This is a genomic window from Pedobacter sp. V48, assembly GCF_000523515.1.
Classification (GTDB): Bacteria; Bacteroidota; Bacteroidia; order Sphingobacteriales; family Sphingobacteriaceae; genus Pedobacter.
This window is the reverse complement of sequence record NZ_AWRU01000006.1, coordinates 57,672-103,659: the sequence shown is the minus strand read 5'-3', so window position 1 is coordinate 103,659 and position 45,988 is coordinate 57,672. Positions and strand designations below refer to the sequence as shown.

Here is a 45,988-nt window from a genome sequence, read left to right as displayed (position 1 = left end):
GGCTGTGCTGAAAGCTGCCATAGTAGTTAAGCAACATCTGCTCTTCTTCTATGGCAGCTCTGCCTTCAAGGTATCTATCTATAAGTGCTAAAAATTGTTGCTTGTCCATTTTGCCTAAGGTGTGCTACCTTTTAACCCTTAGAGTAAAAAAGCAACCCTATCCCCTAGTCATATAGAAAATATTTTTTTATAGTGGGTCAAATTCCACAATCCATTCAATACCATACTTGTCTCTGAACATTCCGGCATAGGTACCCCAGGGACTGTCACCAATTGGCCCTTCGATATCGCCGCCGGTTGATAGACCGTTAAATACCTTGTCTGCTTCTTCGCGGCTTTCTGCACTAATGGCTATTTTAGACCGGTTCTCGTTCTCGTTCACCCGCCCCATAAATTCGGGGACATCATTGGCTATTAATGTATTGTTTTTACCAATAGGCAAAGCAATGTACATGATCTTATTTGCCTCATGCTCGGCTACCGGAAACTCGGCGCTTGCAAGATCTTTGAAACGAATGATCTTTGTAAACTCTCCGCCAAAAACTGATTTGTAAAAAGTGAATGCTTCCTCGGCATTCCCATTGAAATTGATCCAGGGATTTATTGACCTCATAATATTTATGTTGAATGGTTTAATTTTCTTTTTAGGTTGCAAATACATACCAAACCTAGATGTTGCGCTAATTTATTTATAATTATTTTTTGCCGTTAGGTTATCATGAATAATGACAAATCACCGCTTTAAGTAATGAAGTGATACACATCCTGATTTAAGCACCTTCGAATCCACCAGCGTTAAATCCAACTGCACCTGAAACCCCGAATCATCGAACAATCGCCTTCCTTCACCAACAATAGTAGGATGAACCAGAAAATAAAACTCATCAACCAAACCAAGTGCTATCAATTCCGAGGGCAAGCTTACACCCCCAATTGAAATATTTTTGCCTGGTTCCAGTTTCAGTTTTAGAACTTCTTCCTCAAGGTTCTCACGAATAAGCTTCGTATTCCCGTCAACCTTATCTAAGGTCCGGGAAAAAACAACCTTATCAATAGCGTCAAATGTTTGCGCAAACTCATTCACGGTTTTCGTTTCCGACTGTTTTTTTGCTATATCAGGCCAATAAGGAACCATCAGCTCATAGGTCTTGCGCCCATAAATAATGAGGTCAACATCCCGCATGAGGTCCGTAAAATACTCATGGGTTTCTCCTCCGCCACCGAATTTGGTATGGTCGCAACAACCATCCGCWCTCAGATTAATACCATAGATTACCTTTCTCATGGATTAAAGATAAAAAGAATGCACCACTCTCTTTGAGGGCAGGCCGGACAAAAAAAAGGGGCATTTACGCCAAAATCAGCGCTATCACCCTTTCTTACATTTTACGCATACTTTCAATATCTATTATTACATTTAGATCTACTAACTTCAAAATCATGGCATCACGTATATCAGGCATTGGCGGTATTTTCTTCCGCTCTAAAAACCAGGAAGCACTTGCAGATTGGTATGAAAAACACTTCGGCATCAACTCCATGAAAACCGGGTACATCTGGGATCAGGAAGCAGGCCCTACCGTATTTTCTCCTTTTGCCCAAAATACAGATTATTTCGGCAACGATCAGCAACAGTTCATGCTCAACTTCCGCGTAAATAACCTCGATGAATTGCTTGCTCTACTTAGAGAAGAAGGCGTAAAAATCGACGAGAAAACCCAGAACGAAGGCTATGGCAAATTCGCATGGGTTTATGATCCCGAAGGCAACAAAATCGAATTATGGGAGCCACTGGATCCTGAAGGCTAAATTCTGTTTACCGCCAAAGTTCCTCCTGCTTTTACCCAAACTGCCGCTTTCACAACCACCTCTCCTTTGTCATTCAAAAACTTAGGCTGCCACAGTATTTTCCTTTTTCCGCTATTTGTCAGCACAGATCTTTTATTCCCCTCATGCTTTACCGTAACCAGCGTTTTCAATACCGGAACATCACTCACCTCCGATGTCACATCACCTTTCCCACGATACAGCGTAGTTATTTTGCTAGACCGAGCATCAGCTTCTAACCCCATTAATCCTTCTACAAAACCTTTAACTACCCCATACGATACCTCTGGATATTCCCTTCTTTTCGTTTCAGGATTGGTCAAATGAAGCATATAGTCGTAAGCCCGATCGGCTTGTCCATTCTGATACATGATCAATGGAAAGTACGATAGGTTTTCTACATTCCAGTCTCTCGACAATAAGTGCTGTATCGTCTTTTCTTTTCTGTCGCCTTCTTTCAATGCATCAAACCAAAGCAAAAAGGTCTCCCCCTCTTCCATCCCAAACTCATGAGCTGTCGAATAATATGTGTTATAAAGTGAGGCAGATTCGTTCCACCACAAATCATCAATACTTTTCTGATAAGCCGCAGCTTTTTCCCTGTACAATTTGGCTTCGTCACGCTTGCCTTTCACATCCAGTATCGAAGCATATGACATCAGTCCTCGGTATATCGCTCCTACCAGATCTACTCCCATTTTAATATTAGGTACACCTTCAGAATAAGAAGGTAAACCGCGACAGCGATGAAAAGAATCTTCATCATTAAAAGGTACCGGTGCATTTGGATGAGTCGCTCTGCTCAACAATGAATCAGCCTGTAACACCCAGCGGTCAATAAAGGAGGTGACCGATTTTTCATGAAAATTTTCAAAAGCAGCACCCTTTATATATTCTTCATCACCCGTCCACAAATATAACTTCCAGCTCGCAGTCAGAATATCAAAGTTTGCATTCAGGTTATACCAAAATTCTTTATCGTTGCGGTAATCCTCAACCGCAGGTTTGCCCAAATGGTTAATTTCCCAGTAAGAACACCAGTCTTTCGATTCCGATATATTGTTCACAAATAGCCTGATCATATTTTTGTTCTCTTTATTTAAGCCCAAAATCTCTCCGCCAATGCTCTGATGTGATACATCGCGCATGCAAAATGCGGCTCTGGGTGGCAATGCCGATTCATACCATGGGCCCACCGGATCACCCGGTTTTCCCTTATAGCTTAAAGCCATTTCTTTCGCCCTGCCAAATGCAGTTTGCAATGCAGCGTCTGAAGACCTAAAAGTTACTCCGCCATTCTGGGCATAAGCCCCGCAGCAAAGGCAAAGCAATAAGTATAGAAAAAGGTTTCTTTTCATGTGTTTAATATAAGTTTATTTCTACTGCCTTTAGTCCGTCCCAGTTAATTTCCTGCTTTTTACTACCGGCTTGTCCTACAATAATTTTTAGTTTCTGACCAGCCCTGACAACCGTAATATCGAAATCTCTATTGAAAGCCCTGATGTGATTTAGCGACATCTGTTTCCAGCCTGCTGGAAGATAAGGCAGCAATAAAAACGACTTAAAGCTTTTAGGCTGGATGCCAAACAATCCTTCTGTTATCGCCCTGCAATACAAACCGCTCTCTGCCGCCAAATGGCGTTGGTCTCCCTCTGGCCAGGCTTCTACTGCATAAGGTACATGCTCACCAAGTAAACGCTTAGCGGTATAATATTTCAGGTATTTAAGCGTGGTATCGGTTATGCCCGCATTAAATAACCCGCGGACAGCATATAAAAGTGAGCGATCCCAAAAAGTCTTCGATCCTGATTCAGTAAGCATCCCGTCTTTGGTCCACAAATAGTTTGATAAAAGTGCCTTTGCAGTTTCTTCTTTTCTATTGTATATCCCCATTACCAATGGCATACCTATCCATGACCTTAACTTATCGTTTCCGTCAAAATAGCGATAGGTATTATACCCTTGCACTTTCGCACCAAAATATTTCTCAATCGCTGTTCTCAGCGCATCAGCTTCCCTAGCTAGTTTTTCTGACACAGCTTTATCGCCTAGCGTGGCTGCAAGATCCGAAGCGCTGATCAGCGCACCATAAGCAAGCGTATTGGTCGACAAGTTTATTTTTCCCGCCGGAAACCTACCCTCCAGTTCATCCGAGTCCGATGCAATTACACCATCAGCGCTTTTTTTCCTTCTCGAAAACTCCAGGCACCATTCTATTAGCGGCCACAATTTCCGCGCTTCTGCTGTATCGGCATAAGCAAGCGCAAATCTTGATGCTCCATAGGCAATCATGGCCATATCCCCACGGTCACCTGCCCCGTTCCACATTCCTTCTCCCTGTGCAATAATGGAACTCGGAATTGGTTTATAATCGTCGTTCATGTATTTCGCAAACATCCGAAAGCTGTTCATAGCACTTTCGTTTCCCGCAGCATTACCCAAAAAAGGAAAAAGCGGGTTCATGTATTCTGCCTGGTCATTTGCCCAGATCCCTGCATAATAAGATCCACCACCAGGACTGTGCATCAGCCCGCCCTTGGTATCAAAAATGCTTTCCGAGGCCCTGATCTTTGCAAATGAAAACATCTGGTTCAGGGTATCGTCGGGAGTTTCCAATACCAGCGCTCTGGTAATTTCAGTGATGAATTTTTTACGTTTTAAGTATTCGTATTCAGAAGAGAAGTCATAAACCTGATCGGCAGCTTTTCTGGCAGTATGAACTATGGCATAGACCTGTTCCTCGCCCGGCTTTAAGGTGAATTTACCTGATCCGTAGATTTTAGAATTTAACAGGTACGTTCCATAAACTCCTTCACTTTTCTTTGTACTATCTGTCCTGTCTAATTCTGGAATGGTAATTTCTACAGGTTTTGTGCCATTGTTTTTAAAGGTGCATTGCTCAATAAATGCAGGCTTATCAACCGATGGAAAAAGCGCGCGGGACAGGCTTACCATTCCCATAGCCGACCGCACTTTTATAGCGCCATTAAATGAAATGGCACCAGGCTGTTCTGCTATGGCTTTTCCCTTTATAGATGCTGGTGGTATAGTCTGATCAAAATCCCTGATCAGACTTCCCCGTGTATCATTAGGAATAATGCGCAGCATTGGGAACACCAGCTTCCTTTTTAATATGAAATTACCTTTACCATCTACACCATAAGTAATTATTGCCGAGATCTGTTTCCCGCTCATTTCAATCTGATCGGTATGGGCAGTTCCTTTTTGCACTACCCATTCTATACCTCCGTTTTTCACCAAATGCCATCGCAGGTTTTGCGCGTTTACATCCGCAACACCATACAGCAGAAGCAGAAAAAAAAATAAACTTTTTATAGGGAAATATTTCATAAATCTAATTGTAATTCGGGTTCTGTACTATACCCGGATTTTTCTGTATCTCAGTCCTGGGTATCGGGTAATAGTAAAAACTTGGCACCCAGGTCCGCTCCTGAACCGTCATTATCTCATACGTAAAGGTACCATTGCTTTGCTTTCTGATCACCACACCCTTCGCATCTTCCGAACCAATCTCAGCAATACCCCATCTCCTGATGTCAAAATAACGATGTCCTTCAAAGCACAATTCAATCCTGCGTTCATGTCTTATTTTCTCCATCAGTGCTGCTCCTGCCCCACTAACCACTGGCAAACCAGCCTTCTCCGTTCTTATTTTATTCAGATAAGTCAGGGCCTCTCCATCCTCGCCCAATGCCGAACAGGCTTCTGCATAATTCAGATAAATTTCCGACAATCTGAAAACCGCCCATTGAGTAGCATCATAATCCTGAATATTCCAGTCATGGGTTTCATCAACCATTTTCCTCACGCAATATCTCGTTTTAGAAGCATTCCATGGCGAATAAGGACTTTGAGGAGAATCATCCCCCCCTTCAAAAAAACCTGTAAGTCTCCCTTTAAATTGCTGATTGTTTGCCAATATGGTCTCATAAAACCGAGGCTCCCTGTTCAGATATGGATTTTTCGCCTGCTCGGGATTGTTCCAGCTAAACTTTGTACCATCGGCCATCTCAAAATCATCTACCATCTGCTGTACCACATTGTAGGCGCTGTAACCATTGTAACCGTTCGGGCTTAAATCTCTGCTCACCGTATTGTACCTGTCGGCCTGCACTAGTCCACTGTAAACCCTGGAGAAAATGATCTCCGGATTAAAGAAATCGAGAAAGGTCTTGTTATATGTCCGGTTGCCTGCATTGCCATACAAAGCATATTTAACTCCCGTAAAATCAATCACTGCTTTTGCAGCCAGCTTCGCATCTTCCCACAATTTCCTGTCATTGCTTTTATTAAAATACGGACTTGCAGCATAAAGTAAAAGTCTCGATTTCAAGGCCATTGCTGCTCCTACTGTTGCACGTCCTTTATCAGGGTCATTGGGATAAACCGCAGGCAAGGTTTTTAATGCTTCTGCAAGATCTGCCAGTATGAAATCTTTGGTCTCTGTCCAGGTAGCTCTTTTTTCATTAAAAGTCCTGTCATTTACATCGTAAACCTTTTGAATAAGGGGCACCCCGCCAAACCTTTTCAGGAGCTCAAAATAAGCCAGTGCTCTTAAAAAGTGCACTTCTCCCTTCATCGTATTTACTGCTACCTCAGCTCCTGCTACCTTTTCAATATTTGCGAAAAAAATATTGCTGTAGCGTATAGATGCGTACATTTTATTCCAATGGTTCAAAGAACCTGAAGTTTGGTTATCCGGAGTGGCCTCTCCTCGCACATACAGGTTTTCATTTGTCCAGTTAAAATTCCCGTAAAGCTCATCGGTTTGCGCACCCCATCCAAAACCTCCGTCCTGATAGGCCAATACTGCTTGATTATAAATGTTGTTCACAAAAACCTGTGCCAATTTCGGATCTGTCCATACATCCTTTTCAGTATAGGAGTCCAGAGGTTGCAGGTCCAATGCCTTTTTGCATCCTCCAAATATCAACGCAGTGCAAACGAGTAAAGCAGCGCTGTTGATTTTAAAATTATTTATGTTCAATTTCATGATATGCTTTATAAGTTTTTAAAAAGTGATGTTTGCGCCAATATTGATCAAACGCTGTTGCGGATAGTATTGTCCTGAGTTGCTTGGTACTTCCGGATCAAAGGATGGCCCGAATTTGTCAACAGAAAACAGGTTGGTACCACTGATATAGATCCTTGCACTTTGCATCTTTAACCTTTCGGATACTGATTTTGGCAAAGTATATCCTAACTCTACATTTTTGAGCCTTACAAATGAAGCATCCCTTAACCACAGATCAGATTCAAGTGTATTTACCCCAAAAGTTCTTCCGGTTGGGCCGCTAAAGTTTCTTGGGTACTTGGTGTCACCCGGTTTTTGCCACCTCTGGTCAAAAAATTCGGTCACCATATTTAAGCCTGCAGGTGCCAGGTATGATTTTGCCCTTGCCTGTCCCTGGAAGAAAACCGAAGCATCTATGTTTTTCCATGATCCGCCCAAAGCCAAACCAAACATGATCTCTGGCGTACGCACCAACGGCATTCTCACTTTATCAAGGTCGTTTATAGCACCATCGTTATTTACATCTTTATACCTGATGTCGCCTACGCCTGTTCCTGCCGGATGTGGGCTGTTATCAATTTCCTGCTGATTCTGATAAATGCCCTCCGATTGGTACAGGAACCAGGAATCGATAGGGATATTGGTTTTGCGCTGGTATGAGGGGATATTTGCCGCCTCATCCATAAAGATCACCTTGTTTCTGGCAAAAGTGATGTTACCCCTGATGTTATAGGTAAAGGAATTACCTATAGCATTATTGTGGGTGGCTTCAAGCTCAACACCACGGTTCAGCACTTTTCCAAGGTTTTCGTTTGGCAGGGTTAGTCCAGTATATCCCGGAACAGATTCACTCCTGGTGATCAGTATGTTGGAACGCATGGACCTGAACACATCTACATTAACACCCAATTTGCCATTAAAAAACTGCGATTCCAGGCCAATATCGGTAGTGGTAGCCAACTCCCAGGTAATGTTAGGGTTAGGTGTTGGTCCAAGCACCAGCGATGAAACCTGTGCAGCTCCTGAGCCAAGTGAATAGCCATAACCTGTACCCAGCAGATAAGTCTGCAGATAATTAAAAGCGCTCACAATATCGTTACCTGTTCTGCCCCAGGATGCCCTTAATTTCAATTCATTAATCACATCTGATTTAAAGAAATCTTCCTGGGAAATACGCCATCCTGCAGAAACTCCCGGGAAAAACCCATAGCGTTTTCCTTCTGGAAAGTTTTGCGACCCATCATAACGCATCGTGTAATCAATCAGGTACTTACTCTTATAGTTGTAAGACAACCGACTGATGTAATTGATACGGGCAGCTTTTGCAGCATTAGAATTATTTTGCTGACCAATAAGACTCCCTGCAAACAGCTGATCCAGACCATTACTCAGGTAATTTGATCTTGAAGCGTTGATGACATCTGTGTTTCCTTTAAAGCTTTCGAAGGCCACAAAGGCATCAAATGCGTGGTCACTGATGGTTTTTGAATAACCTAGTTTTAAATTGAGCAGCCCCTGCCCTATGTCCCCTCGTTGTTCAAAAAGCGAAGGTGCTATTGATGAGATCACCTTTACATAGTCTTTTGTAGCAGGGTCATACCTATATGCCGGTGGTGGCGTTTTGGTAAATGATTTGGTTTTTGAGACGGTTTTATCGTAAGCATAATAGCCATATACAAATAGCCCCTGCGTAACCTTATCCAGTTTCCAGCTAAAGGACGCTTTGGTTTGCAGATAATCGGTCGAAAAACGTTGATACCCTGCCTCGCCCGAGGTAATGTACACCATGCTGTTATCCGGGCCGCCGCCAATACCTACGCCCACAAGTCCGTTAGGGTAAACTGGCGTCAGGTAAGGATAGGCTAGCCACAGTTCCCGAAAAATACCACCCGCATCATAGCCGCGTTTTGCCGCATTGCGAAATTCACTACGATAAGATACATCTACACCAAGTTTAAAGTTATCGGTCACATGCACATCCACGTTTGCCCTTGCCTGATCTTGCTTGTAATAGGCTGCCTCACGGCTGTAAATTCCATCTTGTTTCTGATGCTGACCAGAGAAGAAATAACTTACTTTATCAGTACCCCCACTTAACGACATGATGTGGTTTTGCTGCAGGGCACGAGTTTTCATCACCACATCCCACCAATTGCTGTTTGGATGACCCAGCGCGTCAGATCCGTCACGGAATTTTTCAATATCTTCTGCCTTCCAGGTAAGTTGTTGGCCTAGTAAGGCATCGTATTCATTCGTCGCCTGGGCATATTGATATGAACTAAGCATTTGAGGAACACGCGTCGGCTGTGTGGCGGCCCAATTGGTTCCAAGTGTAAGTACCGGTTTGCCCGACTTTCCTCTTTTCGTGGTAATCAGAATAACACCATTAGCCGATCTGGCACCATAAATAGCCGCGCTTGCATCTTTAATCACGGTAAAGGACTCTACATCGGCGGGATTTAACCTGGCAAAACCGCCGGACCGATCAGGAATCCCATCGATAACTACCAAAGCACCAGAATTACCCAGTGTGCTCTTTCCACGAACAAACACATCGGCATTGTCGTTGCCAGGTTCGCCGCTTCTGGCATTTACAATGAGTCCAGGAACCTGACCCGCTATGGAGTTGGTAAGGTTGGTTGACGGTGATTTTGCCAATTCCGCACCGCTGATAGTTGCAACAGCTCCGGTCAGGTTTGCGCGCTTCTTGGTTCCATAGCCAACCACCACAATTTCGTTCAGTCCAGATCCAGCTGCCGCTACAAGTTGCACTTCAATGTGCTTCCTGCCGTTCACCGCGATCTCCTGATCGGTGAATCCGATATAGCTAAAAATTAATACCGCATTATCCGGTACACTCAGACTGAATTTCCCTTCACCATCGGTTTTGGTACCCAACTGGGTCCCCTTTACACGCACCGTGGCATTTGGCAAGCCAATATTATTGTCCGTTACCCTTCCGGCGACCTGCTGTTGAGCAAATGCGTGGGCATAAAAAACGAAAAAGAGCAGTAATAGCATAAGCTTTTTCCGGAGCAAATCAGGATAGCCTAACTTTTGGATAGTAAGTTTCACGTTCATATTTGGTTTTGTTTTGGTTACTAATAGGACAGCACATTTGCTAGTCTAGTCTATACTGTTCTATTATTACGTAAATATAAAGGAAGTTTTTTTATAATTGCAAATTTTAGTTTCATAAGTACCTTATTTTATGTTTAATGATTAACTAAAAATTATTACCTTGTGAAAAAAAAGAGATAAATAACATTTTTTATACCTATAGACTAGTGTAGTCCAACCTACCAATATGATAACCATCTTTGAAAAAATACAGGAACTTGAAGAAGTACCTTCTTATTCCAAACACGAGCAATTTGTACAGGGTATAATTAATGCTATCGACGAAAGAATCATTTCTAAGGGAGAGGCGCTACCTTCTATAAATGTCCTGATCAAAGAGCTTGGCTTTGCAAGGGAAACTGTAATGAAAGGCTACAGGGAACTCATCAGCCGCGGAATAGTAGAATCAAAAAACAGGCTCGGTTATTTTGTAGCAAATGACGACACAGAGCAAACCTTAAAGGTGGCGCTGCTCATGTACCTGATCGACTCCTTTCAGGAGCAGTTTTACCGGAACTTCAGAAACGAATTGGGGCCAAATGTACATATCGATGTTTTTTTCCACCATGGCAACATCACCATGTTCGAAACCATGCTGGATATGATTAAAGGTAAATATGGGGTGTATGTGATCTCGCCGATACCTCACCCCAAGACCAAACACCTGCTGGATATGCTGCCCAGCAACAAGGTCATCATGTTCGACCGCTACGAACCGCTTAAAGGCGAGTTCAACCACATCACCCAGGAATTTGAACAATCTACCTACAGGGTATTGGCCGAGCTGGCAGAAACCATTAAAAAATTTGATGAAATGATCTTTTTTCATGTACCCGGCTCTCTGGATCCGGTTGAGATCATTAAATCCTTTAAAAAATTCACTAAAGATTTTAGCGTAAACACCAGGATCTTAAACGAGTATGAGCCCGGAAGCGTAGAAAAGGGAAAGGTTTACTTTACCCTAAACAACTCCGAAATATGGAAAATACTTAAAGATTGTGAAGCAAAGCAGTTACAGCCTGGCAAAGACATAGGTATCTTATCGCATAACGATGAGGTGGTGAAAGAAATCATTGGCGGTGGCATCACCACCTACTCTGCCGACTTTTCTTTAATGGGCATAAAAGTGGCGCAGGCGGTATTGAAAAAGGAAAAAGTACAGGAAACCATTCCTACTGTACTGATCAGAAGAAAATCGTTATAACCTGCAAAGATGAATGCAACGGCCTTTATCACCTTTATTGTTGTTACCTTTCTTGTAGGGGTGATTTCCTGGTTCAAAACCAGAAGGCATAAAATAACCACCTCTGCAGGTCTTTTTCTGGCCAACCGAACCTTAAGCTTTACCGCTGTAGGTAGCGCTTTATTTTTCACGAACATCAGCGCCGCAGAATTTGTTGGCAGCAGCGAATCGGTATACCTAAACAACATGACGGTAATGGCCTGGGGAATAAGCTCAGTATTTGCCATGCTGGTTGTTTCTGAATTTGTGATCCCCGTTTATTTAAAAGGCGCCATGTCTACCACTCCTGATTTTCTGGAAAACAGGTACGATCCGGGAACAAAGAAATTGGTGTCCTTCCTGTTTCTGATCAGTTATATGGTAAACCTGCTCCCTATTGTGCTTTACAGCGGTGCCGTTGCACTGAATGGCTTATTTCATTTTTCTGATATCTGGCACATCAGCTATGCCAGCAGCATCTGGATCCTGGTTTGGTGTATTGGTCTTGTAGGTAGTTTATATTCTATTTTGGGTGGCTTAAAAGCCATTGTGATCTCCGATCTGGTTTTAGGGATCTGTATGTTTACCGGGGCAGTGTTACTGGCGTACTTCGGGTTGAGTCATGTGGGCAACGGCAACCTTCAGCAAGGCATACACACCATCCTTACCTCAAAAACGGAGCATTTTAATTCCATAGGCACATCGGCGGATGCCGTCCCCTTTTCTACAATATTTACGGGCATGATCCTGATGAACCTTTTTTACTGGGGCACTGAACAGGTTATCGTTCAACAGGCATTGGCTTCATCCGATCTCGAAACCAGCCAGAAAGGGATTGCCCTTGCCTGCGCGGGAAAATTGCTTGGACCGCTGCTTTTCATCTTACCCGGAATTATTGCCGTTCATATGTACAGCAGCATGCAAAACACTACCGAGGTATTCTCCAGAGTCGTAAGTGATGTGTCTCCACCCATACTAAGTGGTTTTATTGCAGCCGTTATTTTTGGCGCAGCAATCACTTCCTTTTCACCCGGATTAAACAGTGCCAGCACACTGTTCACCTTAAATCTGTACAAACCTTTTAAGGAAAAGAAAGGAGCAACTGTTACGGAAGCCGATCTGCTGAGGAACTCGAAGAGATTTGAGATGTTTGCTTCTTTACTGGCGATGTTTATCGCACCGCTGATCATTTTCTCCAGTGATACTTTCTATACCTTTATGCAGAAGATCAATGCAGCTTTCAGCATCCCCATCTTTACCATTATGTTTGTGGGTTTTGTGACCAAAAAAGTTCCTCCAATTGCCGCTAAAATAGGGCTGGCGTTTTGCTTTGTCGGCTATATCCTTACCCAAATTGTATGTGATACAGGCATCCATTTTTTGCATATCCTGGCCATCCTCTTTTTGCTAACTACTGCCATCATGCTGATCATCGGAAAACTGCTTCCCATGCAAACCGCTTATGTTGCACAGAATAAACAGCTAGTAGACTTAAAACCCTGGAAAAACCGGCATTGGATAAATGGGCTTTTACTATTGATCATGATTGTTTTATTTGTGCTGTTCTCCCGATCAGGAATTGCATCGTAATCCTACCGATTTTTCATCAACCAGGTAACTACTTCAATAGTAAGCAAACCACCCAACGAACCCCGCAGCTGACTTAGCGCTCTGGTCATATGGCTCTCAACGGTCTTCGTAGAAATGTTCAGCCTTTGCGCTATTTCTTTGTGGCTAAGATTTTCTACCCTGCTGAGTTTGTAAACTTCTCTGCACTTCTGTGGCAAAGTGGCTACAATTGAATTGATCTGCTGAAGCACTTCTTTATGCTCCAAACTCCCATAAGCCGAAGGCGCATACAAACGTTCTTCGAGCCCATCAAATATACCTGCATGAGCTTTTTGCGTTTTAATCTGCCTGAACACTTCGTGCCTGCAGCTGGTAAACAAATATGCCTTTAGGGAAATACTGATCTCCCGGCTTTCTCTTTTATCCCAAAGTTGAATAAAGATCTCGTGGATAATATCCTCACAGGCTTGCTGGTCTTTTAAGATATGGTAAACAGAGACAAAAAGTCCTTCCCAGTATTTATTGTAAATATGGGCAAGCGCCTGCTCATCACCTGCTTTCATCAAAGCAAGGATGTCAGCATCCGTATGGTTGCTATAGTCAGTCATTAACAATAAATCTCTAACTATAAAGCTATACAATATTAAGGGAATGTTAACGAATTAAACTGAAAATAATTAAGTATCCCGCCCAAACTCAACAACAGAATTACAGATTTATGTATATTTAATGTACAATCCCTAAACCAATGAACCACAAGCCATTAGCCAAAACCATTCAAGAAATCTTTATAGTTCTGTTTTTGCTTGCCCCTTCCCTCTCCTTTAGCCAGCAAAAAGACTCAGCTGCTCTTGATCAGTTTATTGCAAAACAGATAACCGACTATAAAATCCCAGGTCTTGCCATTGGTATCATCAAAAACAACAAAGTGATCTTTAAAAAAGGCTATGGTGCAACCAGTACAGCCAAAGGGTTTCCGGTAAACACTAAAACCATTTTCCCCATATCCTCCTGCACAAAAGCTTTTACCGCAGCTGCACTGGGTATACTTGTCGAGGATGGAAAAATCAAGTGGGACGACAAAGTCATCAAATACCTGCCGAATTTTAAACTGAGCGACCCATGGATTACCAAAGAACTTACCATTACCGACATTTTAAGTCACCGGTCTGGCTTAAAAACATTTGATGGCGATCTGCTTTGGTACGGTACAAAAAACACCAGGGAAGACATCGCAAAATTAATCCGTTACTCACCCATCCGAACCAATTTTCGTACTGATTTTGCTTACCAGAACATCATGTACCTCGTAGCCGGACTTGTTGTGGAATCTGTAACCGGCAATACATGGGACGCGTTTTTAAAAGAAAGAATTTTCAGCCCCCTCAAAATGACCGCCACCTCAACCAACAGGGACTCCATAACCAGCGAAAGCAATTTTGCCCGGCCACATATTCAAAACAAGCCGATTGAACCGCTCAACATGCATAACATCAGCCCTGCGGGAGGTATAGATTCAAATATCGACGACATGCTAACCTGGATACAAATGTGGCTTGCACATGGCCGGATTAATGACACCACCATATTAAACGATGGCACTGTTAATACCATAACCAGTGTTAAAACACTGTTCTCAAATAATAAAGATGATGGCTATGGGCTAGGCTGGTACATTCGACACACCAAAAATGGAAAAGTAATTAACCACAACGGCGGGATGCCGGGATACATATCCAGCGTGGTTCTGTTTCCCGACAGCAGCTCGGGTATTGTAATCCTTACCAACAAAATATCCCAGGTTAACGATGAGCTCGTTAAAGCAATTACCGGATACCTGACCCAAAAAGACACATTTAACTGGAAGGAAGCCGACAAAGAAATGTCTGGAAAAAGTACAGTTTTCGATTGGGATAAGAAAAGAAAACCTCAGCCTAAAAAGAGCGCGTTAATACCCAACTTTAGTCGTTATGAAGGTGAATACGAAGATATGGTCTACGGTAAAGCAGTGATCAGAAGAGAAAAAGGAAAACCTTTCCTCGAATTGCTTCCCACAAAGGAACTCTTTTCGGGGTTTTTATATAACATCGATGCAGATCGCTGCAAGATCATCTTTAATGATCCCTTTGTACCCGAGGGTGAAGTGATTTTTGTTAGGGATACCAATAAAAAGATCACAGGTTTCAAGCTAGATATTGACTCCAATGACTTCTTATTTAACGACCTCGCCTTTGATAAAATCCCTTAATTTTTTGCAAACTTATCTGCTATTAAATTCAGATTGATGCCGTGCTCCAAATAGGCCTTTAATCCATCTACTACAGTAGTAAAACCACCACTGGCTCCATTGATCTCGGCAAGCAGTTCATCACCGGTAGTCTGAAAACCATACTGCGTAATGGTAACATAGGTGGTGCCTTCGCTCAGTGACTCAAATTCAAAATCAACAGGGGTTGAATACTGATCCCATTCAACAGCTATTTTCTTATTGGGTACAATTTCTTTAACCAGCACAGCGCTGGAAACATGATACATTTCCCATTCCCAGGTAACCGTTTTTCCCTCTTCTAGTCTGCCGCTTCCCTTGGTGAACCAAAAATGCCTGGTGATCTCAGGATCAATAAATGCTTCAAATACTACCGCCACCGGTCTTCTGATCAGCATCTGCGCTTGCACGCTTGGCGTTTTATTCACTTTTTCCATATTATAAATATAATAATATCCGTACTAGGTCTGTAGAAAACTGGTTAAGTTGAAGAACTAAAAAAATACTTGTCAGGTTTTCGGTTGTACACTGCGCCCAACTAACCTAATTTTGAAGAAAAGAAACAGAAATGCTCACCAACGAAATCATGTACAACGCCATCCTTAAAAAGGACATCACTTTTGAGGGAACTTTCATAACAGCAGTTAAAACCACAGGTATATTTTGCAGACCAACCTGTACCGCAAGAAAACCCAAGGCAGAAAATGTGGAGTTTTTTAAAACGACCAGCGAAGCAATACGCAAAGGCTACAGACCTTGCAAAGTGTGCAATCCGCTTGAAAAAATTGGAGAGACCCCCGATTTTATTAAATCGATCCTCGACGAATTAAATGCAGACCCATCTCTAAAATTTAAGGACTGGGACTTAATTCAAAAAGGTATTGAGCCCAGCAAAATCAGAAGGTGGTTTCTTAAAAATCATGGCATTACCTTTCATTCCTACCAACGGATGTTTCGGATCAATTATGCATTTAAAAGAATCCAGGATGGCGAAGCCATTACTACCGCAGCATTTGATGCCGGTTACGAATCTTTAAGTGGTTTTGGTGATTCCTTTAAAGCGATCTTTGGCGTTTCTCCTTTAAACAGCAAAGACAAACAAGTCATTAACATCACCCGACTCGAAACCCCACTCGGAACTATGTTTGCCTGCGCCATTAAACAAGGCATCTGCCTTTTAGAATTTACCGATCGAAAAATGCTGGAGACGGAATTTAAAACACTGGCAAACCAATTAAATGCCACTATCATTCAAGGCAACAACACACATTTTGATCTGCTAAAGCAGCAGCTTGACGAATATTTTGCCGGCAAAAGAAAACAATTTACAGTGCCCTTGTTTTCGCCCGGAACAGAATTTCAGCAATCTGTATGGCAAATTCTACAGGAAATCCCATATGGTGCAACACGTAACTATAAACAACAGGCCTTGGCATTGAATAAACCTGAAGCTGTTCGCGCAGTTGCAAATGCCAATGGATTGAATAGAATCTCCATTTTAATTCCATGCCACAGGGTAATTGGTACAGGCGGAAGCATGACTGGCTACGGCGGCGGACTAGTCAGGAAAAAATGGTTGCTCGATCTCGAAAAATCAAACTCCTGATTTCTTAATTTAAAACTCATTAGGCTTATTCATACCATGAATGAGAAGGATTTCTTATGCCTAAAAAACAGACTAAACGATCATGAAAAAGAAAAAAAACAACTCAAAATGGCTTGCATTGCTAATCGTTTTAACCGCACCAATGCTCTATGTAATAGACATTTTCATCATCAACATGGCAATACGGGGCATTAAAGCTGGCGTTAATGCTACCGACGGAGAAGTGCAGCTCGTGATAGCAGGGTATTTGCTGGGGAGTGCTGCTTTTCTGATTATTGGCGGCCGCGCCGGAGATTACCTTGGCAAAAAGAAAGTACTGTTCTGGGGCCTTTTTCTCTTCACCTTAACCTCATGCATCTGCGGTATTACACAGACAGCCCTGCAACTTAACATTGCCCGCTTTTTTCAAGGAATCAGCTCTTCAATAATGGTTCCTCAATCCATTGCTTTTATACAAGTATTATTTACCGACCCCCAGGAAAGGGCAAAAGCAATAGGCTGGTACGGCGTCACCCTAAGTATCGCGGCAATTATCGGCCAGATATTGGGTGGATACCTGGTAGACAAATCTTTTTTAGGAATTGAGGGCTGGCGGTTGATCTTTTTAATAAACCTTCCGGTAGGAATTGCAGCTTTATGGGCAATATGGAAGTATTTAAACGAGACCGCTAAAGACACCAGACAAAACTTTGATTACTCCGGCGCAATGATTTTAACTGCCGGACTATTTTGCCTGATCTATCCACTTGCAGAAGGGCGCGAAGCGGGATGGCCACTTTGGAGTATGATCATGATCCTATCCTCGGTCTTTATCTTTACCTTTTTCGTCCGCAATCAAAAGAAAAAGCAGTTGTTTAACAATGCTCCTTTAATAGATGTCTCTCTTTTTAAATTGAAGGAATTTAACATTGGATTGCTCGCGGTATTGTTCCATTTTATGATGCATACGGCCTTTCTGTTAATGAGCGCGGTGTATCTTCAGAACGGCCTTGGCTTGTCTGCACTGGATTGTGGTTTGTATTTCGTATTACATGCCGTTCTTTTTATGATATCGGCAATGCTGGCGTCTAAGCTGATCGTTAAATTTGGAAAATGCGTATTGCAATTGGGTGTGGTCATTATCATGGTATCCTTTATGCTCCAGATTCTGCTTTTTAAACCACAGATAAGCGGGTTATGCGTCATTTTACTTATTGGACTGTATGGCCTGGGCAACGGGCTTGTACTTCCATCTCTCCTTACCATTGCATTAAGCAGTATTCCAACAAAATTTGCCGGCGTTGCCGCTGGCATTTTCTCCACCTTCCAGCAAACAGCCTCCGCTCTGGGGGTCAGCATTTTGGGAGGTGTATTTTATTATCAGATTAGCATAAACAAGGCCAATCCCGATTACCTTAAGGCGTTCGATTATGGTATTGCCGCCAACATGGCTTGCCTTTGCTTAGTGATATACCTGCTTTACCTTATCCCCAAACCCATTAAAGCCAATAATGGAGAATAAGCCATTAATATTGATTATCTTTGAGTAGGCAGCGATAAGTGTATCCTCGTCGAATTTGACTTCATGACCAGACTAAAAAAAACAGAACTCGAAATTTCTGATGATCAATTCCCTGTAGTGGGAATTGGAGCTTCAGCAGGAGGACTAAAAGCCATAAGTCGATTTCTAAAGGCTATCCCGCCGAAGTCTGGAATAGCTTACGTATTTGTTCAGCACTTAAGCCCTGATCACGAAAGTTCCCTCCCGGAACTCCTGCAAAAAATATCAAAAATACCCGTACATCAGATCACAGACGACATTCATTTGGAGCCGGATAACTTTTATGTTATCCCCGAAAACAAGATCGTAACCGCCACAGATGGAGTTCTTAAACTCTCATCGCTTGACGATAAACGCTATAAAGTAAAAGTAATAGACCGCTTTTTCTCCTCGCTGGCCATTGTACACCAGGGCTATGCAATCGGCGTAGTTTTATCGGGCTCATTAAATGACGGCACACTGGGTTTAGAGGCCATTAAGGCCTATGGAGGTATCACTTTTGCACAGGATGAAGATTCTGCAGAGTATAATGAAATGCCCGCAAGCGCCATACATGCCAAAACGGTAGACTTTGTGTTAAACCCCGAAAAAATTGCAGCGCATCTCCTCCACATTAATACACCATTTTACAATAACCATATCAACTCAACATCCGAAGATAAGGGTTTAAGGGACGAAGAGGTCTTTAAGCAAATACTTACCTTACTTCGGGTACGCCGAGGGGTAGATTTTTCATTCTATAAATCAAGCACTTTAAAAAGGCGCATTGTACGTAGAATGGCCTTAAAGGGAACCGACAAACCGGAAGTTTACTTATCCCTTCTGCGCGAAAAAAAGGACGAACAGGATGCACTATACAACGACATGCTCATTTCGGTTACTAATTTTTTTCGCGACCCCGCCATCTTCGAGACCTTGTGCACCACCGTACTCGCTTCAATTATAGATCAGAAGAAAAACGGTGAACCCTTACGGATCTGGATTGCAGGTTGCGCTACCGGAGAAGAGGCCTACTCTATGGCAATTTGCTTAACCGAGCAGCTGGGCGATAAAGCTTCGGCAATGAAAATACAGATCTTTGCTACTGATATTTCTGAAACGGCAATTAACAAAGCACGTACAGGCATTTACAGACCTACCGATGTCGAGGGTGTTTCAGAATCTCGCCTGCGTCAGTTCTTTAATAAAATTGATGGCAACTATCAGGTCAGAAAAAGCATAAGGGATATGTGCGTTTTTGCACATCATAACTTTTTAAAAGACCCGCCTTTCTCCAGACTCGATTTAATTACCTGTCGTAATGTTTTAATCTACCTGGAGCCGGTGCTGCAGAAAAAAGCAATTACGGCCTTTCATTATGCCCTGGCTAATCATGGGTTTTTAATGTTGGGAAAATCAGAAAGCATTGGCAAAGACTCTGATCTTTTTCTACCATATAACCATGCAGGCAAAATTTTTCAACGGATTGGCATTCCCGGAAGAATTATGCAGGTAACCACTCAGGGTAGCGAACAGAATTTTAAAAATGTTGATACCAGTGCACGTAAAGGAGCCGAAGAACCGGATATTTCCAAACTTGCCGACCAGGTGGTACTGGCTAAATTCTCGCCCTCGGGAGTACTGGTAAGCGACAACTTTGACATTATACAGTTCAGGGGAAAAACAGATGCCTGGCTAGCCCCTTCGCCCGGAAGAGCCAGTTTAAACCTGCTAAAAATGGCAAGAGAAGATCTGGTTTTTGAACTCCGGAATTTATTGCAGCTGGCGAAAAAAAACCAAACTCCTGTAGAAAAAAAGAATGTTGCCTTTAGCCTCAATGAGCAAGAGCAATTTGTGGATATAGAAGTTACCCCCATTGTAAAACCCGAAAGTGTACATTACCTGGTATTGTTCCAAACCGGTTTTTCGCCTGTGCGTAAAAGACCTTCATCAAAAGCCGGAAAACTGGTTGAAAGCGACAAAGACCTGAGGTTAAAGCAGCAGGAAATGGAGCTGGCTCAACTCAGGGCAGAAATGAGGAGTGCTACAGAAGAGCAGGAAGCAGCTCACGGAGAACTGCAAAGTGCAAATGAAGAACTCCTTTCCGGTAGTGAAGAGCTGCAGAGTTTAAATGAGGAACTGGAGACTTCAAAAGAAGAGCTGCAAAGCACCAATGAAGAGATCAACATCATTAACAATGAACTGACCGGCCGTAACGAAGAACTCAACAATGCAAGGGTATATACAGAGGCCATCATCAATACCATTCGTGATCCTTTGATTATCCTGGATAAGGATTTAAGGGTAAAAAGGGCAACAGATGGATTTTACACCAAATTCCAGGTTACCAAAAAAGAAACAGAAGGAGAATATTTCTATGATCTTGGCGACCGGCAATGGAACATCCCATTGCTGCGTGATCTGCTGGAGAACATCCTGCCCGAGAAAAAGATTTTAACTGACTTTGAGGTGAGCCATGTTTTTCCGACAATAGGCCTGCGCATCATGAGTTTAAACTCCAGGTTACTGGAAGGCTTAATATTACTCGCCATTGAAGACATTACGGATAAACGGAAGGTAGAACAGGGATTAGCTGAAGTAGAATTGCTGTTTAAAGAAAGTAAAGAACGATTAAAACTTGCCGTTGAAGCCGCAGGATTAGGCACCTGGGATTACAATACCCTTACCGATGAATTGATATTTGACAGCCGTTCTAAAGAACTTTTTGGACTTAAGCCCCATCACGACATCACCTATCAGCAATTCATAAATATGATCCATGTTGAGGATCGTGCTGATGTAGATAAAACCCTGAAACAAGCACTCGCAGGCATCAACAATGGCGAGTACGAAAAAGAATTCAGGGCATCAGAAGGGGTGATTAAAAAACTGAAATGGGTCAAATTTAAAGGCAAAGCGTATTTTAATGCAAAAAATAAACCTTATCGCTTTGTGGGAACATCATTAGACATTACCCCTCAAAAGATGCATGACCAGACGATAAAAGAACTGTTGCAACACAAAGATGATTTCATCAGCATTGCCAGCCATGAGTTAAAGACACCACTGACTAGTCTAAAAGCATCAATGCAGCTGATCAACCGGCTAAAAGACGATTCTTTTTCAGATAAGCTGAATTCATTGATTGCCATGTCAACCAGGAGTTTAGACAAAGTAAGTATATTGATAGAAGACCTGCTGAATGCCAGCAGGATTAACCACGGCCACCTTGCGCTCAACAAAACGCAATTCAACATCGCTAAAATGGTTGATGACTCCTGTTATCACATTCGTGCAGCAAATAAATACGCTATAATTACCACTGGCGATTTAGCACTGGAGATCTATGGCGACAGCGACAGATTAAGCCAGGTAGTGATCAATTTTGTGAACAATGCCATCAAGTATGCCCCGGAAAGTAAGGACATTACCATTGCTATTGAAAAACAAAAGGAGAATATCCGGGTTTCTGTAAGTGACAAAGGCCCTGGCGTTCCTGAAGAGAAAATCCCCCATCTGTTTGAACGCTATTACCAGGTAAACGGCAAAAACTCCACTTATTCCGGTTTAGGATTAGGCTTATTCATCTGCACTGAAATCATAAAGAAACACGATGGAAAAATAGGTGCGGATAGTAACCTGGGCCAGGGAAGCACATTTTACTTTACCCTGCCTATAAAATAGCATTAGCGAGTGTGCTATGGCACACTCGCTGCAACACGGCAACTTTGCCCTAATGCCCATGCCCGGCTTCTTCGCTATTTTTCAATTTAGACAGCAAATCATAAGCCCCCTTTAAAACGACCTTTCCATTTACATCCACACCTTCGGGCAACCGCACCTCCAGATATCCCCCATCACTTACCCCAACGCTTGCTTCTACCATCTTAAAATAATACATCCCCTGTTTCTCCGAAGCCTGTGAAACGAATATGTATTTCTTGCCTCCAAAGTCAACTACAGCGCTATTTGGTAATGCCTGCACCTGACTGGTTCCCGTTTCAATATATGCTTTAAGATATGCCCCGGGAATAAAACTGGTGCTTCCTTTTGAAATGGCATGAACAGTAATCGTTTTATCGGCGTTAATTTCCCGGCCAACCAAATCTATAACTGCAATCTGCTCTTCGGTGTCGTTAGCCATAGAAAAACGAACCCTTTGACCTGCCTTGACTTTCGAAGCGTCTCTTTCAAACACGTTCAACTCCACATGCAAATTAGCACTGTTTACAATCTCAAACATCGCATCATTCGGGTTCACAAACTTGCCTGTATTTACATTTACTTTGGTTACGTAACCCGTAATCGGTGAATAAATATTGATTTGGCTTCTGATATTGGCGGCCGATAAACTTACCGGATTAATATTGATCAGTTGTAACCTTTGTTTCAATGCGCTTTCTCTTGCCAGCATACTTTGAAATTGTGCGCGTGCCTGCTGCAGTGTTTTCTTTGCATTTACATTCTGCTCTGCCAGCGTCTGTTGTCTTTTATACTCCGAATCCGCAAGCTCCAGCTGACTTTTACTCTCCAGGTAATCTTGCTGTAACAATACATATTCCTGATTTTGCAAAACAGCAATTACCTGCCCTTTACTCACGGTACTGCCCTGCAATAATGGAGTCGATTTGACAATCCCGCCCATTTGGGTGGTAACACTTACCAGATTTTGCGGTGGCACATCAATAAAGCCATTAACTTTTAAAAGTCCGCTTAAATCTTTCATTTCCGGCGAGCCTAATGTAATGCCTGCGGTTTTATATTGCGCCGCTGTAAATTCCACCATATTTTCATCCTCATGGCTGGTGCTTTCTTCTTTAACTGCTGCTGTTTCCTCTGACTTTGGCGTATTCCCACCGCAGGAGGTTAAAACCCCAGCGAATAGGGAAACATAGATGATCACTTGAATAGTTCTTTTCATTTTCTTAATTATAAACCACTGAGGTATTGAAGTGTATAAACTGATTGATTGTATTGATTGATAGCCTGCAGATAGCTGAAATGGGTTTCCGAATATGTCCTTAATCCCTGAAGATATTCTACATAACCGATCTCCCCGTTTTGAAACGCGATCTGCGATTGTTTTAAAATCAGATTGGCATTGGGCAGGGCGCTTTTCTTGTAGTAATCGATGCTCCGTGAATTTTTAAGCAAGGCCTGATTGGCCTTATTGTACTGGCCCTGCAGATTGGTCTGGAAAAGTTCATACTGACTTTCGGTGACCTGCTTTTCTATTCTGGCGGCTTTTATACGGGCCGAAAAAGGCTTAAAGAATAAAGGAATGGCTATTCCTGCCTGTACCCCCTGAAATCGTTTACCACCATTAAAGTACTGATCTTGTCCGTTTACGGTTTGTGTGCCGATAATGGACTGGTTAAAGTAGCCTAGCGTAAAATCAGGCCCTGAGCGGGCTTTCTCCACGCCCAGTGCCTGATCGGCAATCTCAATCTGTTGCTTTTGCAGGGCAAGCTGAGGGTTTGCACCAACACGATGACCTGCCGCGATATTCCATTCTGCCTGTATAAACTGCCCCTTAACAATTTCAAGGGGTTGTTGTGTATTGAGCAGACGTTGCAGTTCAGAAGTATAAGCCAGGATATCCGATTCGTTTTCGCTCATCTGATTCCTTACTTCATTGTACTGCGTTTCGGCAGTGGTTTTCTCCAGCAGATTGGTCTCCCCTGTTTCATACCTTAAGGAAGCTGCTTTTAAGAAATTGCTATACACAGAATCCTGACTTTGATACAGGTCTTTTAAAGCAATGAAATAAGCGAGGTTCATATAAGTGCTCTTAACCTGGTAGCTCAGTTCGTTTTGTGCAACAGCAACATTAATTTCGGCCCCCTTGATCTGCGCATCATAGAGATTACGCTGGTTTTTAAACAGTCCCGGATTCGGAATACTTTGGGAAACACTAAAATTATTGTCCTTTTTAATTCCATTAATTTGTCCGTATTGCACCTCAAGATTTGTTTTTCCTAAGTCGGTCGAGCTACCTCTTAATGCCTGCTGCTGATTAACCTGAAGGCCTGAAGATTTTATAGCCTGATTATTTTTAAGGGCAGTTTGCACGGCCTGCTCCACAGTAATCGGGCCTCCTTTTACAGCGGTTTGCTGTGCCTTTGCCACAACGGGTACGGTAAAACTGAGCAAGGTCATAATGGCAATTATTGCTGCAGGAAAACTTGTTTTAGGCTTACGTTTATAGCCTTCGAAATAAGTATATAACACGGGTAATACAATTAAAGTTAAAATAGTAGAAGTAATGAGACCACCGATTACAACGGTAGCAAGTGGCTTTTGAACCTCTGCCCCCGCGGCGGTTGAAATGGCCATGGGCAGGAACCCTAATGAAGCTACAGTGGCGGTCATCAGTACCGGTCTTAAACGGATGGCTGTACCTTTAAGCACAATTTCATCTAATCCATATTTATCAAGTTTACGGAGCCTGTTAAATTCGGTGATCAGTACAATACCATTTAACACCGCAACACCAAAGAGCGCAATAAAACCAACTCCCGCAGAGATACTGAAAGGCATTCCACGAAGCAGCAGTGCAAAAATACCACCTATTGCCGCCATTGGAATGGCAGAAAATATAAGTACCGATTGCTTAACCGATCCAAAAGAGAAATACAATAAAAGCAGAATCAGCGCCAGGGCAACCGGAACAGCAATAGAAAGCCTTTGAGTTGCTTCTTTCAGGTTTTCAAACTGTCCGCCATAAGTGATGTAATAACCGGTTGGCAGTTTGATCTGCGCATTGATCTTTTCTTCAATCTCGGTTACCACACTGGCAATATCACGTCCCCTTACGTTTAGTCCAACAATGATCCTTCGCTTGGTATCTTCACGCTGGATCTGATTTGGCCCCACTTTAAATTCTACCTCAGCAAGCTGATCAAGCGGAACCTGGTTGCCGTTGGGTGCTGACACATACACATTTTTCACATCACTAATGTCTTGGCGGTTCTGTTGCGATAAGCGCACCACCATGTCATAACGCTGCTCACCCTCGTAAACTACTCCGGCAGACTGGCCTGCAAAGGCAGTATTAAGGGCCTGATTCACTTTATCAACGGTTAAACCATACTGGGCAATCCTATCGCGGTTGATCTTCACTACGATCTGCGGAAGACCTGTAGCCTGTTCCAGATAAAGGTCCTTTGCGCCCTCAACCGTAGCAACAATTTTCCCGATCTTTTGCGAAATATCGGTTAGCGCGCTCAGGTCATCTCCAAAGATTTTTATTCCGATATCCTGCCTTACTCCTGAAATCAGCTCGTTAGAGCGAAGCTGAATGGGCTGGGAAAAACCAAAGCTTACTCCTGGCACATCCTCAAGGGCTTTACCCATAAGTTCTGCCAGTTCTACCCTGTCCTTAGTGGTTGTCCAGTCTTTCTTATCTTTTAAAATAATGGTAAGATCACAGGCTTCCATAGGCATTGGATCAGTCGGAATCTCGGCTGCGCCAATCTTTCCGATCACCTCTTTTACCTCCGGAAACCGCTTAACCAGGATATCAGATGCCTGATTTACTTTATCTATGGTTTGCGAAAGCGAGCTTCCGGTAAGCAAACGGGTTTCGACAGCAAAATCTCCTTCTTCCAGGGTCGGAATAAACTCTCCTCCCATTCTCATAAACAGCAATATACTGATGGCCAATAGTACTACAGACGACAGCACCACAGCCATACGTTTACGCAAAGCGGCATGTATAATCGGGGTATACTTCCTTTGAAAGAAATCCATCATACGGTCTGAGAAATTACTTTTATGTGTTGCCTTTTTACTTAAGACCAGTGAGGATACCATTGGTACATAAGTAAGTGAAAGCAGGAAGGCACCAAGAATAGCAAATGAAACAGTTTGTGCCATAGGGCCGAACATTTTCCCTTCAATACCCACCAAGGCAAGTATGGGTAGGTACACAATTAGAATAATGATCTGCCCAAAGGCAGCAGCACTCATCATACGCACAGAAGATTTCTCTACCTGTGTATCCATTTCGCGTTGAGTATAGGCCCTGCCCAATTTATTACCTGTAAGGATGTGCATGGTGGCCTCCACAATAATTACAGCCCCATCTACGATCAGGCCGAAGTCAATAGCCCCCAGACTCATCAGGTTTCCTGATACCCCGAAGAGGTTCATTAACGAAATGGCAAAAAGCATGGATAGCGGAATAACCGAGGCGACTACCAATCCGGCCCGCAGATTCCCCAAAAAGAGCACCAGCACAAAGATCACAATTAGTGCTCCCTCTATAAGATTTTTAGCTACGGTACCCATGGCGCGGTCTACCAAGGCACTTCTGTCCAGAAAAGGTTCAACAACAACCCCTTCCGGCAGTGTTTTATTGATCCGCTCTATTTTAGCTTTTACCTTTTTAACCACATCATTGGCATTGGCACCTTTAAGCATCATTACAATACCGCCAACGGCTTCACCATGGCCTTTGGTGGTTGCYMWGRTMRGMRSWCCATAACGGATGGAACTGCCCAGTTGAACAGTAGCAATATCTCGGATAAGTACCGGAATTCCATTAGCATTGTTCTTAACCACTATTTTATTGATGTCGTCTAAACTGCCAATTAATCCCTCACTGCGGATAAAATAAGCGGTTGGTTTTTTATCAATATATGCACCACCTGTATTTTGATTACTGGATTCTAGAGCAGTGAAAACATCAGCAATACTTAAATTGAGGCCCCTTAATTTATCAGGATCAAGTGCAATTTCATACTGCTTTAATAAACCACCGAAACTATTTACCTCGGCAATACCGGGAGTTCCTAGTAATTGCTTCCTCACAATCCAGTCCTGAACACTGCGCAGGTCACGGGCATTGTATTTCTCTTCAAAGCCCGGTTTTGCATGGATTACATACTGGTATATTTCACCCAGACCGGTAGATATCGGAGATATTTCAGGATTCCCCAAACCTGCCGGAATATTATTCCTTGCTTCGGCAAGCTTTTCATTAACCTGCTGGCGTGCCCAGTAAATGTCCACATCATCGTGAAAAACGATGGTCACTACCGAAAGGCCAAATCTGGAAATAGAGCGTACCTGCTCAATTTCCGGAATGGTAGACATGGTTTGCTCCACAGGGTAAGAGATCAACCGTTCTACCTCCTGGGTAGCCAAAGAAGGGCTAAGTGTGATGACCTGTACCTGGTTATTTGTAATATCGGGCACGGCATCTATTGGTAATTGCTTTAGCGAATATATCCCCCAGGCAATGAGTGCGAGGGTAAATAATCCGATAACTAATTTGTTCTGTATAGAAAACTGAATGATTTTTTTCAGCATTGAATTTTAAATTATGTTAAAGAAAAAAACAAGGCAATGCATAACGGACTTATTCCATGAGGATAGCTCCGGTGCAATAAAACCTGAAATTTAAATTAACCTAACTTAGGTGGCTGCCAGACTGAAGGATCATTAGAAGCAATATGGCCGGGAGCGATATCTGAATATTCTTTATTAACAATTAATGAAACCGTAACGGTTAATAATGTTTGTGTTACAACTGTTGGGGTACTGCAGCAGCAGCAGACGCAAAACGGAGAGCAGTCGTCATTTGCCAGGCTGTTGTGATCGTCGGCATGCCCTGCTTTTGAAACACTGGTCTGCTCAGCAACTTTGGCGTTGGCGAAATCCTTGCAAGGCGTAAAGCTCACAACAATAATGATCAAACAAATAAACCAACTGAAGAATTTCACAGCAAACAATTTTTCCAAAAGTATAAAAAATTCTAATATTCCGTATCTTATCCACAAATTCAAACCTGTTACTTTTTAAGAAGATATGATAAGATCAGTCATTTTTTGGAGTGTTGCCTGCATACTTGCAATATTGGGAAGCATAAAATTTATGGGGTCAAAAACCAAAGTTACCCCACAGTCATCAGATCAACCCAATATCATTGTCATTATTTCCGATGACCATGCTTATCAGGCAATTGGCGCCTATGGCAATAAAATAGCACATACACCAAACATCGACCGGCTTGCCAAAGAAGGCGCATTGTTAACAAATCAACTGGTTACCAATTCCATCTGTGGACCAAGCAGGGCCTGCTTTTTAACGGGCAAATACAGTCATATAAACGGCTACAAGGCAAACGACGGCAAGTTTAATGTGGATCAGCAACTGCTGCCCGGACTATTAAGCAATGCAGGCTATCAGACTGCATGGATTGGCAAATGGCATTTAGGTACTTTACCAGGCAAGGCATTTGACCATYRSGAMRYTMTNYCCGATNNGGGATTTTATTACAACCCGGATTTTATCAGTAAAAACAACGATACGACCCGGACCGAGGGCTATGTTACCAATATCATTACCGATAAAGCAACCCAGTGGCTCAACTCCCGTGATAAAAGCAAGCCTTTCTTTTTGGTAGTGGGCGAAAAGGCTACCCACAGAGAATGGTTACCAGACATCCAGGATCTTGGTGCTTATGACAACATAGATTTTCCACTGCCTGCAACATTTTTTGATGAATATGAAGGCAGGCCTGCAGCCAAACAGCAGTACATGACCATTGCAAAAGCAATGGAACTTGACCGCGACCTGAAGGTTGATGTAGATTTTAACAATTTCCCGCTCTACAAAAGGATGAACCCTGTTCAGCGCAAAGCGTTTGCAGATTATTACCAGCAAAAAGTAACCAGGGATTTTGAACAGAAAAAACCATCGGGCAAAGCCTTAGCAACCTGGAAATACCAGCGCTACATGAAAGACTACTATGCTACGGCAAATTCGCTGGACAGAAATATTGGTGAAATCCTTAATTACCTTGACAAAGAACAGTTAAGCAAAAATACCATTGTAATTTATGCCTCAGACCAGGGTTTTTACCTGGGTGAGCATGGTTGGTTCGACAAGCGTTTTATGTACGAAGAGTCTTTAAAAACACCCTTCATCGTAAGGTATCCGGGCAAAGTAAAAGCAGGAAGTACGATAAACAATATAGTAGCCAATATAGACTGGGCACCTACGCTATTGGACATTGCAGGTGCAAAAGTACCGGCAGATATACAGGGGAAATCTTTCTGGCCTTTAATGAAAGGCAACAAAACCGGAAAACCAGACAAGGCCGTTTATTACCACTACTATGAATACCCCGGTCCGCATTTGGTGAACCCGCACTTTGGCATCAGAACTAATCAATATACCCTGATCCGTTTCTATGGAAAACTTAATTACTGGGAGCTTTATGATGTTAAAAAAGACCCCAGCGAATTGAAGAATCTGGCTGCACTTAAGGAATATGGTCCTGTTATGGCCGATCTAAAGAAAAAGCTAAATGCAGCTACCATTGAATACAAGGATGCAGAGGCCGAACAAATTATAAAAAATTTATAATTTGACATTTATTTGATAATAATCCTTATATTCCGTTATTAAAGGGGGAAATTATGAGGTTATTATTCATGTTGACATTTTGCCTGTTTGCGATCACTGCAGTAGGCCAAACCAGTCCGGTATCTGATAAAGTAAATGTTGTTTATGAAAAGGATGCTAAAAAGCTGCCAGCAGGTATCCAGCCTAAGTATTTTCTGGATAGTGTGCTGATAGGTTCTTGCCTTCCGCTTTTTAGTCAGGAAGAAATTAAAAACATTCATGTAAGTACTGACAGTAAAATCGGAGAAGTTTATGTGATGACTAAAAATCCTGGTGTATTCAGGTTCATGACATTAGAGGAGATCAAAAACAAATACGTTAAATCTCCATCGCCTGCTACCTTGTATATGATAGATAATGACCTGGTAAAAGGAAATATAGCCAACCTCAAAATTGATGAGAACTATATTTTAAACATCAACATATTGTCTGAAAGTGATTTTGGCTCTTTAAAAGGAGCTGTAAAAGACATCGACATCATCAAGATCACCACTAAAAGTAAAGAAAACCTGGAGAGAGCAGACCAGGTTTACATCAGAGGTACTGAGTTTCAGGCGGGATTATAAAGCTGGGATTACCAGCTATCGGTTCTGAAGGGTTCAGCAGGTAACCCTTCTACATTATACAGGTTGCCTTCGGCGCTGTCTTTAAAAGCATATCTAACAGCGACCGGGCTTTTAACCGACTCACTGCTTACTACTACGGTTTTGCCTTTTATCAATGCTTCGGCAGGATAAAACACCTTATCGTTACCAGCTACCTCAAAAGAAATCAGCTTCTTGTCATAGGCCGTTAGTCCGTTAGGGATTTCATCAAAGCTCAAAACGGCTTTTCCGCCCGTTATGTCTAAAGATTTATAAACCGGCCCCCTGAATACGATTCCCTGCTTGCCATAGGTATTGCTGAGCGCCCAATAGGCCAGTCTCTTGCTGATAATGGTTTTATCAGGCGGATGGATAGTAGTCATACTACCCACATCAACACTAACCACCATTCCGGAGTTGGGTATCAGTTTCATTGCTCTTGATTGCGCTTCATACAAAAACGGAATCTGATCGGCATGGTCCTTATATACATTTGGTGCGATCTGCACATAATAAAAGGGCCACTCACCGGAGTTCCATAACTGTCGCCACTGCTTAACCATGGCCGCCATTTTTTTATCGTAAGTAAGCGGGTTCATCCGGTTATTTTCTCCCTGATACCATAATGTGCCTTTAATGGAATAACCTATAATTGGGTTAATCATGGCGTTAAACAATACAGCCGGGTTGTTCTTCATAATTTTAGCGGTATCGGCCGGAATTTTAAAATCATTGAATCCCTGCAGGCTGCTTGTGGTCATCCATGCTTCTATGTCCGTACCCCCAAATGCCGATTGGATAATACCTACAGGAACTTTTAGGCTTTTCTGAAGTATCCTTGCAAACTGATAACCAACTGCGCTAAACTCCTTAACTGAAGCTGCATCTGCACTTTGCCATTTGGCATCCAATTGTGTCTGCGGAGTTTTAGACATTTTCTTTTCTACCCTGAACAACCTGATCCCCGGCTCATCGGCATCCATTAATATCTCGTTGGAGTTCAGAATTGGCTGATTGGCATACCCCTTTACCGGCATTTCCATATTTGACTGGCCGGAGCACAACCATACCTCTCCAATAAAAACATCATCCACTACCAGTTTACCGCCATCGTTAAATGTAATTTTATAGGGCCCACCGGCTTTAGGCGTGGCTACAGCCAGCCTCCATGTTCCTTCTTTTGTAGTGTTAACGTGATATACTTTTTGGTTCCAGGAGGTAAGTACGGTTACTTTTGCACCAGCTTTGGCCGTACCCCATAAGGTAGCATTGCTGTGCTGCTGTAATACCATGCCACTGGAAATGATGGCCGGCAAGGTTACATTTGCTTTGAGGATTGTGGTATTCCATAAAAGCATTACAGATACCAGGACGATAAAATGTTTTTTCATACGAGTAAATTTATACATTATTCTTTTTTAGTTTCACGGCAAATAACGACCATGTAGCCAATAGCATTGCAACTGCTGAGACCTGATAAACGATAGAAAGATCAACCTGAGCATCCTTTAACGCACCACCAACATACACCATTAAGCCCCCTATAATTGTACTCAGGAAATTAAGAAATCCATAGCCCGTGGCGATGTATCTTCCATCGGACACTTGTCGTAGTATAGGCATTAAGTTCGCATCGTTAAACCCTCTGGCCAAACCAAAGACAAGCATGGCAATAATGGCGATGCTAAAGACATTTGTAGAGGCCATGAGAAACAAGAAARGNWKMAYSYAKARWAAAACCAATGATGAGCATGTACAAACGGCCCCTGTTATTTTTACGGGTCCACCTGTCGGCCAGAATACCCCCTACAATTACACCTACAAAGGAACCGATCTGGATATATCCTGTTGCTGAAATGCCGGCTTCACCAAGATTAAGGTTAAAATGATCTTTAAGAAAAGTGGGCAGCCAGCCGTAAACAAGCCAGTTTACAATACCCAATATGGCAAAATAGAACAACAGGATAAAGAAAGAAGCTTCACTAAAAAGCACTTTTAAAGCTCCTGTGAGACTAATTCTGTGCGTTTGCTCCTCTTCTCCTGCAGTAACCTCGGCAAGATTGGGTTTATGATCTTTCAAAACGTATAAAAGGATCAGAGAATAAACGATACCTACAATTCCAAAAACATGGAATCCGGAGCGCCAGCCCCACAATTCGGCAATGTATCCGCCCAGCCCACCAAGTGCCAGACCTGCATATAAACCACTCATGTGTAAACCTGTTGCAAGGGAACGGGTTTTTCCTTTATGATAATCTGTAATTAAAGCCAGCGCCGCAGGGATATAACAAGCCTCGCTGACACCCATTAAAAAACGGGCGGCCAGCATTTCATGAAATGAGGTGGTAAAGCCGGTCCACAACGTAACCACCGACCAAACCATTACACTAAAAACGATTACCTTTTTTCTGCTGTACCTATCGGCAAAATAACCACCAAAAGGACTTAAAAAGCCATAAGACCATAAGAACACAGAGGTAAGCAATCCAAATTGTGCATCAGTTAAATTGAAATCTGTAACAATAGGATCGCGCATGGAAGTAATTAAAATACGGTCCAGATAGTTTAAAAATGCCACKATNCWTAGCWTGGCTACAATGATCCATGAGTAGAGGGAAGTGGTTTGTCCGGGATTCTTCATTTGTAAGTTGCGATTAATACGTTAGGGGTCCTTACTGCCGGTCTGATTTCGCCACCTGCAATAATTACATTTCCGTTCCAAACAGTTAGGGTTGTGGTTACCGGCGGCCGGGTAGCGAATGGCTTTCCGTCAGACGTCCAGGTATTGGTAAGCGTATTATAATTTAAGATTCTGTTTGAAAAGCCAGGGTGTTTTTCTTTTAGTACCGCAGCGCTGGCAGCTAGTTGACCATCATCGCCACCAAATATTTGTAATGAAGATTGTCCGGAGGCATAAGCAGGTGTTGGAGCTGCCGCTACTGAAGCCGGAAGCTCTGCTATTTTTTTCCATCCTGTTTCGGGATGGTACCGATAAGCATCTTTTAAATAGTCGCGGTTGCCATTGATAAGTGCTACCCCACTAAACAGGTAAAATGTACCGCCTTGTGCCCCCGCAACACTGAGCATTCTTGGAGCACCAGGCCAGGTGGGTAATACTTTCCAGCCCTTTTCAATTGCATTGAGATCCAATGCCCAGAAATTATCTCCGGCAACCTTATCATCCGGCTTCTCAATTCCACCGGCAACATAAACTACACTCCCAACCAGCGCGGCCGAGGTATTTGCAATTGCATGAGGCAGATTTGGCAGATTGACCGTTTCAACTTTGCCGTTCTTATAATTTAACAGGAACACTTCTGCATGGTGGCCTTTTTCATTACTGCCACCAAGAATAATTAAGGCCTCTTTCCAGTTTATGGAAGCTCCATAGCCTAATGGATAAGGTAATTTACCTGCCGCTTTCCATTTTCCTTTTGGGTTTTCGAGAACAAAAATATGATCATGCCATGCCTTCACAGCGCCTGTCCATGGTGCACCACCATCGGGGAAATTTGCACCACCGGCAACCAGTAATGCACCATTGGAAACACCTGCAAAAGAACCTGCAAAACCTACGCGATCGGGAACAGGCGGCAGCTTGCCCCATAATAAGCCAGATCTGGAGACCTGCTGCGCCAGCCCTTTATTTAAGAGTATAGTCATAAACAAAATAAGAAGAAGATTAAAGGACCTGTTCATCATCGGGATTCTTTAACGATATCGAAAAATCCGATCTCATCAAGGGAAGTTTTAAATTGTGTTGCCTGTGCTTCTGACAGCGGTTCAAGAGGTAATCTGCAAGCACCTAACTCCAGTCCTTCCATTTTCATGATGGCCCTTTGAGCAGGAATTGGCGGATATTTTACCAACGCACGAACCATATTTACCGAATGCAGCTGCATGGCTGCTGCCTGCTCCTGCTTTCCTTCATGATATAGCCTGATTACTTTTAAATACAGCGGAGCTGCAAAAGTATAGGTGCTGCCAATAGCCCCCTTGGCCCCTACTGCAAGTGCTGGCAGCAACATTTCATCGTAACCAAAAAGGATATCAAATTTACCGTTCTTATAATTCAGGCAAGCCTGGTATTCGTGCAAGGTAGAGGCAGTATACTTGATCCCAGCAAGGTTAGGAATTACCTTTTCTGCCTGTTCCAGGAAGGTGATCATATCCATACCCACCCCGGTAAGGGTTGGAATGCTATAGTAATAAAATGGGGTATTAGGTGCTGCGGATGCAATCTGTGCCATGCTTTTAACCAGATTATCAACACTTGTCGGTTTAAAATAAAAAGCGGCAACAGAAGAAATGGCATCGGCCCCAATCTGCTCTGCATGAGCAGCAAGCTTGCGGCATTCCTGGATAGAACTATGCCCTACGTGCACCAGTACAAGGATACGTTTGGCCGCAGCTTTAACATAAGTTTCGGCAATGGCCATCCGCTCTTCAATTGTAAGGTTTGGCCCTTCGCCATTGGTGCCGCAAATAAAAACGCCAGATAATCCATCAGCTATCATTTTGTCGACTATCGTTGGGATAATGTCTAAATTAATTGTTCCATCTTCACGATAAGCCGCAAAAGTGGCGGCTATTAATCCGGTTATTTTGTTCATATGTATTAAATTGTTTGTTGATTGTTTATTTTTCGTTGGGAGTTGTAAGCCATTTGGCGTTAAACCTTTTAAGCACCATGGAATAATTAAAGTCGTTGCTGGTATTGGTTTCGTACAGACAATAAATGGTTCCGTCAGGGGTAACAGCCACATCAGAATAACCTGATGAACTTGCATTGATCACCTTCTTTACCGTCCAGCTTTGTCCTTCATCGTAACTCACCCTGGCCGTAAGGTTTTTACGTGGTGGTTTAGGAACATCTTTAGTATCAGGATTGATAAAAAGGATACCTGATTTCTCTTTGTCCTGCAGCCTGATGATGGTCGCCATACATACAGGCTCGTATAATTCTTCATCAAAAACAGGCTTTGTCCACCCGCTGATTCCATCATTGCTATAGCTGATACCCCTGCGGTGCTGATCAGAAGTATTTCTGATGTTTACCATTACACGGCCATCATTAAGTTCTATCGCCATGGTTTCACTTGGGTTTTTAAACTCTGGAGTGTTGCCGGCAATGATGGCTCCGCGTTTCCAGGTCTTACCAAGATCATCGCTATAAATAGTGGCAATACAAGATGGTGCATGGCTTCTTCTTGGTGTAGTTTTAGCAGGATCGCTTAACCATACTGGCACCAGCAGTCGACCATTTTTTAATTGTATGCTATGGCCTGGGCCTGGTGCCAGTACTTTCCAGTTATACTCTGGTTTAAAGGCCTCAAATGCATAGGTAATGTCTACCGCAGGGCTCCATGTTTTGCCCTCATCGGTAGAACGGGTATAGTAAGCAGTAGCATAATCGCGCTGGTACAGCAGGTGAATGGTGCCATCACGATCTACAATTGGTGTAGGATTACTTGTTGGCTGTCCGCTTTTCCTTGCGGCGATAACTACATTATTTTCCCAGGTGCGACCTCCGTCTGTGCTTCGGCGCATCAGCAGATCCATATCTGCCCAATCACTGGCTGTACCGATCCTTCCCTCGCAAAATGCAAGCAATGTTCCTTTTTTGGTCGCTACCAAGGCTGGTATTCGCATAGAGGCATATTCCCCACCGGGTGAAAAGACCACTGTACTATCAAGCAATGCCCGATCGGCAAATGGTTTTCTTGTTTTACATCCATTACTGATGGTCAGCAACAGCAAGCTGGTACAAATCAGGATAAAGCAGTTTCTTAGTGTTTTTTGCATTGGGAAAATATTAAACTTGGTTAGTAAAAACTTCAGGTAAAAGTTTAGCACATTTTTCTCTTACCGGCAGTACCTCTTCCTCTGGAATCCATTTATAGGGCCAGCGTAAGCGGGTACTTATGGGTGTCCAGCCACCTACCGCCGCCATAAATTTATCGACAGCCTGGTTGGAGTATCCTTTGTCTCTAATATAAGGAACAATACAGTCATCCATAAATTTCTGGATTCGGGCCTGCAGCTCAAAAGGATCTCCGCTGTGGTTTGCAATGTTGTGATACCAGCGCTGTGCAAGGCCCGGATTTAAACAAGCTACATTGGAATAAGCGCCATGAGCTCCCTTTGCAATTCCCGTTGCCAGATGGTGGCCGGGAATGAACACCGAAAACGGGATGCTTATTGCATTCATTTCCTTGTACCACTGCTCATCGCCACCAGCAACTTTGCATCCTGCCAGAGGGATACCGGCTTCGAGAATTTCTGCAAACTCTTTTGGCAGGAGTTTTCTTTTGGCATGCGGAGGGTTGTATAAAATCAGCTTTACGGGATCGGCTACGGCACACATCACCTTTAGAAAATCAATGATCTCTGCCAGGGATGGCACAAACCAATCGGGCAGAATGATCTGTATGGCAGAGGGCTGCATTGCAGTAGCGCGCTTAATCCTTTCCAGTGATATTTTAGGGCTCATATGCGAGCAGCCAATTTGAAATGGCATGCCTGCAGCATTACATTTTGTTGCAAGGATGCCATTTACTTTATCAAATTCCTGCTCCGTTTGGTTATAGAACTCGCCCGCCGTACCGTTAGAATAGATGCCGTTTACTCCACTTGCAATCAATACATCGATTTCACTTTCCAGCTGTTCATAATTGATGCTGTCGTCCTTGTTGATCGGAAGCAGCAAAGTTGCCCAGTTGCCATAAATTTCATCTGCCTTTAGTGGAGTCATTTTATTCTGAATTGCGATAAATTAATATCCGTCTGTTTGTTTAATGTTAGGATTGTTTGCCAGTACCGTAGTATTTAGTGGCCAGAACAATGGCGTAGTTTTACCAACCAGGTTTGGAACATAGGTATATACATTAATGGCTCCTCCTTTATGAAAACGAACCAGGTCAAACCAGCGCTTGTTCTCGAAAAACAACTCACGACCACGTTCATCAAGGATTTCACGCTCTACATCAATCTTAACGGTAGATGCTGTATAGTTTCCGGTATTGGCTCTTTGTCTTACTTTGTTCAGGTATTCAATTGCCAATGGTATGTTGTTTAATCCGGCATAAGCTTCTGCCTTCATTAAAAAGATATCTGATAAACGGTAAATGATCAGGTCATTATCGGACACACGGCCATCGGCATAGATGTTTCCTGAATACTTGGTGATCCATGAAATTTTCGGACCGCTGGCCTGTAGCTCCGTGATCCAGGTATACGGTATCCTTTTATCATCAGGATTCGTAAATAAGGCCTTTGATTTTGGGCTGATCTGGTATGCGCCCTGTCCGTTTGCTGAGGTTTGAGCATAAGGGATCTTATCCAGGTTCAATGCGCCATCAACCCCTGTTAAATAAGGAAGCGCATTTACCCCATAGTTCCCCCCTGCTTCATCTCTTTGAAAGTAAGCCGCTAAAGCCACTTCAGGATTGGCAGCTGCCCTTACCCCGGTTACATTTTTATAATCCTGGTTTAAGGTTAATCCGGACGCTTCCACTTCAGTAATTGCGGCTGCGGCAGCGGTAAGATCAGCATCGCCTCCATCAAGCACTTTTGCATTCCATAGGTATGCATCTGCCTTTAGTGCCATTGCAGATCCATAAGCAAAGCGATATTTAGAGGGATAACCTGTTTTCGAAAATCCGCTTATAGCGCTGAAATTCTGGATGGCCAGATCAAGATCTGACTGGATCTGTTTCAAAACATCTGCGGCTTTTGACCTTGGCAGCAAAGGCACGTTTTCATCTTCCACTGCGGTAAGCATCAAGGGTGCATCACCAATGATACGGGTAAGGTTGAAATAGAAATAGGCCCTTAAAGAATAGGTCTCCGCAAGAATCCTTTTCTTGGCGTCTGGATTGGTAGCAAAAGAAAATCCTTCGATCTTTTTAAGCAGTAAGTTGCAATGCCCGATGGCTTTATACCAATCGTTATAGTTAATTGCACCAGAAGAAGGTGTAATGATCTGACTCCATGATACACCAAACCTGGAATTAAGCGCGGCAACCAGTTCCTCGCTGCGCTCTGTACCGTACACAATATTATTGGCGAACAAACGCATATACGTGTAGATACCGGTAACATAAGGTTCAAAATCATTCTCGTTCTTAAAGAATACCTCATCGGTGATACTTGATTGAGGATCTACTTCGAGCAGCTTTTTACAACCAGGAGATATGGCTGACAGAGATACGATGGCTATTATAATTAATGTAATCTTTTTCATAATTGGTCTTTTTAGAATTTCAATGTGGCCCCTAATAAAAATTGTCTTGGTCTTGGATAACCGCCCGGATCAAAACCGGTATATACTTCAGGATTCAAACCTTCGTATTTGGTTAAATAGCCAACATTATATACCGTTGCAAAAATGTTAAGCCCCGAGGCCTTTATTTTTTCCAGTATTTTTTTGGGAACATCATAAGAAATTGAAATCTCCCTGAAGGCCAGGAAATCGCCTTTAGAATACATTGCAGATACATCTGAATTGTAACTATTGTTATTTCCAAGCGGTGCATTACGTAAGTAATTGCGCTGCCCGAAATCATAATCTGCAAAAGAGAAGCGGGCATATTTTTTACCCGCATCGCCTTGTTTCTGCCAGATATCTCCTCCGATAGCAATTGATGGCGCACCTTCATTAAATGCCCTGCCCTGGCCTAATGAACGGGCTAAAGCCCCATTACTGATCAGGTGCCCCATGGCATAATCCATAGTAAACCTTAACGAGATGTTTTTATAACTAAAGGTGTTTTGCAAACCTCCCATTTTATTAGGGTTCCGATAACCCATAAAAACCTGGTCCTTTGTATCGATCACCCCATCGCCGTTTACATCATCAAAGATATAATCACCACCACGTTTCCCTACCGCTATTCCTTGCGGAGAAGCCAGGTTATCTTTTACTTTGGCATTCCATGCTTTAGCCGCTTCATCGGTAGCAAAAACTCCTGTTACCCGGTATGCATAGATTGGATAAGGACGCTCGCCTTCTGCAAAGCCCCCTGCTTCTACCAGTGAATTTGAAGCCGAATCAAAGATCATGTCGCCACCTTGTCTGTTCTTGGCACGGCCATTATCAGGCAGTTTAGTAATTAGAGCCTGGTTGTATGCGAAGGAAAAATTAGCGTCCCATTTAAAATCATTTCCTTTAATGATGGCTGCACCAAGCTCAATTTCAACACCTCTGTTACGCAGCTCGCCATTGTTAAATGCGATTGATGCAAAAGGCGATTCCGATGGCAAAGGTTTAGAAGCCAGCCTGTCTTTGGTTCTTTTGTTATAATAATCTACAGTCAGGTTAATGCGGCTGTTTAAGAAAGAAGCATCAAATGCTAAATCAGTAGTTTCGGTTGACTCCCAACGCAGGTTATAGTTTGCCAGGTTGGACCTTAAAATACCGGAGCTTTGTCCGTAGTTAGCTGTTCTGTTATCCAGCACTGAAGCATAGCCTCCGTAAGTATCGGTAATACTCAGGTCGCTAAGCCCTGCAGCACCCCAGCTTGCTCTTAGTTTTAAGGCATTTATAGCTTTTACGTTCCAGAAATCTTCTTTATGAACATTCCATCCGATGGAAGCCGAAGGGAAAAAAGCGTATTTGTTTTCAATGGCAAAGTTCGAGAAACCATCGTAACGGAGTGAACCGCTGAACAAGTATTTAGCTTTGTAATCATAGTTTACCTGTGTAAATGCACTGGCAGATCTGGATTCGCCAATGGTGGTAGCAAAGTTGGTAACGTTGCTCATTACCACCCCGTTAATTACAGTTGTCGGCGGTTCGTTTATGGTATAGATATAATCGTTGCTGCCTCTCTGAGAACCTAAACTGGCTACATGATCTGTGTTCCTGATAAAGTTAACACCGCCAAGGGCGGTAAAATTATGCACGTCTTTTATGCTGAAATCGTATTGCAAAACCTGGTCGATCATCAGCTGTCTCGCATTTTTAGTATAGTCATTTTTCTGACGCTGTGTTGCAGGCTGAACTTCATCGGCAGGTGTTCCCTTTCTCATGAATAGTTCTTTATAATCGTCTATCAGGTAAGAGAAGGAAGGTTTAAAATGCAACCCTTTGGTGATGGTGAGGTCTCCGGCAACCCTGGACACCAACCTTTCACTTGAGGTGCGGGTATCGTCATACATCAGCGTATGAAAACGGTTACGAACAGTGTACAGCTCACCCGGCATTGGATTTCCATCGTCTTTAAAAGTACGGATCAAAGGCGTAATACGCGTACCTCTAACCAGCTCATTTTGAAAGCCATCTACATAATTAGGCATTACGTTCTGATAGTTTAACATCACATCAATGCGGAAATTATCTGCAGCTTTGAACCCGAAATTTCCAAGTCCATCATAACGTTTGTATTTGGTTCCGACAAAGGTACCCGCCTGATTGGTATAGCCCATCGACAGGTTAAAGTCCGATTTTTCGCCACCCCCGCTGATAGACAGGTTTTCGTTACTGCTCAAACCAGTGTTCCAAAGCATATCCTGATAATTGTTATCAGCATACAATAGTTTTGTACCCGGGTTAATGGGATCGTCCATAACTTTCCAGCCTTTAGACAACAGGTTATCTACGTAAGATTGTCCTTCTACAGATACGATATTATCATATAAAGCAGTAAGGTTGATGTTTTTACCATATTGGCCTTTTTGCGTATAAACACGAGTACCTGCAGAGAAACCACCATTGTTTAAAAGGTTGTTTTTATCAAGCGCGTCAGCCGTATTTTTAACTGTTGTACGCGCCAAACGCAGGTATTCTTCGGCATTCAGGTAATCATAATCCCTTGCTGGTGTTTCCCATGTGGTTCTGTGGTTCAGTGCGATGGTCATTTTACTATTGGCTTTACCACCTTTTGTTTTGATCACTATAACCCCATTTGCACCCCTTGCACCATATATTGCTGTGGAAGCTGCATCTTTCATCACCTGCAGTGATTCTATATTGTCAGGATTCACATCATTCATAGACCTGAATACCCCATCAACGATCACAAGCGGAGAACTGCTGTCGGAATTGCCGGTTGAACTGCCACCGTTGTTACCCAAACCAGAACCATAAGCATTAGGTTTGGTCCCCCCCCTGATGATGATGTTTGTTGCACCTACCCCCGGCTGTCCGGTGGTAACCGGTACCGAAACACCTGCAATTTTACCCTGCAGGGCCTGTACGGGATTTGGACTGGCGATATTTTTAAGCTCATCTGCACCAAGCTTTGAAATGGCAGCTGTGGTTTTGGTTCTCGACTGCTGCGTATACCCCACAATCAGGACTTCTTCCATAGAAGTTACATCAGATTCCAGCACCACATCAATTTGTTTTTGCCCGTTCACAGGCACCTCCTTAGCTTTAAAGCCAAGATAAGAGAATACCAAAATCCCTTGATCTGATGGTATTCTAATGGCGTATTTACCATTCACATCGGTAGATATCCCGATGGTACTACCCTTAAGCTTTACACTAACACCCGGTAGTGTTTCCCCTGCTGCACCTGAAGTAACCTTTCCCGAGATCTGCAGTTCGCGTGTCTGGCCAAAGAGGTTTTTGGTTGCCAAAAAGCAACAGAGAACGGATAGAAAAATAAAAATCCTTTTCTTCATAACTGGTTTAATTTTAATATTTGGTTTATGGTTGTTATGTGCTCAAGGGATGATAAAACACATAGTATTTGGTTTTATGGTTCTGTACTGCCGTTTAAGATCCAGGCGAGATTGAACTTGTTAAATTCAATGGACTTATTGCTGCTGGCTGAATCATGAACATTTTCATTGTATTCTACTAAGGCACCAATGCAGTAATCGGCGGTTTTTACCATGCTCGAGTAGCCACCGTAAACTACAGTGCTGTTGGTATAATCGCAATTTGCAGTGCTATAAAGTGCACGGCTTCTTGGCCAGGTAACCCCATCATCATAACTGATGCGCACGGTCATGTTGCAACGCTGACCAGTTCCGTTAGGATTAAGGAATATGATCCTGTTCGGATCGTCGGTATTATATCTCAACATGGATCCTTCGCACTTTGGATCGGGCAATGCGGTTACTGTTGAAAACGCAGGGAAACCACCTGCAATAGAACCCACTGATTTTCTTCTGGTTTTTGATAAATTCCACTCGGTAGTACCCGGCCTGTCATTTCTCATCAGGCTTCCATTCATCAGTTCCACTATGGTACTTTCATCTGTACCACCGGCAGTTAATTCATATTGCCATGTTGCACCATGATCGTCACTATAAATATTTCTTCCGTATGCCGGAACAATCAACCTGCCGGGATGATCGTAAGCCGTTCTGATGCCTACACCCGGGCCAACACAGTCCCATTTGTAAGAGGGCGGCGTTAGGGTGCTGGTACGATCTAAAGGAACCGACCAGGTAACCCCATCATCGTCACTATATGAGGTATGAATTTTTCTGTCACCCCATGCCTGAAAATCTGACCATTGTGTTTTAAACTCATCATTCCACTCCAGAAACAGCCAGATCCTTCCATTTACGCCCTGAGTTGGGTCGTAAACAGCTGTCGGATTGCCCCATGTACCTGCCCCACTGCCCACAACCTCTCCTAAGGTAGACCAGCTGGTTCCGTTGTTTACAGATCTTTTATATACAACATTGATATCGCCATAATCACTTGGACTCCATCTTCTGCCTTCGGCAAAGGCAACCAGGGTTCCATTCTTTGTTTTTATGATTGATGGAATTCTGAAAGAATGGTAGATACTTTCATTGCCACCGTTAAATACCACCACACGCGTATTAACCGGAGCGGCCAGTACGGCAGCGGCCACCTTGGCTGTGGCTGAGGTTGCTGGTTTTTCAATTGTACTTGCACTTATCGAGTTTTTAGCACACCCGATGGCAAGAGAGATGATGAGAAGGAGACAGCAAGATACGATGACATGATATTTGCTATCCTTTTTTTTGAAGTGATTCATAGCGGTCATTTAATATTTGGTTATAAGCCCTTATGTAGGACATATCAAATGTGGGAACTATTTTTTATAAAAGCAAATAATTAAATTCCATTTATACAAAAAGGCCTTAAAATGTTGTTTTAAGGCCTTTTTGTATCATATTATAAAGCAAAAATTACTTTAACCGATCGAAATGCGGCTTCAGATGTGCCTCCATTCCTTTTTTAAAATCGGCTTTCGATCCTGTTTTCAGAATCTGAACGAGGTCCATATGATTAATTTTACCTCTTGTTGGCTTCTTTTCCAGGGTAACTACATAGTCGAAAATAGGAAGCAGCATAATTTGAAATCTTTTCAACGTATCGTTGCCCGACATTTCGTAAAGCTTACCATGAAAAGCGATTTCATTTTTAATTCTGAATGAATTATCAAGGTTCACTTCTTTTTTGGCTATGTTTTCTAATTCGGCAATATCCTTATCGGTTTTTCTGACGTAAATCAGATCCGCCAATCCCATTTCAAGCACAAGTCTGAGCTCAAAAATATCCTGAAGCGTTTCCTTATCTATAATCAACGGATCAAGAACACGTTCAAACGTGCCAAGAATATCTGGTCTGGCCAGCACCATTCCTCTTTTCTTTTTAGTTTCAATCATGCCCAGCATGCGCAGTCTGCTTAGTGCTTCACGTAAAACATTTCTGCTTACACCTAAAGCCTCTGCTAACTCCAGTTCTTTTGGCAACGCATCGCCGGGCAGGAAGGACTTCTTTTTTAAATATTCTCTGAGTTTTACTTCAACAACATCTGCCATCGTAATTGAAGCGATGGGAGCCAGATCTTTACTTAAATCGTTAATTGCCATAATGCATCAAAAATGAGATATTTTTTGTTAATATGTACTACAACATAAAAATATTCTCCCTCCCTAATTTCGGCAGTTTAATTTTTCTCAGCTTAATTTAAAGGTGGTGTATTCAGTGTAAGTATCGGCCAAACACCCGGTTTAGGGTAACTTACTCCTTTGGTTTCGCCTTTGGCAGCATCTGAACCAAAATAGTAGAGCGGATGACCTTTGTACGTTAGCTGATTTTTACCAACAGAAGTTATAACTGTAAAATCTGCTTTTTTTAGTACAGAGGGAACGTTTAAAATCTCTGATTCAAATATTGGCCATACGGCATTGTTACTAAGATCAGGCTTGGTAAAATTATTTTTGTTAAAAGTGTCGGGCGTAAAGGCATACAGTGTGCGGCCCTTTGGATCGGTTAGGTAAAAGGTTATCCCCACTCCTTCTTTTGAATCGGCAGTATAATTTTTACCATCGTGACCAACTAATTGTTGGCTGGCCATCATAACAGAATAATCTGGTTTGGCAACAAACCAGATGCCACCTACCCCATCTCCTTTGATCTCGTCTTTGGCCTTGTCGCCAGCATAATAATACAATGGCCATCCTTTATAGGTGGTTTGTTTTGTACCATCGGCCCTTGTGATGGTGGCAATATCCGCAGCATTTAATCCTACTGGAGGGGTCGCATTTTCTGCATAATATACCGGCCATGTGATTAAGCAGCCATCAACACAAGTGGATGCACTATTGGCATCTTTTACAAAACAATAAAGGGCTTTACCTGTACCATCCGTAATGACACTACCGAACGTTGCCGATGCCGCAAGTTTAAGATCTAAAGAAACTTCTGGTTCTTTGATCTCATCTTTTTTCTTTGAGCAGGCAGTAAAAAGTACTGTAGCTAAGCTAAACAGCACAAATGTTTTTTTGAATAAGGGTGACATAGTTGTTTTTTTAAGTGAATTAAAGTGTTGATTGATAACTAATATGGATTACGGGAAGGCCAAGTAAATGGTTGCGCAGAGATCAGAAAATAAATATTTATTTTTAAAGCAACCTATTGTGTAACTTCAACGTACTACTGTTTAGTATAGGTAGAAATGGCCAATGTAAAATCGAAAAAATAGGTGCAGGAAATTATTGAAGGTTGCATCAGGCAGGACAGAACAAGTCAGTGTTTGCTCTATAAAGAATTTTATAGTTATTGCATGGCCATATGCCGACGGTATGCTTTGAATGATGATGACGCGGCAGATGTATTGAATAGTGGGTTCATGAAAGTGTTTACACATATTGAAAAATATGACCCTGAAAAGCCGTTTAAAGCATGGCTTGGAAAGATTATAACCAATACTGCCATTGACCATTACCGGAAAAGCCTTAAGTTTTCAAATCACGACGAGCTGAGTGAACACCAGGACATGGGCGGACCTGCGCAGGTATATGAGCAAATGGCCTATAAAGATCTGCTGGTATTGGTTCAGGGATTGCCACCGGCGTATAGAACTGTATTTAACTTATTTGCTATAGACGGATACTCGCACGAAGAAATTTCGGAACTTTTAAATATATCGGTAGGGACATCGAAATCAAATTTATTTAAAGCACGACAAAAGCTGCAAGAAAGGCTAAGTTCCTCGACCGGAACCAGGTCCGGGGACGTATATTTTAATAATTTTAGTACTCAAAATGAAGTGCCTTTACAAAACAAAATAGCTGTAGATGGAAAAAGATAATGGAATAGATAAGCTGTTTAGAGATGGGTTGAATGATCCTGAAATCCCTTTCAATGAATTGGACTGGGAAAAGATGGAACAGAAACTGGACGCGGGTGCTAAGAAAAGGGTGATCCCATTTTGGTGGTATGCTACAAGTGGTATTGCTGCCGCATTGATTGTTGGCCTGTTCTGGTATTTCTCAGGATCAGACAAGGTAGTTAAAGAACCTAAAAAGACCGAGATAGTTGAATCAAAAAAAGAGAAACCTGCAAATAATAATCCTTTAGTTACAGATACTGGGGTTGTGGTGAAA

At 42.7% G+C, this 45,988-nt stretch carries 31 protein-coding genes and 3 pseudogenes (1 of these 34 running past the window's edge); 11 read left to right on the top strand and 23 right to left on the bottom strand.

Annotated elements, in window-relative coordinates:
• Nucleotides 1-187 precede the first annotated feature (187 nt).
• On the bottom strand, nt 188-613 hold the full coding sequence (locus tag N824_RS05705; RefSeq protein ID WP_048904698.1) for a VOC family protein: 426 nt from the start codon (nt 611-613) through the stop codon (nt 188-190).
• Between the two features lie 120 nt (nt 614-733).
• On the bottom strand, nt 734-1,285 hold the full coding sequence (locus tag N824_RS05700; RefSeq protein WP_048904186.1) for a dihydrofolate reductase family protein: 552 nt from the start codon (nt 1,283-1,285) through the stop codon (nt 734-736).
• A gap of 155 nt (nt 1,286-1,440) precedes the next feature.
• Here N824_RS05700 and N824_RS05695 point away from each other — a divergent pair, with 155 nt between their 5' ends.
• Nucleotides 1,441-1,809 (top strand): VOC family protein, encoded by a 369-nt coding sequence (locus N824_RS05695; RefSeq protein WP_048904185.1) that lies wholly within the window; start codon nt 1,441-1,443, stop codon nt 1,807-1,809.
• Here the strand turns inward: N824_RS05695 and N824_RS05690 are convergent.
• From N824_RS05690 to N824_RS05675, 4 genes are read right to left on the bottom strand one after another with little or no spacing between them, the layout of a single operon-like run.
• Complete coding sequence (locus N824_RS05690) at nt 1,806-3,185, bottom strand: hypothetical protein (protein WP_048904184.1); 1,380 nt, start codon at nt 3,183-3,185, stop codon at nt 1,806-1,808. The genes N824_RS05695 and N824_RS05690 overlap by 4 nt on opposite strands.
• Nucleotides 3,186-3,189: 4 nt before the next feature.
• Nucleotides 3,190-5,178 carry a hypothetical protein gene (locus N824_RS05685; protein ID WP_052334065.1) on the bottom strand — a complete coding sequence of 663 codons (1,989 nt, stop codon included), beginning with the start codon at nt 5,176-5,178 and terminating at the stop codon, nt 3,190-3,192.
• Between the two features lie 4 nt (nt 5,179-5,182).
• The gene (locus tag N824_RS05680; protein WP_048904183.1) at nt 5,183-6,841 is read right to left on the bottom strand and encodes a RagB/SusD family nutrient uptake outer membrane protein; all 1,659 of its coding nucleotides are present in this window, start codon (nt 6,839-6,841) and stop codon (nt 5,183-5,185) included.
• 18 nt (nt 6,842-6,859) lie between these two features.
• Nucleotides 6,860-9,943: a TonB-dependent receptor gene (locus tag N824_RS05675; RefSeq protein WP_048904182.1), complete on the bottom strand. Its 3,084-nt coding sequence runs from the start codon at nt 9,941-9,943 to the stop codon at nt 6,860-6,862.
• Nucleotides 9,944-10,169: 226 nt separating this feature from the next.
• Between N824_RS05675 and N824_RS05670 the strand changes: the two genes are divergently transcribed.
• Both N824_RS05670 and N824_RS05665 read left to right on the top strand, forming a co-directional pair.
• Nucleotides 10,170-11,186: a GntR family transcriptional regulator gene (locus N824_RS05670; RefSeq protein WP_048904181.1), complete on the top strand. Its 1,017-nt coding sequence runs from the start codon at nt 10,170-10,172 to the stop codon at nt 11,184-11,186.
• Between the two features lie 9 nt (nt 11,187-11,195).
• Entirely contained in the window at nt 11,196-12,794 is a 1,599-nt protein-coding gene (locus N824_RS05665; RefSeq protein ID WP_048904180.1) for a solute:sodium symporter family transporter, read from the top strand.
• A 2-nt stretch (nt 12,795-12,796) separates the two neighbouring features.
• Here N824_RS05665 and N824_RS05660 read toward each other — a convergent pair whose 3' ends face one another.
• The gene (locus tag N824_RS05660) at nt 12,797-13,381 is read right to left on the bottom strand and encodes an RNA polymerase sigma factor (RefSeq protein ID WP_048904179.1); all 585 of its coding nucleotides are present in this window, start codon (nt 13,379-13,381) and stop codon (nt 12,797-12,799) included.
• A gap of 140 nt (nt 13,382-13,521) precedes the next feature.
• On the opposite strand from N824_RS05660, the gene N824_RS05655 reads away from it, so the two are divergent.
• Nucleotides 13,522-15,021, top strand: coding sequence for a serine hydrolase (locus tag N824_RS05655; RefSeq protein WP_048904178.1), 1,500 nt, complete (start codon nt 13,522-13,524; stop codon nt 15,019-15,021).
• Here N824_RS05655 and N824_RS05650 read toward each other — a convergent pair.
• Nucleotides 15,018-15,476 carry an SRPBCC family protein gene (locus tag N824_RS05650; RefSeq protein WP_048904177.1) on the bottom strand — a complete coding sequence of 153 codons (459 nt, stop codon included), beginning with the start codon at nt 15,474-15,476 and terminating at the stop codon, nt 15,018-15,020. The genes N824_RS05655 and N824_RS05650 overlap by 4 nt on opposite strands.
• Nucleotides 15,477-15,607: 131 nt before the next feature.
• Here N824_RS05650 and N824_RS05645 point away from each other — a divergent pair, with 131 nt between their 5' ends.
• The 3 genes from N824_RS05645 to N824_RS05635 all read left to right on the top strand — a co-directional run bounded on the left by N824_RS05645 (nt 15,608) and on the right by N824_RS05635 (nt 21,848).
• Nucleotides 15,608-16,645 carry a bifunctional transcriptional activator/DNA repair enzyme AdaA gene (locus N824_RS05645; protein ID WP_048904176.1) on the top strand — a complete coding sequence of 346 codons (1,038 nt, stop codon included), beginning with the start codon at nt 15,608-15,610 and terminating at the stop codon, nt 16,643-16,645.
• 82 nt (nt 16,646-16,727) lie between these two features.
• The gene (locus N824_RS05640; protein ID WP_048904175.1) at nt 16,728-18,146 is read left to right on the top strand and encodes an MFS transporter; all 1,419 of its coding nucleotides are present in this window, start codon (nt 16,728-16,730) and stop codon (nt 18,144-18,146) included.
• Between the two features lie 63 nt (nt 18,147-18,209).
• Nucleotides 18,210-21,848, top strand: coding sequence for a CheR family methyltransferase (locus tag N824_RS05635; RefSeq protein ID WP_048904174.1), 3,639 nt, complete (start codon nt 18,210-18,212; stop codon nt 21,846-21,848).
• 49 nt (nt 21,849-21,897) lie between these two features.
• Here the strand turns inward: N824_RS05635 and N824_RS05630 are convergent, their stop codons facing one another.
• The 3 genes and pseudogenes from N824_RS05630 to N824_RS05620 all read right to left on the bottom strand — a co-directional run bounded on the left by N824_RS05630 (nt 21,898) and on the right by N824_RS05620 (nt 27,892).
• Nucleotides 21,898-23,085, bottom strand: coding sequence for an efflux RND transporter periplasmic adaptor subunit (locus tag N824_RS05630; protein ID WP_048904173.1), 1,188 nt, complete (start codon nt 23,083-23,085; stop codon nt 21,898-21,900).
• Between the two features lie 8 nt (nt 23,086-23,093).
• Nucleotides 23,094-27,479, bottom strand: a pseudogene (locus N824_RS05625) (CusA/CzcA family heavy metal efflux RND transporter).
• Between the two features lie 95 nt (nt 27,480-27,574).
• On the bottom strand, nt 27,575-27,892 hold the full coding sequence (locus tag N824_RS05620; protein ID WP_152541997.1) for a hypothetical protein: 318 nt from the start codon (nt 27,890-27,892) through the stop codon (nt 27,575-27,577).
• Nucleotides 27,893-28,043: 151 nt separating this feature from the next.
• Between N824_RS05620 and N824_RS05615 the strand changes: the two are divergent.
• Both N824_RS05615 and N824_RS05610 read left to right on the top strand, forming a co-directional pair.
• Nucleotides 28,044-29,540 (top strand): annotated as a pseudogene (locus tag N824_RS05615) (sulfatase).
• 53 nt (nt 29,541-29,593) lie between these two features.
• A complete protein-coding gene (locus N824_RS05610) occupies nt 29,594-30,145 on the top strand; it encodes a hypothetical protein (RefSeq protein WP_152541996.1) in 552 nt (183 codons plus the stop codon).
• 8 nt (nt 30,146-30,153) lie between these two features.
• Here N824_RS05610 and N824_RS05605 read toward each other — a convergent pair whose 3' ends face one another.
• From N824_RS05605 to N824_RS05555, 12 genes and pseudogenes are all read right to left on the bottom strand, one after another.
• Nucleotides 30,154-31,554, bottom strand: a complete 1,401-nt coding sequence (locus tag N824_RS05605) for a sialate O-acetylesterase (protein ID WP_048904696.1) — start codon at nt 31,552-31,554, stop codon at nt 30,154-30,156.
• Nucleotides 31,555-31,564: 10 nt separating this feature from the next.
• A complete protein-coding gene (locus tag N824_RS34035) occupies nt 31,565-31,870 on the bottom strand; it encodes a hypothetical protein (RefSeq protein WP_235207001.1) in 306 nt (101 codons plus the stop codon).
• A pseudogene (locus N824_RS05600) lies at nt 31,848-32,804 on the bottom strand (MFS transporter). Before N824_RS05600 ends, N824_RS34035 begins: the two are co-directional and overlap by 23 nt.
• On the bottom strand, nt 32,801-33,826 hold the full coding sequence (locus N824_RS05595) for a galactose oxidase (protein ID WP_235207000.1): 1,026 nt from the start codon (nt 33,824-33,826) through the stop codon (nt 32,801-32,803). Before N824_RS05595 ends, N824_RS05600 begins: the two are co-directional and overlap by 4 nt.
• 35 nt (nt 33,827-33,861) lie before the next feature.
• The gene (locus N824_RS05590; RefSeq protein ID WP_048904167.1) at nt 33,862-34,776 is read right to left on the bottom strand and encodes a dihydrodipicolinate synthase family protein; all 915 of its coding nucleotides are present in this window, start codon (nt 34,774-34,776) and stop codon (nt 33,862-33,864) included.
• 25 nt (nt 34,777-34,801) lie between these two features.
• Nucleotides 34,802-35,968 carry an exo-alpha-sialidase gene (locus N824_RS05585; RefSeq protein ID WP_084498208.1) on the bottom strand — a complete coding sequence of 389 codons (1,167 nt, stop codon included), beginning with the start codon at nt 35,966-35,968 and terminating at the stop codon, nt 34,802-34,804.
• Nucleotides 35,969-35,978: 10 nt separating this feature from the next.
• Nucleotides 35,979-36,917: a dihydrodipicolinate synthase family protein gene (locus N824_RS05580; RefSeq protein WP_048904166.1), complete on the bottom strand. Its 939-nt coding sequence runs from the start codon at nt 36,915-36,917 to the stop codon at nt 35,979-35,981.
• A 21-nt stretch (nt 36,918-36,938) separates the two neighbouring features.
• Complete coding sequence (locus tag N824_RS05575; protein ID WP_048904165.1) at nt 36,939-38,408, bottom strand: RagB/SusD family nutrient uptake outer membrane protein; 1,470 nt, start codon at nt 38,406-38,408, stop codon at nt 36,939-36,941.
• Between the two features lie 11 nt (nt 38,409-38,419).
• A complete protein-coding gene (locus N824_RS05570) occupies nt 38,420-41,791 on the bottom strand; it encodes a SusC/RagA family TonB-linked outer membrane protein (protein WP_048904164.1) in 3,372 nt (1,123 codons plus the stop codon).
• 74 nt (nt 41,792-41,865) lie between these two features.
• Nucleotides 41,866-43,128: an exo-alpha-sialidase gene (locus N824_RS05565; RefSeq protein WP_048904694.1), complete on the bottom strand. Its 1,263-nt coding sequence runs from the start codon at nt 43,126-43,128 to the stop codon at nt 41,866-41,868.
• Between the two features lie 154 nt (nt 43,129-43,282).
• Nucleotides 43,283-43,969: a FadR/GntR family transcriptional regulator gene (locus tag N824_RS05560; RefSeq protein WP_048904163.1), complete on the bottom strand. Its 687-nt coding sequence runs from the start codon at nt 43,967-43,969 to the stop codon at nt 43,283-43,285.
• Nucleotides 43,970-44,061: 92 nt separating this feature from the next.
• Nucleotides 44,062-44,901 carry a hypothetical protein gene (locus N824_RS05555; RefSeq protein WP_048904162.1) on the bottom strand — a complete coding sequence of 280 codons (840 nt, stop codon included), beginning with the start codon at nt 44,899-44,901 and terminating at the stop codon, nt 44,062-44,064.
• 183 nt (nt 44,902-45,084) lie between these two features.
• Here N824_RS05555 and N824_RS05550 point away from each other — a divergent pair, with 183 nt between their 5' ends.
• Both N824_RS05550 and N824_RS05545 read left to right on the top strand, forming a co-directional pair.
• Nucleotides 45,085-45,693, top strand: a complete 609-nt coding sequence (locus N824_RS05550; RefSeq protein WP_235206999.1) for an RNA polymerase sigma factor — start codon at nt 45,085-45,087, stop codon at nt 45,691-45,693.
• Nucleotides 45,680-45,988, top strand: partial view of a hypothetical protein gene (locus N824_RS05545; RefSeq protein WP_048904161.1) — the 5' portion only. It continues 933 nt past the right edge of the window; only the first 309 of its 1,242 coding nucleotides appear in the window; it begins with the start codon at nt 45,680-45,682; its stop codon lies off the right edge, out of view. The genes N824_RS05550 and N824_RS05545 overlap by 14 nt, the downstream gene beginning before the upstream one ends.

Excerpts from the sequence above, each read along its gene's own strand:
- N824_RS05675 (WP_048904182.1), bottom strand. The coding sequence starts at position 9,943 with ATGAACGTGAAACTTACTATCCAAAAGTTAGGCTATCCTGATTTGCTC.
- N824_RS05610 (WP_152541996.1), top strand. The coding sequence starts at position 29,594 with ATGAGGTTATTATTCATGTTGACATTTTGCCTGTTTGCGATCACTGCA.
- N824_RS05690 (WP_048904184.1), bottom strand. The coding sequence starts at position 3,185 with ATGAAAAGAAACCTTTTTCTATACTTATTGCTTTGCCTTTGCTGCGGG.
- N824_RS05565 (WP_048904694.1), bottom strand. The coding sequence starts at position 43,128 with ATGAATCACTTCAAAAAAAAGGATAGCAAATATCATGTCATCGTATCT.
- N824_RS05570 (WP_048904164.1), bottom strand. The coding sequence starts at position 41,791 with ATGAAGAAAAGGATTTTTATTTTTCTATCCGTTCTCTGTTGCTTTTTG.
- N824_RS05640 (WP_048904175.1), top strand. The coding sequence starts at position 16,728 with ATGAAAAAGAAAAAAAACAACTCAAAATGGCTTGCATTGCTAATCGTT.
- N824_RS05685 (WP_052334065.1), bottom strand. The coding sequence starts at position 5,178 with ATGAAATATTTCCCTATAAAAAGTTTATTTTTTTTTCTGCTTCTGCTG.
- N824_RS05670 (WP_048904181.1), top strand. The coding sequence starts at position 10,170 with ATGATAACCATCTTTGAAAAAATACAGGAACTTGAAGAAGTACCTTCT.
- N824_RS05695 (WP_048904185.1), top strand. The coding sequence starts at position 1,441 with ATGGCATCACGTATATCAGGCATTGGCGGTATTTTCTTCCGCTCTAAA.
- N824_RS34035 (WP_235207001.1), bottom strand. The coding sequence starts at position 31,870 with ATGGCCTCTACAAATGTCTTTAGCATCGCCATTATTGCCATGCTTGTC.
- N824_RS05560 (WP_048904163.1), bottom strand. The coding sequence starts at position 43,969 with ATGGCAATTAACGATTTAAGTAAAGATCTGGCTCCCATCGCTTCAATT.
- N824_RS05580 (WP_048904166.1), bottom strand. The coding sequence starts at position 36,917 with ATGACTCCACTAAAGGCAGATGAAATTTATGGCAACTGGGCAACTTTG.
- N824_RS05595 (WP_235207000.1), bottom strand. The coding sequence starts at position 33,826 with ATGACTATACTCTTAAATAAAGGGCTGGCGCAGCAGGTCTCCAGATCT.
- N824_RS05705 (WP_048904698.1), bottom strand. The coding sequence starts at position 613 with ATGAGGTCAATAAATCCCTGGATCAATTTCAATGGGAATGCCGAGGAA.
- N824_RS05655 (WP_048904178.1), top strand. The coding sequence starts at position 13,522 with ATGAACCACAAGCCATTAGCCAAAACCATTCAAGAAATCTTTATAGTT.
- N824_RS05630 (WP_048904173.1), bottom strand. The coding sequence starts at position 23,085 with ATGAAAAGAACTATTCAAGTGATCATCTATGTTTCCCTATTCGCTGGG.
- N824_RS05650 (WP_048904177.1), bottom strand. The coding sequence starts at position 15,476 with ATGGAAAAAGTGAATAAAACGCCAAGCGTGCAAGCGCAGATGCTGATC.
- N824_RS05680 (WP_048904183.1), bottom strand. The coding sequence starts at position 6,841 with ATGAAATTGAACATAAATAATTTTAAAATCAACAGCGCTGCTTTACTC.
- N824_RS05645 (WP_048904176.1), top strand. The coding sequence starts at position 15,608 with ATGCTCACCAACGAAATCATGTACAACGCCATCCTTAAAAAGGACATC.
- N824_RS05555 (WP_048904162.1), bottom strand. The coding sequence starts at position 44,901 with ATGTCACCCTTATTCAAAAAAACATTTGTGCTGTTTAGCTTAGCTACA.
- N824_RS05660 (WP_048904179.1), bottom strand. The coding sequence starts at position 13,381 with ATGACTGACTATAGCAACCATACGGATGCTGACATCCTTGCTTTGATG.
- N824_RS05605 (WP_048904696.1), bottom strand. The coding sequence starts at position 31,554 with ATGAAAAAACATTTTATCGTCCTGGTATCTGTAATGCTTTTATGGAAT.
- N824_RS05585 (WP_084498208.1), bottom strand. The coding sequence starts at position 35,968 with ATGCAAAAAACACTAAGAAACTGCTTTATCCTGATTTGTACCAGCTTG.
- N824_RS05590 (WP_048904167.1), bottom strand. The coding sequence starts at position 34,776 with ATGAACAAAATAACCGGATTAATAGCCGCCACTTTTGCGGCTTATCGT.
- N824_RS05635 (WP_048904174.1), top strand. The coding sequence starts at position 18,210 with ATGACCAGACTAAAAAAAACAGAACTCGAAATTTCTGATGATCAATTC.
- N824_RS05665 (WP_048904180.1), top strand. The coding sequence starts at position 11,196 with ATGAATGCAACGGCCTTTATCACCTTTATTGTTGTTACCTTTCTTGTA.
- N824_RS05575 (WP_048904165.1), bottom strand. The coding sequence starts at position 38,408 with ATGAAAAAGATTACATTAATTATAATAGCCATCGTATCTCTGTCAGCC.